The sequence below is a fragment of the Corynebacterium sp. HMSC077G07 genome (assembly GCF_001809225.1).
Lineage (GTDB): Bacteria > Actinomycetota > Actinomycetes > Mycobacteriales > Mycobacteriaceae > Corynebacterium > Corynebacterium jeikeium_D.
In genome coordinates, this window is sequence record NZ_KV796519.1 from 1 (window position 1) to 57,102 (window position 57,102).

52 protein-coding genes, 2 tRNA genes and 1 riboswitch (1 of these 55 only partly in view) are annotated in these 57,102 nt (G+C 61.6%); of the genes, 21 read left to right on the top strand and 33 right to left on the bottom strand.

Annotated elements, in window-relative coordinates:
• Positions 1–662: 662 nt before the first annotated feature.
• The 3 genes from HMPREF2562_RS00755 (at position 663) to metS (ending at position 3,914) form a co-directional block, all read left to right on the top strand.
• Positions 663–1,835: an acyl-CoA dehydrogenase family protein gene (locus tag HMPREF2562_RS00755; protein ID WP_005510658.1), complete on the top strand. Its 1,173-nt coding sequence runs from the start codon at positions 663–665 to the stop codon at positions 1,833–1,835.
• 295 nt (positions 1,836–2,130) lie between these two features.
• Positions 2,131–3,741, top strand: coding sequence for a sodium-dependent transporter (locus HMPREF2562_RS00760; RefSeq protein ID WP_070549386.1), 1,611 nt, complete (start codon positions 2,131–2,133; stop codon positions 3,739–3,741).
• A 5-nt stretch (positions 3,742–3,746) separates the two neighbouring features.
• Positions 3,747–3,914 carry a methionine/alanine import NSS transporter subunit MetS gene (gene metS, locus HMPREF2562_RS00765; protein WP_048733989.1) on the top strand — a complete coding sequence of 56 codons (168 nt, stop codon included), beginning with the start codon at positions 3,747–3,749 and terminating at the stop codon, positions 3,912–3,914.
• 42 nt (positions 3,915–3,956) lie between these two features.
• Here metS and HMPREF2562_RS00770 read toward each other — a convergent pair whose 3' ends face one another.
• The gene (locus HMPREF2562_RS00770; protein ID WP_070549388.1) at positions 3,957–4,715 is read right to left on the bottom strand and encodes an enoyl-CoA hydratase-related protein; all 759 of its coding nucleotides are present in this window, start codon (positions 4,713–4,715) and stop codon (positions 3,957–3,959) included.
• Positions 4,716–4,795: 80 nt separating this feature from the next.
• On the opposite strand from HMPREF2562_RS00770, the gene HMPREF2562_RS00775 reads away from it, so the two are divergent.
• Together HMPREF2562_RS00775 and HMPREF2562_RS00780 are read left to right on the top strand one after the other, a co-directional pair.
• Positions 4,796–5,323, top strand: coding sequence for a GNAT family N-acetyltransferase (locus HMPREF2562_RS00775; protein WP_070549390.1), 528 nt, complete (start codon positions 4,796–4,798; stop codon positions 5,321–5,323).
• A gap of 158 nt (positions 5,324–5,481) precedes the next feature.
• Positions 5,482–6,699 (top strand): HNH endonuclease signature motif containing protein, encoded by a 1,218-nt coding sequence (locus tag HMPREF2562_RS00780; RefSeq protein WP_246819311.1) that lies wholly within the window; start codon positions 5,482–5,484, stop codon positions 6,697–6,699.
• Between the two features lie 71 nt (positions 6,700–6,770).
• On the opposite strand, the gene glyA is transcribed toward HMPREF2562_RS00780, so the two are convergent.
• Positions 6,771–8,072, bottom strand: coding sequence for a serine hydroxymethyltransferase (gene glyA / locus HMPREF2562_RS00785; protein ID WP_070546069.1), 1,302 nt, complete (start codon positions 8,070–8,072; stop codon positions 6,771–6,773).
• Positions 8,073–8,222: 150 nt separating this feature from the next.
• Between glyA and coaA the strand changes: the two genes are divergently transcribed.
• The gene (gene coaA / locus HMPREF2562_RS00790; RefSeq protein ID WP_038626177.1) at positions 8,223–9,158 is read left to right on the top strand and encodes a type I pantothenate kinase; all 936 of its coding nucleotides are present in this window, start codon (positions 8,223–8,225) and stop codon (positions 9,156–9,158) included.
• A gap of 30 nt (positions 9,159–9,188) precedes the next feature.
• Here coaA and HMPREF2562_RS00795 read toward each other — a convergent pair whose 3' ends face one another.
• The 4 genes from HMPREF2562_RS00795 to mca form a co-directional block, all read right to left on the bottom strand.
• Complete coding sequence (locus HMPREF2562_RS00795; protein WP_038626180.1) at positions 9,189–9,974, bottom strand: isoprenyl transferase; 786 nt, start codon at positions 9,972–9,974, stop codon at positions 9,189–9,191.
• Positions 9,975–10,012: 38 nt separating this feature from the next.
• On the bottom strand, positions 10,013–11,104 hold the full coding sequence (locus tag HMPREF2562_RS00800) for a 3-deoxy-7-phosphoheptulonate synthase (protein ID WP_049172260.1): 1,092 nt from the start codon (positions 11,102–11,104) through the stop codon (positions 10,013–10,015).
• A 314-nt stretch (positions 11,105–11,418) separates the two neighbouring features.
• Positions 11,419–11,703: a hypothetical protein gene (locus HMPREF2562_RS00805; protein ID WP_016423190.1), complete on the bottom strand. Its 285-nt coding sequence runs from the start codon at positions 11,701–11,703 to the stop codon at positions 11,419–11,421.
• Between the two features lie 27 nt (positions 11,704–11,730).
• Entirely contained in the window at positions 11,731–12,585 is an 855-nt protein-coding gene (gene mca, locus HMPREF2562_RS00810; RefSeq protein WP_070546065.1) for a mycothiol conjugate amidase Mca, read from the bottom strand.
• Between the two features lie 261 nt (positions 12,586–12,846).
• On the opposite strand from mca, the gene HMPREF2562_RS00815 reads away from it, so the two are divergent.
• A complete protein-coding gene (locus tag HMPREF2562_RS00815; RefSeq protein ID WP_070429188.1) occupies positions 12,847–13,314 on the top strand; it encodes a DUF4307 domain-containing protein in 468 nt (155 codons plus the stop codon).
• Positions 13,315–13,488: 174 nt separating this feature from the next.
• On the top strand, positions 13,489–14,001 hold the full coding sequence (gene greA, locus HMPREF2562_RS00820; protein ID WP_048733968.1) for a transcription elongation factor GreA: 513 nt from the start codon (positions 13,489–13,491) through the stop codon (positions 13,999–14,001).
• A gap of 249 nt (positions 14,002–14,250) precedes the next feature.
• On the opposite strand, the gene HMPREF2562_RS00825 is transcribed toward greA, so the two are convergent.
• Positions 14,251–15,078 (bottom strand): Bax inhibitor-1/YccA family protein, encoded by an 828-nt coding sequence (locus HMPREF2562_RS00825; RefSeq protein ID WP_048733966.1) that lies wholly within the window; start codon positions 15,076–15,078, stop codon positions 14,251–14,253.
• A 235-nt stretch (positions 15,079–15,313) separates the two neighbouring features.
• On the opposite strand from HMPREF2562_RS00825, the gene HMPREF2562_RS00830 reads away from it, so the two are divergent.
• Positions 15,314–15,646 (top strand): hypothetical protein, encoded by a 333-nt coding sequence (locus HMPREF2562_RS00830; protein WP_048733964.1) that lies wholly within the window; start codon positions 15,314–15,316, stop codon positions 15,644–15,646.
• Positions 15,647–15,717: 71 nt separating this feature from the next.
• Complete coding sequence (locus tag HMPREF2562_RS00835) at positions 15,718–17,301, top strand: succinic semialdehyde dehydrogenase (RefSeq protein ID WP_070549392.1); 1,584 nt, start codon at positions 15,718–15,720, stop codon at positions 17,299–17,301.
• Positions 17,302–17,363: 62 nt separating this feature from the next.
• Here the strand turns inward: HMPREF2562_RS00835 and HMPREF2562_RS00840 are convergent.
• The 9 genes from HMPREF2562_RS00840 to HMPREF2562_RS00880 all read right to left on the bottom strand — a co-directional run bounded on the left by HMPREF2562_RS00840 (position 17,364) and on the right by HMPREF2562_RS00880 (position 27,469).
• Positions 17,364–17,440, bottom strand: a tRNA-Leu gene (locus tag HMPREF2562_RS00840).
• Between the two features lie 12 nt (positions 17,441–17,452).
• Positions 17,453–18,442: a Ppx/GppA phosphatase family protein gene (locus HMPREF2562_RS00845; RefSeq protein WP_049172251.1), complete on the bottom strand. Its 990-nt coding sequence runs from the start codon at positions 18,440–18,442 to the stop codon at positions 17,453–17,455.
• Positions 18,443–18,979 (bottom strand): DUF501 domain-containing protein, encoded by a 537-nt coding sequence (locus HMPREF2562_RS00850; protein WP_070549394.1) that lies wholly within the window; start codon positions 18,977–18,979, stop codon positions 18,443–18,445.
• A 137-nt stretch (positions 18,980–19,116) separates the two neighbouring features.
• Positions 19,117–19,653, bottom strand: coding sequence for an FtsB family cell division protein (locus tag HMPREF2562_RS00855; RefSeq protein WP_048733957.1), 537 nt, complete (start codon positions 19,651–19,653; stop codon positions 19,117–19,119).
• Between the two features lie 112 nt (positions 19,654–19,765).
• A complete protein-coding gene (gene eno / locus HMPREF2562_RS00860; protein ID WP_048733955.1) occupies positions 19,766–21,040 on the bottom strand; it encodes a phosphopyruvate hydratase in 1,275 nt (424 codons plus the stop codon).
• Positions 21,041–21,125: 85 nt separating this feature from the next.
• Positions 21,126–21,986 carry a lytic transglycosylase domain-containing protein gene (locus tag HMPREF2562_RS00865; RefSeq protein ID WP_070549396.1) on the bottom strand — a complete coding sequence of 287 codons (861 nt, stop codon included), beginning with the start codon at positions 21,984–21,986 and terminating at the stop codon, positions 21,126–21,128.
• A 71-nt stretch (positions 21,987–22,057) separates the two neighbouring features.
• Complete coding sequence (locus HMPREF2562_RS00870) at positions 22,058–23,098, bottom strand: MazG nucleotide pyrophosphohydrolase domain-containing protein (RefSeq protein WP_070549398.1); 1,041 nt, start codon at positions 23,096–23,098, stop codon at positions 22,058–22,060.
• Positions 23,099–23,105: 7 nt separating this feature from the next.
• The gene (gene mfd, locus HMPREF2562_RS00875) at positions 23,106–26,732 is read right to left on the bottom strand and encodes a transcription-repair coupling factor (protein WP_070549400.1); all 3,627 of its coding nucleotides are present in this window, start codon (positions 26,730–26,732) and stop codon (positions 23,106–23,108) included.
• A gap of 44 nt (positions 26,733–26,776) precedes the next feature.
• Entirely contained in the window at positions 26,777–27,469 is a 693-nt protein-coding gene (locus HMPREF2562_RS00880; protein ID WP_141744756.1) for a TetR/AcrR family transcriptional regulator, read from the bottom strand.
• Between the two features lie 99 nt (positions 27,470–27,568).
• Between HMPREF2562_RS00880 and HMPREF2562_RS00885 the strand changes: the two genes are divergently transcribed.
• The 5 genes from HMPREF2562_RS00885 (at position 27,569) to pth (ending at position 31,831) form a co-directional block, all read left to right on the top strand.
• A tRNA-Gln gene (locus tag HMPREF2562_RS00885) sits at positions 27,569–27,639 on the top strand.
• Positions 27,640–27,726: 87 nt separating this feature from the next.
• Positions 27,727–29,217 (top strand): bifunctional UDP-N-acetylglucosamine diphosphorylase/glucosamine-1-phosphate N-acetyltransferase GlmU, encoded by a 1,491-nt coding sequence (glmU, locus tag HMPREF2562_RS00890; protein WP_070429657.1) that lies wholly within the window; start codon positions 27,727–27,729, stop codon positions 29,215–29,217.
• A gap of 7 nt (positions 29,218–29,224) precedes the next feature.
• The gene (locus tag HMPREF2562_RS00895; RefSeq protein ID WP_016423206.1) at positions 29,225–30,202 is read left to right on the top strand and encodes a ribose-phosphate diphosphokinase; all 978 of its coding nucleotides are present in this window, start codon (positions 29,225–29,227) and stop codon (positions 30,200–30,202) included.
• A 250-nt stretch (positions 30,203–30,452) separates the two neighbouring features.
• Positions 30,453–31,097, top strand: coding sequence for a 50S ribosomal protein L25/general stress protein Ctc (locus tag HMPREF2562_RS00900; protein WP_049172236.1), 645 nt, complete (start codon positions 30,453–30,455; stop codon positions 31,095–31,097).
• Between the two features lie 125 nt (positions 31,098–31,222).
• On the top strand, positions 31,223–31,831 hold the full coding sequence (gene pth / locus HMPREF2562_RS00905) for an aminoacyl-tRNA hydrolase (protein ID WP_049172234.1): 609 nt from the start codon (positions 31,223–31,225) through the stop codon (positions 31,829–31,831).
• A gap of 178 nt (positions 31,832–32,009) precedes the next feature.
• Here the strand turns inward: pth and HMPREF2562_RS00910 are convergent, their stop codons facing one another.
• From HMPREF2562_RS00910 to HMPREF2562_RS00955, 10 genes are all read right to left on the bottom strand, one after another.
• A complete protein-coding gene (locus HMPREF2562_RS00910) occupies positions 32,010–33,743 on the bottom strand; it encodes an ABC transporter ATP-binding protein (RefSeq protein WP_070549402.1) in 1,734 nt (577 codons plus the stop codon).
• A complete protein-coding gene (locus tag HMPREF2562_RS00915; protein ID WP_070549403.1) occupies positions 33,740–35,518 on the bottom strand; it encodes an ABC transporter ATP-binding protein in 1,779 nt (592 codons plus the stop codon). Before HMPREF2562_RS00915 ends, HMPREF2562_RS00910 begins: the two co-directional genes overlap by 4 nt.
• Positions 35,515–36,015, bottom strand: a complete 501-nt coding sequence (locus HMPREF2562_RS00920) for a class I SAM-dependent methyltransferase (protein WP_070549420.1) — start codon at positions 36,013–36,015, stop codon at positions 35,515–35,517. The genes HMPREF2562_RS00915 and HMPREF2562_RS00920 overlap by 4 nt, the downstream gene beginning before the upstream one ends.
• Positions 36,016–36,122: 107 nt before the next feature.
• Positions 36,123–36,860, bottom strand: a complete 738-nt coding sequence (locus tag HMPREF2562_RS00925) for an ABC transporter permease (RefSeq protein ID WP_070438221.1) — start codon at positions 36,858–36,860, stop codon at positions 36,123–36,125.
• Complete coding sequence (locus HMPREF2562_RS00930) at positions 36,857–37,609, bottom strand: ABC transporter permease (protein ID WP_070438218.1); 753 nt, start codon at positions 37,607–37,609, stop codon at positions 36,857–36,859. The genes HMPREF2562_RS00925 and HMPREF2562_RS00930 overlap by 4 nt, the downstream gene beginning before the upstream one ends.
• Entirely contained in the window at positions 37,606–38,649 is a 1,044-nt protein-coding gene (locus HMPREF2562_RS00935) for an ABC transporter ATP-binding protein (protein WP_070438215.1), read from the bottom strand. Before HMPREF2562_RS00935 ends, HMPREF2562_RS00930 begins: the two co-directional genes overlap by 4 nt.
• Positions 38,646–38,864 carry a hypothetical protein gene (locus HMPREF2562_RS00940; RefSeq protein WP_224783744.1) on the bottom strand — a complete coding sequence of 73 codons (219 nt, stop codon included), beginning with the start codon at positions 38,862–38,864 and terminating at the stop codon, positions 38,646–38,648. Before HMPREF2562_RS00940 ends, HMPREF2562_RS00935 begins: the two co-directional genes overlap by 4 nt.
• Positions 38,861–39,601: an AMP-binding protein gene (locus HMPREF2562_RS00945; RefSeq protein WP_070438210.1), complete on the bottom strand. Its 741-nt coding sequence runs from the start codon at positions 39,599–39,601 to the stop codon at positions 38,861–38,863. Before HMPREF2562_RS00945 ends, HMPREF2562_RS00940 begins: the two co-directional genes overlap by 4 nt.
• A 173-nt stretch (positions 39,602–39,774) precedes the next feature.
• Entirely contained in the window at positions 39,775–41,976 is a 2,202-nt protein-coding gene (locus HMPREF2562_RS00950) for an ATP-binding cassette domain-containing protein (RefSeq protein ID WP_224783743.1), read from the bottom strand.
• Positions 41,977–42,083: 107 nt separating this feature from the next.
• Positions 42,084–42,665 carry an ECF transporter S component gene (locus HMPREF2562_RS00955; protein ID WP_224783742.1) on the bottom strand — a complete coding sequence of 194 codons (582 nt, stop codon included), beginning with the start codon at positions 42,663–42,665 and terminating at the stop codon, positions 42,084–42,086.
• Between the two features lie 399 nt (positions 42,666–43,064).
• On the opposite strand from HMPREF2562_RS00955, the gene HMPREF2562_RS00960 reads away from it, so the two are divergent.
• On the top strand, positions 43,065–44,276 hold the full coding sequence (locus HMPREF2562_RS00960) for an IS110 family RNA-guided transposase (RefSeq protein ID WP_070549423.1): 1,212 nt from the start codon (positions 43,065–43,067) through the stop codon (positions 44,274–44,276).
• 149 nt (positions 44,277–44,425) lie between these two features.
• Here HMPREF2562_RS00960 and HMPREF2562_RS00965 read toward each other — a convergent pair whose 3' ends face one another.
• Both HMPREF2562_RS00965 and HMPREF2562_RS00970 read right to left on the bottom strand, forming a co-directional pair.
• Positions 44,426–44,695, bottom strand: coding sequence for a hypothetical protein (locus tag HMPREF2562_RS00965; protein WP_088611626.1), 270 nt, complete (start codon positions 44,693–44,695; stop codon positions 44,426–44,428).
• Between the two features lie 75 nt (positions 44,696–44,770).
• Positions 44,771–46,222, bottom strand: coding sequence for a glyceraldehyde-3-phosphate dehydrogenase (locus tag HMPREF2562_RS00970; RefSeq protein ID WP_016423222.1), 1,452 nt, complete (start codon positions 46,220–46,222; stop codon positions 44,771–44,773).
• A gap of 182 nt (positions 46,223–46,404) precedes the next feature.
• On the opposite strand from HMPREF2562_RS00970, the gene HMPREF2562_RS00975 reads away from it, so the two are divergent.
• The 3 genes from HMPREF2562_RS00975 (at position 46,405) to HMPREF2562_RS00985 (ending at position 50,768) form a co-directional block, all read left to right on the top strand.
• On the top strand, positions 46,405–47,298 hold the full coding sequence (locus HMPREF2562_RS00975; protein WP_070429653.1) for a Cof-type HAD-IIB family hydrolase: 894 nt from the start codon (positions 46,405–46,407) through the stop codon (positions 47,296–47,298).
• A 98-nt stretch (positions 47,299–47,396) separates the two neighbouring features.
• Positions 47,397–49,043, top strand: coding sequence for a peptide chain release factor 3 (locus HMPREF2562_RS00980; RefSeq protein ID WP_070429652.1), 1,647 nt, complete (start codon positions 47,397–47,399; stop codon positions 49,041–49,043).
• A gap of 24 nt (positions 49,044–49,067) precedes the next feature.
• Entirely contained in the window at positions 49,068–50,768 is a 1,701-nt protein-coding gene (locus tag HMPREF2562_RS00985) for an FUSC family protein (protein ID WP_070429651.1), read from the top strand.
• On the opposite strand, the gene HMPREF2562_RS00990 is transcribed toward HMPREF2562_RS00985, so the two are convergent.
• A complete protein-coding gene (locus tag HMPREF2562_RS00990) occupies positions 50,765–51,424 on the bottom strand; it encodes a hypothetical protein (RefSeq protein WP_016423226.1) in 660 nt (219 codons plus the stop codon). The genes HMPREF2562_RS00985 and HMPREF2562_RS00990 overlap by 4 nt on opposite strands.
• A 10-nt stretch (positions 51,425–51,434) precedes the next feature.
• Positions 51,435–52,154 carry a nicotinamide riboside transporter PnuC gene (pnuC, locus tag HMPREF2562_RS00995; RefSeq protein ID WP_049192843.1) on the bottom strand — a complete coding sequence of 240 codons (720 nt, stop codon included), beginning with the start codon at positions 52,152–52,154 and terminating at the stop codon, positions 51,435–51,437.
• A gap of 10 nt (positions 52,155–52,164) precedes the next feature.
• Positions 52,165–52,334: riboswitch (FMN riboswitch) on the bottom strand.
• Positions 52,335–52,443: 109 nt separating this feature from the next.
• On the opposite strand from pnuC, the gene HMPREF2562_RS01000 reads away from it, so the two are divergent.
• Positions 52,444–53,238, top strand: a complete 795-nt coding sequence (locus HMPREF2562_RS01000) for a YwiC-like family protein (protein WP_065421705.1) — start codon at positions 52,444–52,446, stop codon at positions 53,236–53,238.
• Between the two features lie 51 nt (positions 53,239–53,289).
• The gene (locus HMPREF2562_RS01005) at positions 53,290–54,246 is read left to right on the top strand and encodes a MinD/ParA family ATP-binding protein (RefSeq protein WP_224433563.1); all 957 of its coding nucleotides are present in this window, start codon (positions 53,290–53,292) and stop codon (positions 54,244–54,246) included.
• A gap of 11 nt (positions 54,247–54,257) precedes the next feature.
• Here the strand turns inward: HMPREF2562_RS01005 and HMPREF2562_RS01010 are convergent, their stop codons facing one another.
• The 3 genes from HMPREF2562_RS01010 to ftsX form a co-directional block, all read right to left on the bottom strand.
• Positions 54,258–55,385, bottom strand: coding sequence for a 3-hydroxyisobutyryl-CoA hydrolase (locus HMPREF2562_RS01010; protein ID WP_049192840.1), 1,128 nt, complete (start codon positions 55,383–55,385; stop codon positions 54,258–54,260).
• Between the two features lie 100 nt (positions 55,386–55,485).
• On the bottom strand, positions 55,486–56,391 hold the full coding sequence (gene ppk2 / locus HMPREF2562_RS01015) for a polyphosphate kinase 2 (protein WP_049172194.1): 906 nt from the start codon (positions 56,389–56,391) through the stop codon (positions 55,486–55,488).
• 83 nt (positions 56,392–56,474) lie between these two features.
• Positions 56,475–57,102, bottom strand: the 3' portion of a protein-coding gene (gene ftsX, locus HMPREF2562_RS01020; RefSeq protein ID WP_016423232.1) for a permease-like cell division protein FtsX. 275 nt of this gene lie beyond the right edge of the window; the window shows 628 of its 903 coding nt (coding positions 276–903); its start codon lies off the right edge, out of view; the stop codon is at positions 56,475–56,477.

A 57,102-nucleotide genomic window follows, 5' to 3' on the forward strand; every position in this document is an offset into this window, starting at 1 on the left:
CGGAAAAGACACACTTTTCTTTACTTAACCCCTAATCGCAGCAATAAAAAATAAAAATAACGCGACCTGCTCGCTGTCCATTCCACGGGGACGGCGCACAGGTCGCGTCATTTTTTCGAGTGCAATTGGAGGTTGCTATGACTGCAGTGGAAGAAGCTCGGATAATCAAGGGAACCGGTCTCCACCTGATGCTCATACTAACTACCACCAGCACTAATGGGAATAAGAAAACGAGAATGTTTCGTTAATCACCCCCATGATGACCATCCAAAACGCCTACCCTATCGACCCCAAAGCCCCAGGGTCCCGCCTGTCAGATATGACAAAAATAGCCATTCACCTGGCTTTGTAGGTTAGCATTACCTAACATTGCCGACTGTCGAGGATAGTCTGGATTCAATAGCAACCTCCAACCGCAACGGGGGTAGTTTTCCGGGAAGGTTGGGCACAATATCCGTCGTCAAGCGATTTCACGTCATCAATCGGGAAAAAACTTTTAAAAAAACAAGTGTCTCTCATCACACTCATGCATAATGGGGTACAACAGTCATAGTCACTATGACGATGAACCGAGGCCATCGCGTTTATCTGCAGCGTTTATCTGCGACGTACGAAAAGGCCTTAAGACAAAAATTCCACGACAATACTTCTAGGAGCATGTCATGAAGGACTTTCTGCCCCGTACTCACTTCGAAGAAGAGCACAACATGTTCCGCGACATGGTTCGCGGCTTCGTCGAGAAGGAAATCACCCCGAACGTAGAGCGCTGGCACAAGGAAGGTCAGCCGGACCGCGAGATTTTCAAGAAGGCCGGCGAGCTGGGCCTGATTGGTATGTCCACTCCGGAGGCATACGGCGGCGGCGGAGAGATGGACTTCCGCTACAACCAGGTCCTGAACGAGGAGCTCTCCAACGCTGACTGTGGCTCCATCGTCGTTTCCTTCGGCGTTCTCAACGACCTGGTCGCTCCGTACCTGGCCAAGTTCGGTAACGAAGAGCAGAAGCAGAAGTACCTGGCTTCCATGAACGCCGGCGACACCATCGGCTGCCTCGCTATGACCGAGCCGGGCGCCGGTTCTGACCTGGCAGGTATGCGCACCTTCGCCAAGAAGGACGGCGACCACTACGTCCTCAACGGCACCAAGATCTTCATCTCCAACGGCATGATGGCCGACTTCGCTCTCGTCGCAGCTATCACCGACCCATCCAAGGGCCGCGCTGGCGTCTCCATGTTCATCGTCGACGCTGATCTCGAGGGCTTCACCAAGGCTGGCCCGCTGCAGAAGGTCGGCCTGAAGGCTCAGGACACCGCTGAGCTCAACTTCGACAACGTCCGCGTTCCGGCCGAGAACCTGCTCGGCGAAGAGGGCGCTGCCTTCGGCTACCTGCGCACCAACCTCGCTCACGAGCGCCTGACCCTGGCTTGCGGCTCTGTCGCAACTTCCCGCCGCGCCTGGACCCTGGCTTACAAGTACGCTCAGGAGCGCGAGGCATTCGGTCGCCCGATTATCCAGCACCAGGTCCACGGCCACTACCTGGCTGACATCGCCACCCGCGTCACCGCCCTGCAGGCTTTCGTTGACCAGGCCGTTATGGCCCACAACGCTGGCCAGCTGGACGAGACCGGTGCTTCCATGGCCAAGTACTGGACCACCGAGGAGCAGCAGGACATCGTTACCCGCTGCCTGCAGATGTTCGGCGGCTACGGCTTCATGCTCGAGTACCCAATCTCCACTCACTACCTCGACTCCAAGGTCCAGACCATTTACGGTGGCACCAACGAGATCATGAAGGAGATCATCTTCCGTCGTATCGCCAAGGGCGGCGCAGAGTAAACAGCGCACGTCGGTCTAGCCGATTCGCCCCAAACCCCGTCAGGTCTTCCTGGCGGGGTTTTTGCATACCTCAAAGTAGGTGGCTGGCGATTATTTACGAGGCTGGATTAGAGCTCCCTTCCCCTGTGCCATACCCCTCACCAAAAACATTACCCCCTACAAAACCGAAACTATACAATGAGATGCCCATCTCATATACTAAGATTCTGTTAGGTAATGGTGATGCACTTCACCAAATTCCCTCCTAGGCCGCGCGAGCGCGTGACCGGAGATGAAGGATTGGAGTTCCAGAGGTATGAGCACAACCAACTCGACCGCTACCCCTCAGCGAAGGGAGGTGTTTTCCACCCGAGCAGCCTTCATTTTCGCCGCTATCGGCTCGGCAGTCGGGCTTGGAAACATCTGGCGTTTCCCCTATGTCGCGTATGACTCCGGCGGTGGCGCTTTCCTTATCCCCTACCTGGTCGCACTTCTGACCGCGGGTATCCCACTGCTCTTCCTCGACTTCGCCATCGGCCACCGCTTCCGAGGGTCCGCACCGAAGTCGATGCGTCGCATCAAGCCCTGGGCTGAGCCAATCGGCTGGATCCAGGTCGGTATCGCCTTCTTCATTACCGTCTACTACGCCGTTATTATCGCGTGGTCCTTCATCTACGCCTGGAAGTCCATCCGCAAGAGCTGGGGCCCAGATGCCGAGACCCACTTCATGAAGGACTTCCTCCAAGTAGACACCGAGAGCGTCTTCTCTCTGGACTTCGTCCCCTCGATTTCCATCGTCCTGCTCATTGTCTGGGTACTCGTCATCGGCATTCTGGCCGCTGGTGTGGACAAGGGCATCGGTAAGGTCTCGATTATCTTCATCCCACTGTTGACCATCCTCTTCGTCGCAGTGGTCATCTACTCCCTGACGCTCGACGGCGCCGCAAAGGGCCTGGACGCATTCTTCACCCCAGACTGGTCCGCACTCACTGACTCCAGCGTATGGATTGCCGCCTACGGCCAAATCTTCTTCTCCCTGTCCGTGGCCTTCGGCATTATGCTGACCTACGCCTCCTACCTGAAGCCACACACGAACCTCACCGGTTCCGGCCTGGTCACCGCGTTCGCAAACTCCTCCTTCGAGGTTCTCGCCGGTATCGGCGTCTTCGCCACCCTGGGCTTCATGGCAGCGCAGTCGGGTCAGGCCGTTGACGAGGTCGCAACCTCCGGTATTGGTCTTGCCTTCATCGCCTTCCCGACGGTCATCTCTGAGATGCCAAAGCTCATCGGCTCCGTCTTCGGCCTGTTGTTCTTCCTCTCCCTGGCAATCGCCGGTGTGACCTCCCTGATGTCGCTGCTCGAGGTCGTCGTCTCCGCAGTCAAGGACAAGCTGAACCTCGGCCGCGTCCAGGCCACCCTCACCGTCGGTGGCGCCATGGCCGTCATCTCGCTGCTGGCCTTCCCGACCACCTCAGGTCTGGTAACCCTCGACATCGTCGATAAGTTCACCAACAACGTCGGTATCGTCCTGGTTGCACTGATGACCATCATCGCAATCGACTGGATCCTGCGCCGCACCAACGAGTTCGCCATGCACCTCAACGCCGTCTCTTCGTTCAAGGTCGGCACCATGTGGCAGATCTTCGTCGGAAACATCACGCCGGTCATTCTCGCCGTCATCCTGTTCCAGGAGCTCATTGGACTTTTCCAGGAAAACTACGAAGGCTACTCCGACACCCAAATCGACATCTTTGGCTGGGGTGTCATCGGCGTGATTCTCATCGGCGCTCTGATTATGGCCATCCTGCCTTGGCGCGGCCAACACCGTCTCGATGGCCCTCCGGGCTCGGACTTCGGTGTGACGCCAGATTTCAAGCGGTCCTCACACCTGCCACGCAAGCACACTCCGGAAACCGAGGAGGTTTAAGCCAAATGTCCGGTATCGCAATTGTCATGATGGCACTGTTCATCATCGTCATCTGGGGCGGTCTGGCGGTCTCGCTGGTCAGCCTATCCAAGCACCCTGACGAGGTTTCCGGTGAGCTGGGAGATCACCCAGAACTCACCAGTGAAGTACTAGGAGCACAGGAAGAGCAGTAGTTCTTCACTACTACCTCTCCCCTGCCACTCCAGGTATCTGCCTTACTCACCTACGAAATGCGGTGGTCGCTTCTCCAAGAACGCGGCCACCGCTTCCTTATGGTCGGCCGAGACCGCCAAACGAGCCTGCGCGTCCGCCTCCGCCGCAGCGGCAGACAAGGTATCCCGGCGCAGCAGAGCCTTAATCTCCTTCAGCGCGGCCGTCGGCCCCGCCGCAAACTGGGCAGCCAACTCACGTGCCCGAGTCGCTGGATTATCCACCACTTCAGTGACCAGGCCGAGGCTCAGGGCTTCGTCGGCAAGCACCTTCTTATCGAAGAACAACAGCTCACGCGCCTTCGCGTCACTGACCATGCGCGGCAGCAGCGCCGACATGCCACAGTCCGTGGCCAGGCCAATCGACGGGAACGCCGCCTTGAACGACGCCTTCGGGCCCGCGATACGGAAATCACAGTGCAGCGCCAACGACCAGCCGGCACCCGCCGCAGCACCTTCGATAGCTGCAATAACCGGAACGTTAATCGCGGTCAGCTCCGCGACCATCGGGTTGTACTCCTCGACAACCTTGCCCATGCCGGCGCCGGACTGCAGGTCAGAAATGTGCTCCTTCAAATCCTGGCCCGTACAAAACGCCTTCGGCCCGCCGAGCAGGATAACAGCGCGCACATCCGGCTCCTGCGCACGCTCAAAAGCGGCTTTCAGCTCCAAGCGGAGATTCTTATCCAGGGAGTTATAGGCATCCGGGCGGTCGATGGTGTTGGCTAGAATGCCGTCGGAAAAGTCTTGAGTAACGTTGCTCATAACCTCGCAGGTTATCGCAATCTCCCCCGCCTCGGACGCACTTTTGCACCAAATCACTCGCCGCGAGTAACAAGGGACACATGACACTTCCACGCCCCGCCACGCCTGACGACGTCCACGAGATCGTCGACCTCATCAAAGACCTGGCGGCCTACGAAAAAGAACCCGATGCCGTCCGACTGACCCCCGAGCGCCTGCGCGAACAGCTCTTCGGGGACAACCCTGCGATTTTCTGCCACGTCGTCGACTCCACATCCGGAAATTTGGACGACGGCGCCGGTGGCGGTGATGGCGGTGTTGGAGGCAGCCCGCGCCTCGACGGCATTGCCCTGTGGTTCCTCAACTACTCCACCTGGGAAGGCACCCACGGCATCTACCTCGAAGACCTCTACGTCCGCCCCGAGGCACGCGGCACGGGCAAGGGCAAAGCACTGCTGCAGAACCTCGCGCGAATTGCCGTGGAGCGAGGCTACTCACGTGTCGAGTGGTGCGTCCTGAAGTGGAATCAACCCTCCATCGATTTCTACCGCTCCCTCGGCGCCTTCCCCATGGACGAATGGGACACCTTCCGCCTCACCGGACAGCCGCTCGCTGACTTCGGGGCGTAACAGACGGCAGCGCGTGGTGCGGCGGTACGGCGGTGCAGCTGCGGTGCGTTTGCGCGGTGAAAAGTCCGGATGTGGATAACTGCTAAACCGGCTGACTTATCCACAGCCTGCCCTCGTAGGCGTTGTCCCCCTACATCCGGACTTTTACCTTCAAAGGCATGACAGTTCTTGGGACGCTCGCCGCACTGGCCTCGCGCGGAATGGACACGCTAGCGGAACTCCACGCCGCGCGTCCCGACGGCCACGACGCCACCTCCCACTTGGCGGCAACCCTCGGCCTTGACCCGGCGCGCCTCCGGCTTTTGCTACGCGTCGCCGCCCACTATCTCCAACCCGCTGACACCGAGGAAAACACCAAAGCCCGCGAAGACGCCACCGCCCTTGCGCGCCAGCTCGGCCTCAGCCTGGACACCTGCGTGCTTATCGACAAGCGCAGCCGCCAAGCCAACAACGCCGAACTCCACGACAACCTCCGCCTCACATTCGTCGCTGCCGCCGAACGCCTCGGCTTCGAAGAACTCGATCTCTACATGCGGGAAACTCTCACCGAGCTCAACACCGAAGACGAGCCACCCCAGCACCTACGCGCCCGATTGTCCCGGAAGGTAGACATCCGGGGAATGAAGCACTTCCATATCTCCGGCCCCTCGGATATGCTCGACAATCTCCTGTCGCCGCTTACCATCCGTGCCGCAGAAATCCGGAAGTCCCATCCGGGGTTTTCCCACGACCGCTGCGTCGGCCAAGCGCTTGCCGAGCGCCTCGAGCATGCCGATGCCGCAACGCCCGTCGACAAGCTCGATGAAATGCGCTACCAACCCGCCATCATCATCACCGCACAAGACCTCATCGACTACAGCCCGCGATTCGCCGCCACCACCAACGGCTCCGCGCTCGCCCCCGACGTCTTCCTTAACGCCCTACTCGCCGACACCGGGTGGGCCGTGCTTTACGACGAGCACAGCGCCATTACGGACTTATTTCCCATCGGCAACCCCCGCCTGGCGACTGAAGAGCAGCGCATCGCGATGCTCATCGACAACCCCATCTGCGCCTGGCCCGGCTGTGAACGCCCCGCCTATAGCGGACAAGCGCACCACCTAGTCGCCCACAAACACGGCGGCACAACCACGCTGGACAACCTCACCATGGTCTGCCGCGAACACAACGGGCTTAACGACGACGACCGGGAAGGACGCAACGGCCACCTCGAACGCATCCCCACATCCGGACATATTCGATGGCGCCCGCCGGATAAAACTCGGCCGCCGCTGTTTAGCAACTCATTTGTGACATCAATGTCCGGGAGGTCCTACGCCGGATACCGGGCAGGCACGACGAAACAGCTCGGGCCGGAGCCACCACCTCCGGACTAAAACCCGGATGTACGGGAAAACCCGTCCTAGCGCACTGCTAGAACGGGTACTTGCGCTGCAAAAACGCAGAATTAGATGAGGTTCCAGTCCTCGATGCCGTCGTAAAGCGGGAATTCCTGAGCAATCTTCGAAACACGAGCACGCAGGGAGTCAACATCCGCATTCTTGCCGGCGGCGAGAGCAGTACCGATGACATCGGCGACCTCGGTGAAGGCCTTCTCGTCGAGACCACGGGTGGCCAGCGCCGGAGTACCGATACGAAGTCCGGATGTAACCATCGGAGGACGCGGGTCAAACGGAACAGCATTGCGGTTGACGGTAATGCCAACAGCGTGGAGCAGATCCTCGGCCTCCTGGCCGTTCATCTCAGAATTGCGCAGATCCGCCAGAACCAGGTGGACATCGGTGCCGCCAGTGAGAACATCGACGCCAGCCTCGGCGCAGTCGGCAGCGGTGAGACGCTCAGCCAGAATGCGGGCACCAGCCAGAGTGCGCTCCTGGCGCTCCTTGAACTCCTCGGTACCAGCAATCTTCAGCGCCACGGCCTTGCCGGCGATGGCGTGCATCAGCGGACCACCCTGCTGCCCCGGGAAAACAGCCGAGTTCAGCTTCTTGGCGTACTCCTGCTTAGCCAAAATCATGCCCGAACGAGGACCACCGAGGGTCTTGTGAACGGTAGTCGACACAACGTCAGAATGCGGAACCGGCGACGGGTGCAGACCGGCGGCAACCAGGCCTGCGAAGTGCGCCATGTCCGTCCACAGCTTCGCACCGACCTCATCGGCGATGGAACGGAAAGCTTCGAAGTCGAGGTGACGCGGGTACGCCGACCAACCTGCGATGAGAACATCCGGCTTTTCTGCGAGCGCCTGCTCACGCACCTTGTCCATATCGATCCGCATGGTGTCCTTGTCCACACCGTATGCGGCGACGTGGTAGAGCTTGCCGGAGAAGTTAAGCTTCATGCCGTGGGTCAGGTGACCGCCGTGTGCCAGGTCGAGGCCCATAATCTTGTCACCGGCGTTGATCAGCGCATGCAGAACGGCAGCGTTTGCCTGCGCACCTGCGTGTGGCTGAACGTTGGCGAACTCAGCGCCGAAGAGCTCCTTGGCGCGGTTGCGTGCCATGTCCTCGACGACGTCGACGTATTCGCAGCCGCCGTAGTAACGACGGCCCGGGTAGCCTTCGGCGTACTTGTTGGTCAGAACCGAGCCCTGAGCTTGCAGCACTGCACGTGGAACAAAGTTCTCACTAGCAATCATTTCGAGCATGTCACGCTGACGAGAGAGCTCCCCTGCCATTGCCTCTGCGAGGTCGGGATCGAGTTCACGCAGCGATTGGTAGCGGACATCGTTATTGTTAGACCCGGTCATGAGTAGGTTTTCGACCTTTCAATGAAACTTCAATGCCACAGGCCATGCTAGCCCTTTATGGGGCAAACCACGAAAGCAGCACCATTCAGGTATGCCCCCTTTATTGACTCGTTTTCCGGTTTTCGGCACCCCCTTGGCACAATTGGAAGTATGACGCGCGCAACATCCCCCAGCCCGTACGTCGAGTTCAAACGCGAGCAGTGGCGCGAAATGCGCAAGAATATGCCTCTGGTGCTGACGGAAGAGGAAGCTGAACGACTTTCCGGTATCGGTGAAAACATCGACCTGGACGAAGTCGCCGAGGTCTATCTTCCGCTTTCTCGTCTGATTCACATGCGTGTGGCGGCGCATCGGGAGCTGAACGCCGTAACGTCGAACTTTCTTGGGGAAAATCCTTCGAAGGGGGCGTCGGTGCCGTTTATTATCGGCGTCGCGGGTTCGGTGGCGGTCGGCAAGTCAACGACGGCGCGTTTGCTGCAGGTCCTGCTCGAGCGCTGGGAGACTAATCCGCGGGTGGACTTGGTTACTACTGATGGCTTCCTCTATCCTTCTGAGGAATTGAATCGCCGTGGGATTATGCAGCGCAAGGGGTATCCGGAGTCGTATGATCAGCGTGCGTTGATGCGGTTTGTCACGGCGGTGAAGTCGGGGGCGCGGCATGTGAAGGCGCCGGTGTATTCGCACACGCTCTATGACCGGGTGCCGGATGAGTTCGTCGATGTCGATCGTCCGGACATTCTCATTCTCGAGGGGCTCAACGTTTTGCAGACGGGCCCGACGCTGATGATTTCCGATCTTTTCGATTTCAGTGTCTACGTCGATGCCCCGCGCGCGGACATCGAACGCTGGTACATTAATCGTTTCCTCAGTCTCCGCCAGACGGCGTTTCGCGCTCCGGGCGCGCACTTCGCGGATTACGCCACGCTTGACGACGAAGCTGCGGCCGAGGTGGCCCGACGCATTTGGCAGCAGGTGAACTTGCCGAACCTGACGGAAAATATTTTGCCCACTCGAGTGCGGGCGTCATTAGTTCTTACGAAGTCTCGGGACCACAAGGTTTCGAGGGTCCGGATGCGCAAACTCTAACATCCGGAAATTTTTCCGGATGTAGGGAGGTTATTTGCCGAAGCGGCGTGAGCGCTGCGAAAAGTCTCGAAGTGCGCGGAGGAAGTCGATGCGGCGGAATTCGGGCCAGTAGGTATCGGTGAACCAAATCTCGGAGTAGGCGGTTTGCCAGAGAAGGAAGCCGCTGAGCCGCTGTTCTCCGGAAGTGCGGATGACTAGATCGGGGTCCGGTTGTCCGGATGTATAGAGGCGGCGAGAAATGGCGTCGGTGGTGATGCTCTCCTCGAGCTCGGAAGCATCAATTCCTTCGGCGACTGATTCCCGGATGATTCTGCGTACTGCGTCGACGATTTCCTGCCGACCACCGTAGCCAACGGCGATGTTGACCTGGATGCCGGTGTTGTTCGCAGTGACTTCTTCGTCGTGGCGTAGCCGGGCGGTCATTCTTTCCGGAAGGAGCTCGAGGTGGCCGACCATGCGCAGGCGCACGTCGTTAGGCGATTGCGCCAATTCGTCGACGACGTCGGCGATGATGTCGAACAGTAACTCCAGCTCTTCGGGGTCGCGCCCGAGGTTTTCGGTGGAGAGCAGGTAGATGGTGACCAGCTCGATTTCCTGCTCGGCGCACCAGCCGACGAATTCTGCGATTTTGCGGGAGCCGACGCGGTGGCCGTGGCTGACGTCGGTGAATCCAGCCTCCCTCGCCCAGCGGCGGTTGCCATCGGCCATGATGGCAACGTGCTTGGGGCGAGGTTTTCCTTCTAGCTCTTGGGCTAGTTTGCGCTCGTAGAGCGGATAGGCGATCCGCCGGAGTGAGGACGGCTGGTTTTCTTTCACATATGTAACCCTACCCAATGGGCACGGCCACTTTGTGCTTAGTCGCGTGCCTGCCGACGCTTCCGGACTTCTGCCGCAAGCGTACGCAGCAGCCGGTCGGTGGTTTCCCAATCCATGCACGCATCGGTGACGGACTTGCCGTATACGAGGCCCTTACGACCATCGGTAATTTTTTGCGCGCCGGCTTCGAGGAAGGACTCCATCATGATGCCGGTGATGCGCTCGTCGCCGCCCCCGATGAGCTTGCCGAGCTCCTCAACGACCTCGGCCTGGCGCACCTCGGATTTTCCGGAATTGGCGTGGGAGGCATCCACCATGATGCTGACGGTTTGCTCGGCCTTGTTCAGGCGCGCTTCGGCGTCGTTAAGCGATTCTTCGTCCCAGTTCGGGCCGGAGGTGCCACCGCGGAGGATGATGTGGCAGTTGTGGTTGCCGGCGGTTTCGACAACGGCGGCGCGGCCTTGGTCGTTCATGCCGAAGAAGAAGTGCGGGTTTGCTGCGGAGACCAGCGAGTCCACGGCGACCTGGACGTTGCCGTCGGTGCCGTTCTTGAAGCCGATGGGCACGGAAAGTCCGGAAGCGAGCTGACGATGGACCTGCGACTCCGTGGTGCGCGCACCAATTGCACCCCAGGAGACGGCGTCGGAAATGTACTGCGGGCTGTTGGGCTCGAGGAATTCGGCGCCGGCGGGCAGGCCGGTGCGCAGGACCTCGATGAGTACCTCGCGGGCCATGTGCAGGCCCTTGTTGATTTTGAAGGAGCTATCCAGGTCGGGGTCGTTGATGAGTCCCTTCCAGCCGACGGTGGTGCGCGGCTTTTCGAAGTAGACGCGCATGACGACCAGCAGGTCCTCGTCGAGCTCATCGGCGGTGGCCTTCAGGCGGCGGGCGTAGTCGATGGCGGCCTCGGGGTCGTGAATGGAGCACGGGCCGACAACGACCAGCAGACGATCGTCTTCACGGGCGATGACGCGGGCGACGTCGAGTCGCGACTGCTCTACCTCGTTAACCAGGTTTGGGGTCAGTGGCTGTTTGGCCATGACCTCTTCTGGGGAGGGCAGGTCGTGGAAGGCTACGACGCGGCGGTTCGCGGTCGAGGCGGGGGCTTCGAGGGAAGTTGGAGGGGTCATCTGAGGTCTCTTTTCTCTGGGTGATTAGTTGCGCATTTTGGCTGTAGATACGACAAAAGGCAGCGCCCCGATTGGTTGGGGCTGCTGCCTTTGGCTCCGGTTGGTGGCGACGTGACGATTAGCCGCCGGCTGTGACTATGTCGTCACTGCCTCCGGAGCCTTCGAAAAATAAAATCGCCACATACGCATGTGCTTGACTGTAGCACACTGCCTAGAATCCCGCAATTCGAACTCCAAATCCCGCCACACGGGAAACAATCAGGGGTGCGCGCAACTGCCCGTCGTCAAGCGACGCGCACACACCTTGACGCTGACTACTCCGCTTCACGACGCTGCTCTGCTGCAGCCATCGCCTTATCCACAGCCTCGGAATCGAAGGGATCCATGTCGTGCGCCTCGGCGAACTTCCGGCGAGCGGCCATGCGCTTCGCGCGCCGCGAGAGATCCCAGCCGAGAGCCAGGATGACGATGAGCAAAACGACAATGATGAGCAGGCCAACAGGAGAGGCCTTTCCGAAGTCAGCACCCCGCGGACCAGTGGGGTTCTGCGCCAGGAAAATTGTCGTGCGAGCCGCCAAGGCATCGAAGCTTTCAATCATGAGTTCCAGCTTAGCGTTAATTCCGGACTATTCCGCGTCGGGGTCGATACCGGCGAAGAGATCGGTCTCTGGCAGCTCGGTCTGCACTCGAGTGCGGGCAAGCTCAAACTCTTCGGTCGGCCAAACGCGCTGCTGAATGTCTACCGGCACGGCGAAGAATGGCCCGTTCGGATCGATCTGCGTAGCGTGCGCCAGCAGCGCCTGATCCCGCTGCTGGAAGTAATCGCCGCACTCAACCTGCGTGGTCACGCGGGTCATGATGTCGCCGGGAGTCTTAGTCCAACGGCGGAAGGACTCGGCCAGCGGGCTTTCCAAACCGTTGTCGCGGTAGTAGTTGTCCAGCGCGATGAGACGCGCCTTGATGAAACCGTGAGTGTAGTAGAGCTTGGAAATTTCCCATGGTTCACCGAGCTCGGGGTACTTATCCGTTCCAGACTCCAGCCAAGCGCGCATGGACACGATATGGGTCATGATGTGGTCCGGGTGCGGGTAGCCACCGTTTTCGTCGTAAGTAATGACGACGTGCGGACGAAACTCGCGGATTGCCCGAATGAGAGGCTTGGTCGCATCCTCGACCGATTGGCGAGCAAACACACCGTGCGACAGCACCGGCACCGGGTTGCCCGCAGGCAGACCGGAGTCGGTAAAGCCGAGCCACTCATGTTCAACGCCGAGAGTCTCAGCGGCTGCAGCCATTTCGTGAACGCGCACTGCGGCGATATTCTCCCGCACCTCCGGCCGATCCATCGCAGGGTTGAGAATGCTACCGGCCTCACCGCCGGTGCAGGTCACCACTTTGACGCGATGCCCTTCCGCCGCATATCGGGCCATCGTTGCGGCGCCCTTGCTCGATTCGTCATCAGGATGAGCGTGAATTGCCATCAGACGAAGTGTCAATTGAAGTCACTCCCGCTACTATCTCAGTCCATGTTTTCTGGCCAAGGCCGGAGCCCTTCGACCGCAACGATGCTACTCCAGCACCGTTTCAATACCGCCCCACTATAGCGCTGCACCATCATATGACCACGCAGCATCGCTACTCGGCGGAACGACATAGCAGCAGGACACCGCGCCACACCAGAAAGATTGTTTAACTGTCAACATTTTACCACGTCGACTGAGAACTCCGATAGGCTAAAAAGCATGGCTGAAAGTTCGGAGCGAAACACCCGAAATACCGCAGCGCCTAACGAGCAGCGCGAGCGCTATGGGGACAACAGTCGCACTCTCCCCGCAAAATTGGTTGTCATCGCTATTGTTGGCATGCTCGTCATCGCCGGCGCATACATCTTCGTTCAGATGAACCGCGTCTCCGCCCCGGATGTCTCTGCAACGCAAGCGGGCTGGAGCCGCACTCCAGGCAAGGAAGATGAGCAGTTCATCTTCACGCTGGACGTCACCCGCGAAAAGCCGGAGCTGGATAGCTACTGCATTATCTATGCGCTGAACTATGACGTGGCAGAGGTCGGGCGTCGCGACGTATTCATCCCGGGCGGCGGCCCCGCTACCGTGCGGATGGACGTCCCCATTGCCACCCGCGAGCTGGCCGTCGCAGGCGATGTCTATGGCTGCTCCACCGACATTCCGAAGTTCCTCGCACCTGCGAAGTAATCTCCCTTCGCGACTGAGGATCATGCGCTGCGGGGGCACGTCGTAAAGCGTGCGCAACAACACTCCGACGCGCCTGTTATTGCCATGTGGCGTGACAGTGCTATCCTGTGACGCAGCCGACGGCCCCACGCGGGGCCGCTTTTGTATTAAATAGCCAAAAACACAGGAGGAACCATGACTGAGGCAAAGAACAATAGCCCATGGCTCACCCAGGAGTCCTACGACAAGCTCAAGGCCGAGCTTGAGGCGCTATATGAAAACCGCCCGGTCATCGCCGCCGAGATTAACGAGCGTCGCGAAGAGGGCGACTTGAAGGAAAACGCCGGCTACGATGCCGCCCGCGAGCAGCAGGGACAGGAAGAGGCACGCATCCGCTACCTCGAAGACCTGCTGCAGCGCGCCACCGTCGGCGAGATTCCACAGGAGTCCGGTGTGGCTCTGGTCGGCACCGTGGTCCACGTCTACTACGACGGCGACGAAGACGACACCGAGACCTTCCTCATCGGTACCCGTGGCGCTGACTCCTCCAACCCGAACCTGGAGACCTACTCCACCGATTCCCCGCTGGGCAAGGCTCTGGTCGGCGCTAAGGAGGGCGAGACCCGCACTTACGCTTCCCCGAGCGGCGACGAAGTGTCTGTCACTGTGGTCAAGGCTGAGCCGTACGACCCGGAGATGGACGCCTAAGCGCTCCCGGCGTTAGACCGCCTCAACCCAGGCGGCAACTTCGGGCCACAGTGCCCGATTCTTGGACCGATAGAAGCCCATATGGCCTATCGGTCCATTTTTTGTGCCCTCTCCCGCTTCGATATCGCGCTTTACGACGTCACACTGCACAGCCCTATCGGTCAATACGTCGACTGCCAACAACAAAGCGCCGGCCAACCCGTAATAACGGGCTACCCGGCGCTTGTGCGTTAGTTAGTTTTCTAGCGTTTAGTCCCTGAAGTAGGACAGCAGACGCAGAATCTCGGTGTAGAGCCAGACCAGGGTCACAGCCAGACCGAGGGCGACACCCCAGGCGTACTGAGCCGGAGCGCCAGCGCGAACCAGGCGATCAGCCTGATCGAAGTCAATCAGGAAGCTGAAGGCTGCCAGGCCGATGCAGACCAGAGAGAAGATGATCGACAGCATGCCGCCGTCACGCAGCGGGAAGCCCAGGCCGAACAGGGAGAGCACCAGGTTGCCCAGCATGAGGACCAGGACACCAATCAGAGCCGCACTCATAAAACGGGTGAACTTCGGGGTCACGCGGATAGCGCCCGACTTGTAGACGAAGAGCATACCGATGAAGACACCCAGGGTAGCCAGCACGGCCTGCATAATCAGCGCACCAGCGGCAACGCCCTGAATTGGAGCAGTGAACATGAAGCTGATGCCACCGACGAAGAGGCCCTCGAAGGCCGCGTAGGTGAGGGTAACCGGCGCGGAGCCGTACTTCTTGCCGAAGGTGGAAACCAAAACAGTAATCAGACCACCGATGGCGCCGACAATGGTCAGAATCATGGCCAGGCTGGTGGAGACACTGACGGCAATGAAGAAATTGACCGCAGCCAAAACGATGATGGTTGCCAGCGTGATGCCGGTCTTGGAAACGACATCGTCGACCGTCATCGGACGGTAGTCGGCGGCAACCTGCGACTGGTACGGGTTATCCCCGTAGCCAGCGCCCATCTGACCTTGGCCGTAGTGATGTGCGCCCGCCTGTCCGCGGGCGACGGTCTTAGTAAGTGAACTGAATGCAGGATTGCTGCTTTCGCGCACGTCGTCCTTCTTTCTTTTCTCAGTTTTTCTTACGTTTTGTATTCAGGCACACGCGCTTACGTTTGCCTACACTTTCTACAACGGGCGATGTAAAGGTATTGTTCCCAACCCTGAAAAACAGTTAGTATCAAGGTAATTCCTCGCCTGCTGGCGGTGATTTTGTAATCGCGGAAAAACTCACAGTCGCCAGGCGTGGGCACCACATGAGTGATTATGAAACAGGAGGTTGGTCAAGATGTCTGATGGCCTTGACTACGATCCGGATACCACTGGTGATTTCGACGAGACCACGCTCGATGGCTCAGAGGGACTCGATGGCGACTTCCTCACCGGTGATGGCGAGAATTATGTAATGGATCCGCCGGACCGCTGGCGGGGCGCTTCTCCGCATGACACTCTCGGCAAGCGGTTGGCCGAGGAAAAGCCGGACATCGACGTCGACGACGATCTGGATGATGACCCGGAGATGCGCTACGGCGATGTCGACGGCCACGAACCGTTCGAGTTCGGCAACGATGGCCCGCGCGACCCGGACCGCAACCGTCGGATGGGCTGGACTACTTACTAAAGTTTTCTAAGTTTTTGTAGTTTTGCCAAATTTACTATCTCGGGGCGCCGCGCAACAGTAGTATCTGTGCCATGACAGCATCTACTGCTACGACAAACCGAACTACCATCCGCAATCCGCTTAACGACGAGCTCGTTGCCCGCCTTCTTCAGCGCGTCACGGTAGCTGATAAGTCGAAGACCGCCACTATCTCGGCACCATTTACCGGCCAGGAGCTGGCGCAGATTCCTGTCGGTACCCAGGCCGATGTCGACGAGGCCTTCAAGCGTGCCCGTGCCGCGCAGAAGAAGTGGGCCCGCATGGCGCCGGAAAAGCGCGGCGAAGTGCTGCACCACTTCCACGACCTGCTCTTTACCCACTGCGACCAGGTGCTGGACCTGCTGCAGGCCGAGACCGGTAAAAACCGCGCCAGTGCCCACGAGGAGCTCGTACACACCGCTATCACCGCCCGCTACTACGGCAATCAGGGCCCGAAACTGCTTGAGCCGAAGCGAGCGCACGGCGCGGTCCCGGTACTTTCCAAGACCACCGTCTACCACCACCCAAAGGGCGTCGTCGGTGTTATTGCTCCGTGGAACTACCCGCTGACCCTCGCGGTTTCCGATGCGCTGGCTGCACTGATGGCCGGTAACGCCATCGTGCTCAAGCCGGACAGCACCACTCCGTTTACCGCTCTCTTCGCTGTCGATTTGCTCTACCTCGCTGGCCTTCCGGAGGATCTCTTCCAGGTCATTCCAGGACCCGGTCGCGTTGTCGGCCAGGGCATTGTCGGCCAGTGTGACTTCCTGATGTTCACCGGCTCCTCCGAGACCGGCCGCTCGCTGGCACAGCAGTGCGGCGAACGCCTGATCAGTTTCTCCGCGGAGCTCGGCGGCAAGAACCCGCTGATTGTCGCTGAAGATGCCAACATCAACCGCGCGGTCGAGGGCGCACGCATTGGCTGCTTCACCAACTCCGGTCACCTGTGTGTATCCATTGAGCGAATTTATGTCGTGGACTCCGTCTGGGACGAGTTCGTCCCGGCATTCACCGACCGCGTGAAGGCAATGTCCATCGGCGCTGGCTACGAGTGGGAAACCGAGATGGGCTGTCTGCAGTCGCAGGGCCAGTTCGACATCGTCAAGTCCATGGTCGACGAGGCCATCGAGGCCGGCGCCACCGTGCTGACCGGTGGTCGTCCTCGCCCGGATCTGGGACCGCTGTTCTACGAGCCGACCGTGCTTACCGACGTCCCGGAGGGCGTCGCCCTGCTGACCGAAGAGGTATTCGGACCGGTGGTAGTCCTCCAGCGCGTCTCGGATGTCCACGAGGCTATCGCCAAGTCCAACGATTCCCGTTATGGCCTCAACGCTTCGCTGTGGACCTCCCCGCGTCGCGCAAAGGAGCTGGCTCCACAGCTTGAGGCCGGTACCGTCAATGTCAACGATGGTTTTGCTGCGGCCTTCGCGTCTGTCGATGCCCCGATGGGTGGTTTCAAGGATTCGGGTGTGGGCCGTCGTCAAGCAGCGGGCGGCCTGCTGAAGTACACCGATGAGCAGACAGTGACCGTGCAGCGTCTTTCCCCGGTGTCGATGCCGCAGATGCCGCGTGAGCTGTACTCGAAGGTGTTCAACACGGCACTTGTCCTCGGCAAGAAGTTCAACGTCCTGCCGTAATCCGCATGTAGCGCGCACAAATAGCAAAAGGCCAGGTCAGAAAACTCTCTGACCTGGCCTTTTGGTGCCCCCAGTGGGACTCGAACCCACACTGAAAGGATTTTAAGTCCTCTGCCTCTGCCAATTGGGCTATAGGGGCCCCTAAGAAAGATTAATGGGCGATATGGGTGTCTACCAAACTCGCCACAATTCCGTCGAGGATATCCTTCTCGCTGATGTAGAAAAAGCGCTGCTCTTCCTTCGCTGCCTCGGAAAGCGGCAGCGCCTCAAACATGTCCATCAGACCGTCCACAATGATGGAACCGCCGGCGAAGACATCCGCGCGCTTCGGATGCATCACGGGATTGGCAGCGAGGGACTCCGCGTCGGTCTCAATCACGGACGCGGTCAGCGCACGCAACGCCGCAAAGCGCAGCTGCGACAGGTGGATTGCCTCCGGGTCGTAGGTTTCTAGCCCCTGTGCCAGCGCCGACAGCGTGGTGAAGGTCCCGGCGCAGCCGACGATGGTGCGAGCCTTGTCGACAGGCACCTTCGCAACAATCTCGTCGGCCAGCTCCGCAACATACGAACGCGCCTCCTGGACCTGTTCCGCCGTCGGTGGCGAGGCCTGCAGGAACCGTTCGGTCAAGCGCACACTGCCCATAGCCACGGAATCAGAACCGGCTACCGTACCATCGTGGTCACCGACAATAACCTCGGTGGAGCCACCGCCGACGTCAATGACGCAATACGGACCGAGCTCGGGCTCCAAGTCATCTACCGCCCCGCGGAAGGACAGCGCGGCTTCCTCGTCGCCGGAAATAACCTCGGCCTCTGCACCCCACGGAGCGAGAATCTCGCGGGTCATGGCGAAGAAATCGTCGCGGTTGCTTGCGTCGCGTGTCGCCGATGTCGCCACCATTCGGACTGCTTGCACTTTTTCGACCTGCATAAGCTCCGCATACTTCGTCAGAGCCTCCCGCACGCGCTCCAGCGCCTCTGGAGCCAGCATGCCAGTGGCATCCACGCCCTGGCCAAGGCGGACGATTTCCATCAGTCGGTGCAGTTCTGTGATTTCGAGAACTCCATCGACAACCTCGACCCGGCTGATAAGCAGGCGAAGCGAATTAGTGCCGCAGTCGACGGCAGCGAGGGTCGTCATTTATCCCTCCACCCCCGGATACGCAATACCGAGCTCGGCAATCGTGGGCCAATCTGCGGGAATCGCGGTGCCGCGCAGCTTCTCGTTCTCCGCCGCCAGCGCCACCGACTCAGTACCCAGTCGGAAGTGATTCGGCCCCTTGGCCAGCGCGTAGGCAATAAGAACGTGGAGGCACTTCACGCGCGTCGGCATTCCGCCACCGGAGAAGTCCGTGCCTAGGTCTTCCATCTCATTGCGCTCTGCCAGAAACGCCTCGTGCGCGCGCTGGTAATCGGCGGCGAGGTCTTCGTCGCTTTCCAGACGCGCGGTCATTTCTTTCATCACGCCGGTCGTCTCCAACCGGGAGGCCTCGGCGGTGAGTCGCGGATCAGTTAGGTAAAAGAGCGTGGGAAACGGAGTGCCATCGTCCAAGCGCGGCTTCGTCTTGACCACACCAGGAGTGCCGTCGGGGCTGCGGTAAGAGATGTCCACTACACCGCGCGGTTCACGTCCGAGCTGCTCCGCTATCACTTCCAAATCTGCGGTATCCACAGACATCGGTCACACTCCTTTTGCTTCCGTTTTACTGACACATAATCTCACAGTCGCCTTACAAGCGCGTTGTTTCGCTTTACGACGGCACACTCCGCCGCGCATGCAACCTCACCGAGAGGCTCAGGTAGCCGTATGGAGGTTTAGGACTCCGGTACCGTCGGCAAGCTCTCTGGCCTCGTTGCCTGATCGCGCCCCGGATTAGGGCGAGTCTCTTCGGGTTCGGGCGGGATGGAAATGGAATCCCACAGAGTCTCGTACCACTTCTTGGCCTGGTGCTGCGGAATTTCCTCCGGCTGCGTCACAGGCTGTTCGCCCACGGCCGGATCGAGGATACGGAATGGGGTCTCCCCCGGCTCTACCAGCCCCAGGCGCAGACGTGCCTGCTCCTTAACATAGGCAGGGTTGGAGTAAAGCTCCTTTTCATCCTCTAACTGCTTAATTCGCTGTTCCATGCGAGCAATATTGTCCTGCGTTGCGGCTACATCCGCCTGCTGTTGTGCAAAAGTCCGCAGCGGAATTGCGAGAACAGATACTAAGAAAAGCACCAGCAGACCAATACCGATCTTCTGTGCCGTGCTCAGCGAGCGCATTCCCGATGCGATTGCCGCTGCCGAACGCTGCCCCGCCCCTGCAGGGCGCGACTGTGTTCCGCGGCGAGATCGGTCCGATGCACTCATGTCCCACACTCTACCCGACCGCCAGCCGATGAAATAACAAAAACCCGCCCACCACCACGTGCGTGGTGCGGACGGGCAGTGCTAGACGCAGCTTTCGCAGCGCCTCAGCTCTTTACTTAAAACGCGGGAATGCGCTGCGACCAGCGTAGACAGCAGCGTCACCCAGGTACTCCTCGATGCGCAGCAGCTGGTTGTACTTAGCAACGCGCTCGGAGCGAGCCGGAGCACCGGTCTTGATCTGGCCACAGTTCAGGCCGACGGCCAGGTCAGCGATGGTGGTGTCCTCAGTCTCACCGGAGCGGTGGGACATCATGGACTTGTAGCCGGCGTTGTGAGCCATTGCGACGGCTTCGAAGGTCTCGGACAGGGTACCGATCTGGTTGACCTTGACCAGCAGAGCGTTAGCGGCCTTCTTCTCAATGCCCTCTGCCAGACGCTTCGGGTTGGTGACGAAGAAGTCGTCGCCGACGATCTGGACCTTGTCACCAAGCTGAGCAGTCAGGGTGGTGTAGCCCTCCCAGTCATCCTCCTGCAGCGGATCCTCGATGGAGACGATGGCGTAGTTCTCAACCAGGTCAGCGTAGACAGCTGCCATCTCCTCAGCGGTGTGCTCGCCGCCCTCGAAGTGGTACTTGCCGTCCTTGAAGAACTCGGAAGAAGCAACGTCGAGAGCCAGAGCGACATCGTCGCCCAGTTTGTAGCCTGCAGCCTCAATTGCCTCAACAATCAGGTCAAGAGCAGCCTTGGTGGAGTCAACCGACGGAGCGAAGCCGCCCTCATCACCGAGGCCAGTGGACAGGCCCTTGTCCTTAATGACCTTCTTGAGTGCGTGGTAGACCTCAGCACCGACGCGCAGTGCTTCCTTGAAGGTCGGGGCACCGATCGGTGCAATCATGAACTCCTGGACGTCAACGCCGGAGTCAGCGTGTGCGCCACCGTTGAGGATGTTCATCATCGGAACCGGCAGAACGTGACCGTTCGGGCCGCCGACGTAGCGGAACAGATCCAGGCCAGCGGACTCAGCAGCAGCCTTGGCAACAGCCATGGAAACACCCAGGATTGCGTTAGCACCCAGGCGGGACTTGTTGTCGGTGCCGTCCAGCTCAATCATGGTCTTGTCAACCAGACGCTGGTCCTCAGCCTCGAGGCCAATAATTGCGTCCTCAATCTCCTCGAGCACAGCGCGGACAGCCTTCTCGACACCCTTGCCCAGGTAACGGTCTCCGCCATCGCGGAGCTCGTGTGCCTCATGAACACCGGTGGAGGCACCGGACGGAACCGCAGCGCGGCCCACAGCGCCGTCTTCCAACAGCACCTCAACCTCAACGGTCGGGTTACCACGGGAGTCCAGAATTTCGCGTGCGTTCAACTCGATGATTGCAGCCATAGGTCACCTTTCCGCCGGAACCGTTCCGGCACATGACTCCAATTGTGGCACGGTTTGCCAACCTTCGCCTTAAATCCTTTTCACCCTATGCGGGCTGATTCAGCGCATAGTTCGCCGCAGCGTCCCGAACATCGCGAAGATACTGCTCAGACTGGTTATACGAGCGAATTGCAGATGCCCACCCTTCCGGGGTGGCGAGGTCGCGTTCCCCACTGCAGAGCATCCGTGCCGTGGTCGCAGTTGCGTCGTCGATGTTGTTGGGGTCGGCGACACCATCACCAGAAGCATCCATCGCAAAGCGATGCCAGGTCTCGGGAATAAACTGCATCGGCCCCACAGCGCGGTCGTACTCTGTGTCACCGTCGAGTTCGCCGTTGTCAGTATCAAGAACCTCAGCAAACCCACTCGTGCCGTCCAGCGGCGGACCGATAATCGTCGGGCGCACTACCCCATCGGCACCGATATGCGCCGGCTTGAGCCAATTGCCCGAGTACGTGCCGTGATTAGTCTCCACCTTGCCCAGTCCCGCAAGCGTGTTCCACTCCAGGTGGCAGTTCGGGAACTGTTCGGTCGCAATCACATATGCGTTGCCGTAGGCGCGGAGAGCGTCCTCAGAAATACCAGTCTTCGGGGAAATCTGCTGCGCCCACTGTCGGAGCTGCTCCGAGGTGCGCCCGGGCGCGTTGACATCAATCATCGGCGGTGGCTCAGCCGCAGCAGGCGGCACATTTTCCGGAATCGGCTTCTTGGTCAACGACGGGATAACGGGTCCAGTGAACATCGCCAACGCCCCAACCGTGCCAATGATAATCAGCACCGCCAGGGAGGTTAGACCGAGGCAGCCACATCCTCGCGAGGACTTCTTTTTCCCCTTACTGCGGCCACGCGACTTCGCCCCGCGGGGTGCGGGGTGCGCGTATTCATCAAAGGGAGAATTAGAAGGCATGGGGAATTACTCTACGGGTTAAACCGTAAAAATCACTCAAACTCGAGGACAGAAATCACTTTTACTGGAAACTAGCTGTCGCTTTCCGACGGGCCGAGGTCCTCAGCCTCTTCGTTATCTTCGCTGCCCGCTGCCCACTGCTCAACACTGCCGGCCTGCTGATTCTCCATCTGAGCCAGCTCAGCCAGGAATGCGCGTGAAGCCTGTCGGGTCCGCTCTTCAGCACCGGACTCAGTCTCCAGCCCCGGGGTCGGGACCAGAATCTCCACTGGAATGTCTGCATCGGACAGTCCCTGCGCACGTGCGCGGCGGATGGCTTCCTCAGCCAAAGTCAGAGCTGGCAGCTGTGTGGCCGGGTTCGAGCGCGGACGTCCGCGGCCGTAAGCCCACAGTCGCTCCTGTTCTTCCTCCGACACCATCTCTCCCTCGGCCACAGTGCCGTCGAAGAGGTACGGCTGACGAGCGCGCATCTTCAAAATAAAGTCGGTCGCCACATCGTCGAAGTCGAAGCCCTCCGCGATTTCAGCGTGGAAGAGGATCTGCAGCAGCAGATCTGACAGCTCGCTACGAATGTCACCGCCCTCGTTGACTGCGTCGACAAACTCGTAAGTCTCTTCAATGAGATACGGCAGCAGGCTCTTGTGCGTCTGGCGAGCTTCCCACTGCCCCGTGCGCCGTGCTGCCGCCATGATGTCCACGGCCTCGACGACGTGGGGCAGACGAGCTGCGGCAAGCTGTTCCTGCGGAGTCAGCGGTTCTGCAACAGGCTCTGCCCCTGGCTCTGCAACCGGTTCTGGCTCAGGTTCTTGCACCGAGTCCTGCTGGGGAGCCGCCACAACCCGAGCTGCCGGAGCTGCTGGGTCCGGCGCATCATCCAGCTCGACCGAGTAGACCTTCTCGCCCGCATCGAGGCGATCGAGTACCTCGTCGTTTCCCATATCGGTGGTGACCAGAATCTCCGCCTGGGACACCGAGTGCCCACCGGCGTCGGCAATTGCCCAACGCACACGGATCGGGACTTCTTCGGTGTAGCTGACTTCACCGGTCAGCAGGCTAGCGGCTTCCAGCGGAATCGCAGTTGGAAAGCGGCTATCGAGCTTGATGATAGTCATACGGTTTCTAGTCCTTTCCCATGTGCGAGATATCCATACGTGGAATTCCCGCCATCGATGTCAAGAAGTCTGCTACCCACTGCACCAATGCAATATCGCGGACAGGTTTTGCCCGCAACCCTCGCCCTTCCTTCGGCATTCCGACGGAAACCGTGCGCGTTGCCGCACGATAGGTCGCCTGTGGATACAGGCGCTTGAGACGCACCTGCTTGGAGTCAGCAAGCTCCATAGGGGTTATTCTAATGTGCGCACCCATGGCTTGAACTTCATGCACGCCGAATTCCCGGCAAATAATTCGAAGTCGTGAAATAACCGCCAGTCTCTCCACCTCAATGGGTGGGGTTCCGTAACGGTCAACGAGCTCTTCGAGCACTACGTCGATATCGTCCAGCGCACTGGCGGCAGCAAATTTGCGGTACGCCTCTAGACGCAGGCGTTCCGACGACACATATTCGGCCGGAATATTCGCATCGACCGGCAAATCGATCCGAACTTCCTTCGGTTCGTTATCGGAAGCATCCGGAGTTTCACCATCGGCCACTGCCTTCAGCGCGGCCACGGCCTCGCCAACCAGTCGGACGTACATATCGAAGCCGACACCGGCAATGTGACCGGACTGCTCCGCACCGAGGATATTTCCGGCGCCACGCATTTCCAGGTCCTTCATGGCCACAGCCATGCCGGCACCCAAGTCATTGTTCTGCGCGATCGTGGACAGACGGTCGTAGGAAGTCTCCGTCAGCGTCTGATTTTCCGGGTAGAGGAAGTAGGCATAGGCGCGCTCGCGGGAACGGCCCACACGACCACGCAGCTGGTGCAGCTGGGAAAGACCCATATGGTGGGCGTTTTCCACAATCAACGTATTGGCGTTGGCAATATCCAGGCCGGTCTCCACGATGGTGGTACACACCAGCACGTCGTACTCGCGCTGCCAGAAGCCATCGACCGTGCGCTCCAGCTGCTCCTCCCCCATCTGACCGTGGGCCACTACCACGCGGGCCTCGGGCACCAAATTGCGGATATTCTGGGCGACCTTGTCAATGGTTTCCACCTTATTATGCAGGTAGAACACCTGGCCGTCGCGAAGCAGCTCTCGCCTGATAGCAGCGGCGACCTGCTTGTCGGACTGCGCACCGACGTATGTCAGCACCGGGTGGCGGTCCTGCGGCGGGGTGAGAATCTGGCTCATCTCGCGGATGCCGGCAATCGACATTTCGAGCGTGCGCGGAATTGGCGTTGCGGACATGGTGAGCACGTCGACGTGGTGCCGTAGCGCCTTGATGTGTTCCTTGTGCTCGACACCGAAACGCTGCTCCTCGTCAACGATGACCAGGCCGAGTTCTTTCCACTGCACGCCGGTCTGAAGGAGACGATGCGTGCCGATAACAATGTCGACCGTCCCGTTCTTCAACCCTTCGAGGACCTCCTTGGAGTCCTTCGGCGAGGTGAAGCGGGACAGTCCACGGATGGTGACCGGGAAGCCCTCCATACGTTGAGTGAAAGTGGTCAAATGCTGCTGCGCCAGAAGCGTGGTCGGCACCAACACTGCCACCTGACGGCCATCTTGAACCGCTTTGAAAGCAGCACGCAGTGCCACCTCGGTCTTGCCGTAGCCGACATCGCCGATGAGCACGCGATCCATCGGCACCGGCTTTTCCATGTCGGACTTGATTTCGTCGATGGCCTGAAGCTGGTCCTCAGTCTCGGTGAAGGGGAAGTTATCCTCCATCTCCTGCTGCCATGGCGTATCCGGCGCGAACGCGTGGCCCGGCGCGGCTTGGCGCTCGGCGTAGAGCTTGACCAGCTCTTCCGCAATCTCGCGGACAGCGCCACGGGCCTTGCGCTTGGTGGACTTCCAGTCCGAGCCGCCCATCTTCGACAGCGCGGGCTTTTCACCGCCGACATAGCGCGACAGCAAATCCAGGCTCTCCATCGGCACGTAGAGCTGGTCAGAGGGGCCTCCGCGCTTGCTCGGTGCGTACTCGAGCACCACGTACTCGCGGCGCGCCTGATCCTCGCCCGTACCGATGGTGCGCTCAGTGAGCTTCACAAACCGACCGATGCCATGCGTGTCGTGTACGACATAGTCACCGGCCTTCAGCGCCAGCGGATCCACGCGACCACGGCGCTTCGCCGGCTTGCGGCGCCCACCAAGCGCACCTTCCGCGATGCGGTTACCTGTGATGTCCTGCTCGGTAATCAGAGTCAGCGCGCCACCGGGGATTCGCGGGAACACCAGGCCACCGTGCAAAACACCCTGGTAGACCGTAATTCTTCCGGACTCGGGATACTCCGGGCCCGCCGCCATGCGCGTCGCAATTCCGGCTTCCCTAAACTTTTCCGCTTGCCGACGCGCCCCCGCGGGCGTCGCCGCCACGTACGCCACTCGCTCCCCCGCGACCGTGGCATCGCGCAGCTGCTTCATCAGGTGACCAATTTCCTTTAAGTCGCCGCGTGGCGCGGGCCCAGGCTCGAAGGTCAGTGGCAGCACATCATCTTCGGTGACTCCCGCCTCCAACATGCCGGGCGGGGAAATATGCCACGAAGTGGGCATCGGGATAGAGGCCAAGCTGCGGTACGCGCTGGGCTCCAGCCCATCCGTGGCGATTGGCGCCGAGCCACCCATCGCAGCAGTTTCCCACGCTGCGGCCATAAACTCCTCGCCTGCACTGATCAAGTCTTGTGCGCGGGAGCGAATGCGCTCCGGCCCGCACATGAGCACATGCGTTTTCTCCGGCATGACCTCGGTGAGCATCTTCATCGGATGCTGACTAATCAGTGGGATCAGCGATTCCATGCCCTCCACCCACTGGCCATCGCCGATGCGGGTGAGCATTTCTTGGACCTGACCCGAGCGCGTGGTGGCGAGTTTCTCCGCGGCGGCCTTCACATCGTCGTCGATAAGCAGTGCACGACACGGGAAGATATCCAGCTGGTCGACCTCTACCTCAGAGATCGTGCGCTGGTCAGCGACGGAAAAGGCGCGCAGGTCGGTGACCTCGTCACCCCAGAGCTCGATACGTACCGGCAGCTCTTCGGTCGCAGGGAAAACATCGACGATGCCGCCACGCACGGCAAACTGGCCACGCCTGCCGACCATGTCCACATGCGAATAGCCGTGATGCACCAGCCGCTCAACCAGGTTCTCGCAGTCCCGGTCCAGTTGGACGTGAATGGGGGCGCTGGCTTCAGCCTCGAGGTCGTCCACAATCGGCTGCACCAACGAGCGCACCGCCGCAATCAGAACGTCGACTTTGCCCCGGCGAACGTCGTAAAGCGCCTTACGACGCTGCGCCACGGTATCCACCGCTGGCGAAAGCTTCTCATGCGGGAGCGTCTCCCACGAGGGGAACATAGCTACACGGTCGCCGATCATAGACTTGACCTCGGCAGTCAGGTCCTCCGCCTCACGGCCGGTAGCCGTGATGACCAGCACCGGCACCTTCGTAGACATGGCGTAAATAAGGTGCGAACGCACCGCGTCCGCACCCGTGAGCGCCAGCTCGTCTTCGCCGATGCGCCCGAGCACGCCGACAAATTGAGGATCCGTGACAACGAGGCTTTCCAGCCCCGACAGCGGGTTCGGCAGAATGCTGGGTGTGGCTTTCGCCGAGGAAGACGCAGAAGTTGGCATAGCCCCAATATAACCATGCACCCCGGATCCACCCTGCGTGCTGGTTAGCCGTTCTCCGCCACCTGCATCGGGTCCGCTGCGGCACCTGCGCCGAACTTCGCGCCCTCAGCGGCCGCTGGCACATCAGCGGAGCCATGCAGAGTCGGAGAACCCTCCATGCCGGCCAGCCCGTTCCAACACAGGTTTACGATGTGCGCCGCCACTGTCTCCTTATCCGGACTGCGCTTCTCCATCCACCAGCGAGCGGTCTGCGAAACCATACCGACCATGCAGTTTCCGTAGAGCACCGACATGGCCGGGTCGAAGCCGGCGCGTTTGAAAGCCTCGGCGAGGATAGGCGTAACCGACTCAGTGGCATTATTCAGCAGCGTCTCATAGCCACCCGCCACGCCGGGGTCGCGAGAAATAATGGAGAATCCCTCCGGGTTTTCCTCCACATAAGTCAGCAGTGCCAACACCGCCTGTTCGATGCGGTAACGCGAGCGTCCCAGGGACAACGCTTCCCTAATCGTGGCCTCCAGGGTCTTCATCTCCTGGTCGACGACTGCCTGGTAGAGCCGCTCTTTGGTACCGAAATGCTCGTAGACAACCGGCTTAGATACCCCAGCTGCGGCAGCGATCTCCTCCATTGAGGCGGCATCAAGCCCCTTGGCGGCAAAGATTCCACGGCTGACTTCTGTCAGCTGAGCTTTGCGCTGTGGACCGGTCATACGTCGTCTCGGAGAATTGGAGGCCATGCTTTTAGATTAGTGGCTAAAGTCTTGCTATCGTATATCGCAGGCGCAAGCGAGTTGGCTGAGTCGAATCAGCCATGCAATTTTTCGCGTTTGCCCCATTCTCCCATGGTGTAATGGCAACACTCCGGTTTTTGGTACCGGCATTCTAGGTTCGAGTCCTGGTGGGAGAGCAAGCGGGGGGCCGGCCCCTTAATTAAGAAGTGACTTTTCGCCCCGCCGTGACCGTGATGCACCCTGACCGAGGAGTAGCAAGTTTCATGTCGAACGGTTCGGCCACCGCTGTGGTCATTCTCGCCGCGGGTCAAGGCACCCGAATGAAATCCGATACGCCGAAAATGCTGCACGCTATCGGCGGTCGTACCATGTTGGAGCACGCGCTCTATGCCGCCAAGGGCATTAATCCGGATGAGATTGCTGTTGTCGTTGGCCACCAGCGCGAAAAGGTAATCGACGCCATCGGGACTTGGGCCTCGGACACCGAGCACTCCAACGGTGTCGTCATTGCCCACCAGGACGAGCAAAACGGTACCGGCCACGCTGTTCAGTGCGCGCTGGAGCACCCCGAGCTGCAGAACTTCGATGGCACCATCCTGGTGACCACTTCCGATGTTCCGCTGCTGGATTCCGAAGCGCTCCAGGCGCTGCTCGAAGAACACAACCGCAAGCCACGCGCTGCCGTGACTGTGCTGACCTCCACTGCTGACAACCCGCACGGCTACGGCCGCATCGTTCGCAACGCCGACGGCGAAGTTCTGCGCATCGTGGAGGAAAAGGATGCCTCCGACGAGGAACGCGAGATCACCGAGGTCAACTCCGGTGTCTACGCATTTGATGCCGAGACCCTGGCAAACGCTCTCAAGCAGCTGGACACCAACAATGCCCAGGGCGAGCTCTACCTCACCGATGTCATCGGCATCGCCCGTGAGGCCGACCGCTCAGTGCGAGGCCACCGCCTCGCCGATGCCACCGTCGTCGCCGGTGTCAATGACCGCGTCCAGCTGGCTACCCTTGGCCGCGAGCTCAACCGTCGCACCTGCGAGGCAGCTATGCGCGGGGGCGCCACTATCGTCGATCCGGACACCACGTGGATTGACGTTGAGGTGGAAATCGGCCGCGACGTCACGATTCTGCCGGGCACGCAGCTGCACGGCAAGACCGTGATTGGCGACGAGGCCACCGTGGGACCGGACACGACACTGACCAACATGGTCGTCGGCAAGCGCGCCAGCGTCGTACGTACACACGGTTCCGATTCGGAGATCGGCGAGGATGCGACGGTCGGACCGTTCACCTACATTCGCCCGAACACCAAACTCGGTGTCGGCGCGAAGCTCGGCGGCTTCGTAGAAGCGAAGAACGCGCAGATCGGAAACGGTTCGAAGGTTCCGCACCTGACCTACGTCGGCGATGCGGAGATTGGCGAGCACTCCAACATTGGTGCCTCCAGCGTGTTCGTGAACTACGACGGTGTCAACAAGCACCGCACCATTATCGGCTCGCATGTTCGCACCGGCTCCGACACCATGTTCATCGCTCCGGTGACCGTGGGTGATGGTGCGTACTCAGGTGCAGGTACTGTTATTAAGGACGACGTTCCTCCGGGAGCATTGGCGGTCAGTGGTGGCCGTCAGCGCAACATCGAGGGATGGGTCGAGCGGAAGCGTCCAGGTACCGCTGCTGCTGAGGCATCGAAGGCGGCTCAGGTAGCTGACAACGCTGACAACAACAAGGAAGACCAGGAAGGCTAGACGGCAGATGACCGGCCAGTGGATCGATAACCAAAAGAACCTCATGCTCTTCTCCGGAAGGGCACACCCGGAATTGGGCGAGGCAGTTGCCAAGGAGCTCGGCACAGAGCTGACTCCGATGACCGCTCGTGATTTTGCCAACGGCGAAATCTTCGTGCGCTACGAGGAATCCGTCCGCGGTTCCGATGCCTTCGTACTGCAGGCGCACCCGGCACCGCTGAACAAGTGGCTCATCGAGCAGCTGATTATGATTGACGCGCTCAAGCGCGGTTCGGCCAAGCGCATCACCGCTATCCTGCCGTTCTTCCCATACGCCCGCCAGGACAAGAAGCACCGTGGCCGTGAGCCGATTTCCGCTCGCCTGGTCGCTGACCTGCTCAAGACCGCAGGCGCTGACCGCATCGTCTCCGTGGACCTCCACACCGACCAGATTCAGGGCTTCTTCGATGGCCCGGTCGATCACATGCACGCCATGCCGATTCTGTCGGAGTACATCAAGAAGAACTACTCCCTGGACAACCTGGTCGTGGTCTCCCCTGACGCCGGCCGTGTGAAGGTTTCCGAGAAGTGGGCCAACACCCTGGGCGACGCCCCGCTGGCCTTCATTCACAAGACCCGTTCCGTCGATGTCGCAAACCAGGTTGTCGCCAACCGCGTGGTCGGCGAGGTCTCCGGTAAGACCTGTCTGCTCATCGACGACATGATTGACACCGGCGGCACCATCGCCGGCGCTGTCAAGGTGCTGCGTGAGGCTGGCGCTGAGGATGTCATCATCGCTACCACGCACGGCGTCTTCTCCGACCCAGCTCGCGAGCGCCTGTCGAAGTGCGGTGCCCGCGAGGTCATCACCACCGATACCTTGCCGCAGTCCACCGAGGGCTGGGACAACCTGACCGTCCTGCCAATCGCACCACTGCTGGCTAAGACGATCCACGAGATCTTCGAAAACGGTTCCGTCACCACCCTCTTCGAGGGTCAGGCATAAGTTCTTTCCGCTTGCCGACGGGCACCCCGCCGCGACCAGCAACCTAGTTTTGCTGGTGGTGGCGGGGTTTGCTGTTTGACCTGTTAGTCCACTACAATTTCTCCGGTAAGTCTCGGCGAGGGCGGCCACAGTAGGTGGTTGCCGTTATCGACGCGACGCTCGCAGCCCAACTTTTGCGCCCACGGTGGCATGGATGCGGCACGTGCTCGACTCGACGACTCAATATCGAATCGTTTAGGAGTCCATTTTCATGGCAAAGCCCAACATCATCAAGATTGATGCCCGTAACCGCACCGAGTTCGGCAAGGGTGCCGCTCGCCGTGCCCGCGTTGCTGGCGACATCCCGGTTGTCATCTACGGCGCTGACCTGGATGCCCCGAAGCACATCCTCGTTGACACTCTGGATTTCCACGCTGTCATCCGTAACCACGGTGTCAATGCTGTTCTGGACGTCAACATCGAGGGCGAGTCCCAGCTGTCCATGGTTAAGGCTGTTGACCAGAACCCGCTGACCCTCGACATCGACCACGCTGACCTGCTCGCCATTCACCGTGACGAGAAGGTTGAGGTTGAGGTTCCGGTCGTTCCGACTGGCGAGCTCGCTCCGGGCGCCCTGCTCATGCAGGATGCCGAGACCATTCTGGTCAACGCACCGGTTCTGGCTATTCCGGAAGAGATCGAGGTCTCCGTCGAGGGCGCAGAGGTCGGCACCATGGTTCACGCCGGCGACGTTACCCTGCCGGAGGGCCTGGTCCTCACCGACGACGCTGACCTGCTCATCTTCAACATTGTCGAGCCGGAGGAAGAGCCGGCTGGTGACGTCGATGCCGATATCGAGGGCATGGGCGAGGCTGAGACCCCGGATGAGCCAGCTGAGGAAGAGGCTGCTGAGTAGTTAACCTCTCGCATGCTTAGCTAACACAGCTGCGTAAGAAAGGGACGGACTTTTGTCCGTCCCTTTCTTTTTTCTGAAACTCCCCGAAGTCAGAAGTCCGCGCGCTGTGTGCCAAGATTGAACTCATGAACGCCTCCACCACACCTTTGCTTGTCGTGGGGCTCGGCAACCCTGGGCCCAAATATGAACTCACCCGCCATAACGTCGGGCATCTGGTGCTAGATGAACTAGCCAGCCGCACTTCTCCGATGCCGTCGTCGTTTAGCGTGCACAAGAAGTCGAATGCTGAGATAGTCCAGACTCGGTTCAAGACTTCCGACGGTGGCGAGCGGCAGGTGATTCTGGCTAAGCCCCGGACGTACATGAACCTGTCGGGTGGACCGGTCGCGGCGCTGACAAAGTTCTTCAACGTCGCACCTACCGACGTCGTGGTAGTCCACGATGAGCTGGACCTGGACCCGGGCGTGGTGCGCCTCAAGCGCGGCGGGGGCGAGAATGGCCACAATGGCCTGCGCTCGACCACGAAGTCGTTGGGCACGAAGGACTACATGCGGGTGCGTATTGGCATTGGCCGTCCTCCGGGCCGCCAAGATCCGGCGGACTACGTGCTGCGTAATTTCAATGCTAAGGAACGCGAGGAGCTCGCTTTCACTCTGCCCACTGCTGCGGAGGCGGTGGAGCTAATCGCCAGCCACGGGCTGGAGATTGCGCAGAACCAGATTCACGGGCGGTAGCAGTAGCGGGAAGGGGGCTATTTTCACGTTCCCGGGAGCTTCAGTCTTTACAGCTCGTCGGTGTTCGTGCTGCTCGGCGTTTTCGTCGGCGTTTTCGCTCTGTCCACCGAGCGCCTGGCGGTGGGATTCGGGAAGCTGCGGCAGGGCGCCCGTGAGGGCATCGACCAGGTGATGAGGATCAGGCGCCCGAGGAGCTCCCCGTCCGGCACGCCCACGACTCGGCGTAGCGGCCGCCCTTCGCCAGCAATTCATCGTGCGTGCCCCGTTCTGCGACCGTCCCGTCCTCCGAAAGCACGACGATGAGGTCGGCATCGCGAACGGTGTGCAGGCGATGGGCGACGACAATCACGGTGCGATCGCCGCGCAACGCCTCCATCGTGCCGACGATCGCCCGCTCAGTGGCCGCATCCAGCGAGGACGTCGGCTCGTCGAGAAGCACCACCGGGGAATCCTTCAGAAGCGCCCGGGCGATGGCGAGGCGCTGCCGCTCGCCTCCCGACAGCAGCGTCCCCTCCTCCCCCACCGGGGTATCCCACCCGGAAGGCAGCAGCTCCACGATGCGGTCCACCCCGGAACGCCGGGCGGCCTCGCGCAAGCGATCCCCGTCACCGGGCTCGGAACCGAATCCGGGATCGGCGAAGACCACGTTGTCCCGCACGGACGCGTCGAAAAGGAACGTCTCCTGGAACACCGGGGTCACCAGCGAGTTCACGCCGTCGGTGCCAATCCGAGGCAAGGGTACCCCGCCGATGAGGACCTCCCCCGAGTCCGGATCATGAAAACGCGACAGCAGCCGCATGACCGTCGTCTTGCCCGCCCCCGACGGTCCCACTACGGCAACCAGCGCTCCCTGAGGTGCACGGAAGCTGACGCCGTCGAGAACCTTCTTATCCCCGTACCCGAAGCTCACGTCGCGGAACTCCACGTCATGCCCGTCGGGCAGCTCCGGTGCGGCAGGTTCGGGAAGGGCGGGGATTGCCCGCAGGTCACGCAACGCAGCCAACGTGTTGCGGCCCGCACCGAAACCGCCGGACAACGCTCCCGCCGTGGTGATCGGTCCGGTGAACTGGACGACCACGATGAGCATCGGCGCCAAATGCGCCGGCGCCATCCCGCCCGTCGCGGCGACTGCCACGGCGACTATCACCGCCGCCGTGAACACCGCATGGACGACCGAACCCAGTCGTCCGATGGCCGCCCCCTGCGTCGACGTCGCCTTCGCGAACGCATCGTGTTGGGCCCGGATTGCCTCATCCACCATCGCGTCCGCCGCCGAACCGTCGCCCGCGGCGCGAATCGCCTGCTGGCAGCGGGTGAACTCGATCAGCCTGCCGGAGACGGCAGCGACGGCGTCAGCATGCGCTTCGTCCGACTCCCCGCCGACCCGACCAATGGCCCGGTAGGCGAAGAAGATCACCGGCGCCGACGCGACGAGAACCAAACCGACGCGCCAATCCACCGCCAGAATTCCGAAGGCGATGACGGTCGGCGCAACCGCCGCGGCGATGACAGGCCGCAGGATCACGTGCGGCACGGACGCCGCGAACGCGATACCCGACGATGCCATCTCCGAAAAGCGGCCGGCCGTGGACTTGGTGACGTACCCGAGTGGCAACGTCAGCACGCGTTCGCCCAGGGAACGCAGCAGGGACGACAGCACCGCTGCGGAATTCGCCCTGCCGACCGTCCCCGCGGCGAGAGACAGCACCGCATGGGCGGCCGCGAGGCCGGCGATGACGCCGGTGAAACGCCACGCCGTCGCATCATCTCCCTCGGCCAGAGCCGACAGCAGCGGCAGCAGCGCGACGAACGCCGCTCCGTGAGCCAGCGCGGCAAGCGCGGCCAACGCAATGAGCCACGCCAGCGTCATTCTCGAGCGCCGATCCGTCATCGACCACAAGTCCCGAATCATCGGTTCCCCGCCTTTTCATCGTCTAATTCAGTGCCCCGCGGGGCGGATGGTTCGTCGTCGAGCGCGAACGCGCGCCACAAATCCCGGTAGCGGCCACCGCGCGCAAGCAACTCGTCGTGGGTACCCGCCTCCGCGACCGCTCCCCCGTCGAGAACGAGGATGCGGTCGGCGTTGCGGATCGTGCTCAACCTGTGCGCGATCACAATCACCGTCCGTGAACGGGCCAAACGCTCGATTGCGGACTGGATGAGGGCCTCGGAAGCCGGATCCGCGTAAGCGGTTGCCTCGTCGAAGATGAGCACCGGCGCGTCCGTGACGATCGACCTCGCGATGGCCACGCGCTGCGCCTCACCACCGGAAAAGGTCACGTCGACGTTGACCACCGAATCCAGGCCCTTCGGCAGCGCCGCGATGACCGCATCGAGGTTCGCGAGCTTCGCGGCCGCCATGATTTCGCCGTCGGTGGCGTCTCTCCTGGCCAGCCGGATGTTCTCCCGCAACGGCAGCGTGAGCAACTGCGGATCTTGGAACACCACCGACACCGAGCGGTGCACGTCACGCACGGCGATGTCGCGAAGATCGGCGCCGCCCAGCAGCACCGAGCCTTCAACGGGGTCGTAGAAACGCGCCAACAGCCGGGCGACGGTGGACTTTCCGGAACCGGAGGACCCCACCAGCGCAGTGAGGGTCCCCGGTTCGAACGTCGCGGACATCCCGTCGAGGACCCGCGGCCCATCGCCGTAGGAGAAGACCAGGTTCCGGGCCTCGAGCGCGCCTCCGCGCGCGGGCACCGGATCGGCGGGCTCGACGATCGGCGGCGTGCCCAGCACCTCCGCGATGGACTTCAGGGCAGCGATCCCCGCGATGATGGGTTCGGAGTTCATGGCCACCCGCACGATCGCCGCGGAGAGTCCAAGGCCGAGAACCAGCCCGGCGACGAGCCCCTCCGGTAGGCCGCCCGCGGCGTCCCTCAGAGCGAGGCCGGCCCCGCACACCACTGCGAGGACTGTGATCGGGGACGTCACCACGTCGATGACCCCGAGATAGATGTTCGACTGCCGGGACCAGGCAGACCACGCACGGACGAACGACAGCGCCGCGGCATCGTAGCGACCCGCGCCCTGGTTGGCGCGTCCGAAGGACTTCATCACTGAGATACCTCGCACCAACTCGATGACCGCGGCCGTCACTCCTTCGGAGGCTCGCTCGTAGTCGCGCTGAAGACCGGCTCCGCGCGAAATCATCACGCCCATCAGGGCGAAGGTGACCAGCACCGGGACGACCGCCACCGCCGCAATCCGCCAATCCACCGCAACGAGCGCGATGAGGGAAAGCATGGGAACCAGCACCGCCACCACGGTCTCACCGACGGTGTGGCCCATGAGCTGGTGGATAGCCGCGACGTCCTTCTCAACCGACCCGATGATTCCCGACGAGCGCCGGGCGTCCAGCCAGCCCAGCGGCAACTTCCGGATTTGGGCGACCAGCCGGCGCCGAAGGTGGAGCTGCAGGTCGTTATCCGCCCGGTGCGAGAGCATACCGGCGGCGCCGTCCGCGGCCATGCGCACCGTTGCGGCGACGACGATGACAGCCACGGCCAACCACGTCCGATGCTCCGGGGCCTCCGGGTACGTCATCGCGATGTCGATGATGCCGACCAGCGAAGCGACGGTAGCCACCGACGACAGGACGGATAACGCGACCACCGCACGCATCCGGGTCCGGATCGGGGCGAGCAGCGACCACGGGCTTACGGTCCCGTCCACGGCGCTCACTTGCCCGCCTCCCCGATCGTGCTTTTCTTCGTGAGAGTGCAGAAGTACACCATGCCGGCGCGTGAGGCTCCGCCCAGCTTCAGCCCGTTGGCTTCGGCGAGGTCCTCGAGCTCGCTGCCCCGGAACACCCGGTGGCCCATCTTCGCCATGACGGCCATGTCGACCCGCTCGTTCACGTCGGGATCCTCGGCGAACGTCTGCACGTAAGCGATGCCGCCGTCGGCGAGCAGCCCGGCGACCCTGCCGAGCACAGCACCCGCATCCTTCATTTGGTGGAGCGCGCCGCACACCCAGATTTCATCGGTCCCGCCGGGCTCTCCCGCGAGCGGCGCGAGGACGTCGGCGACGTGGAATTCCGTCCGGGCCCCGAGCCCTTCGACGGCGGCGGCGTCCATCGGTTCACGCGCATAGCGGCTGAGGAACCTCGGCTGGACCTTGTCCTGGTAGGCCGCGAGGAGTCTGCGGTTGTTCTGGACGATCTGGGCAATCGACTTCATCTGGTTCTGTCTCCGGGGTGTGTGGGCCGCGTCCACGCGGCGGTTTCGGGTTAGGTGCTCGGGTTCGCGGGCCGTCATCGGCGGCGATGCCCCCGTGGACGTGCCCGTCATGCAGACTCCCCCGGCCTCGTTTTCACGGCGATGCCCCACGCCGCGAGCACGGCGATGCCTAAGAACCAGGCCGCGCAGACCACCAGACCCGCAGCCCCGGTGCCGTTGACGGCCTCGCCGGCCGCGGATACGGGGGTGTGCCCGGCGATTCCGCGCAGGAGAGGACGGAAGTGGTCGGCGGGCATGAGCACCGTGTTGACGAACATCGCAACGATGATTAACGGGATGAGGGCCACGGAGCCCTGGGGGCTGGTGATGGAGAACGCGATGTACGTGCCGGTGCATGCGGCCGCCGCGGCAACCATCGCGCCGGTCATCGCGATCCTCCACCACCAGGACGCCTCAGGGGGGCTGTCGGAAAGCAAGGCGGCCACCGCCACGACGACGGCCGTCATCGCCATGATCCGGATAAACTCGGCGATGATCCGTGCGGCCGGCACGGCCGCGTACGGCGCCGGCATGGTGATCAACCGCTCGTGGAGGCCATTGCTGCGTTCAACGAACACGGTGGACGATCCCGTGATGGCCAGGATGAATGCCCACGCCGTCACGACCAGGATGACCGCGTTCGGGAGTTCGAACTCTCCGGTGAGCTGCCTGACCAGGCCACCGAACATGCGGTTGACGATGAACAGGTACACGAGCGGAGCAATGAACGTCATGAACCAGAAGTCGGGGCGCCGCAGCCAAATGTGGGCAATGCGCCGCAGATGCACGAAGATGGGGCCGATCATGATTCGCTCCTCGAGGTGAACCGGCGGATGAACAGGACGATTCCGGCGACCGCCGCGACACCGAGCCACAGGGCGGCCTCTTCCCCGGCGCGATCCGGGAAGGCGTCCGGGGACGCCGCCCTAATCACCTCGATCACCGGCGAAAAAGGCATGTGGCGCACGACGTCGCGAAGGGAGCCGTCCAAAGCGGTCGCCGGAATGAACGCGGTGGAGAACATGAGCAGCAGCATTTCCAGCGCCTGGATCGATGAGGCCGTCGACACCGGGGCGGGCACCATCAGGATCACCCCGTCCGTGACCAGGGACAGGACCGCCGCGGCGAGCAGCGACCACAGGACAGTCCACGCGACGTCACCGATAGCCATGTCGAGGCCGCAGGACCACGCGACGACCAGCAGCGCCGCGATCGACGCGGACATCCGCAGCACATCGGTGGCGAGCCTGCCGGCGACATAGCCGCCTGTGGCCCCGGGCAACACGCGCACGCGGTCAACGAGCCCGGACTCGACGTCCTGTCCCACCGCCATCGCCGACGCCGCGGCGGTGAACATCGCCGCCTGGAACAGGCAGCCGCCGAGCACGAAACGCAGGTACCCGAAGCCGGATTGCCCCGCCGAGTACCCAAACACCGCGTACAGGCACAGCAGGAAGAGCGGCGGAACTACGAACATGGAGATCAGCGACGCGGTGTTGCGTCGCAACAGCAGCAGATCCCGACGGAGAAACGCCGCGACCGACGTCGCACTCATCGCGCCGCACCCCCTGCGTTCATCGATATGAACACCTCGTTGAGGGTGGGCGGCGACACGCTCAGCGAATCCGGCGACGCTTCCGAGGCCTCCATCGCCTGCGCCACCGCCTCGAGGACCCGCGGTCCGGGGTCGACGTCGAGGGACACCGACTTCCCCGCGACGCGGGCGCCGTCCAGGCACGTTCCCCCGAGGCAGCGGGCGAACGCCTCCGCCTCGGCGGCGGTGGCAAAGGACACGCGGAGCACGTGCGACCCGAAGTCGCGGCGCAATTCCTCCGGCGTTCCGCTGGCGACGATGCGGCGATCCTTGAGCAGATGGACGTGGTCTGCCAGCGCCTCCGCCTCTTCCAGGTACTGGGTGGTCAGCACCAGGGTCATTCCGTCGTCCCGCAGTTGCCGGATGAAGCCCCACAGCTCTTCGCGGCTGACCGGGTCCAGCCCCGTCGTGGGTTCGTCGAGGAACAGCAGCCTGGGCACGACGCACAGCGACGCGGCGATGTCGAGGCGGCGCCGCATGCCACCCGAATAGGCCGACGCCAGCGTCGAGGCACTGTCCGCGAGCGAGAATTGCGCGAGCAGTTCCGTCGCGCGGGCGGCCGCGGCGGCGCGGTCGAGTCCGCGCAGCCGCCCGAAGAACTCCAGGTTCTCCCGGCCGGTGAGGTTCTCGTCGATCGCCGCGAATTGGCCGGTGGTGGCAATGTCAGCGCGCACGCCCGCCGGGTCCTCTTTCACATCGCGCGAGAAGATGCTCACCTCGCCGGAGTCGGCGGTGATGAGCGTCGACAGGATTCGGATGAGGGTGGTCTTGCCTGCACCGTTGTGGCCGAGGAACGACACGATCGCCCCGGTGGGCACGGTGAAACTCACGCCGTCGAGCACATGCTTGCGCATCCGGGCACCGCGCTTTCCCTTGCGGCCGCCGGCCGGCGGGGCACCTGCCCCGCCTTCGGGCGGGGTGCCCGCTTTGCCCGCAATCGGGTAGCTCTTCGTGAGGTCGCGGACGACAATCGCCGCACCTCGTTCAGCTTGATCCGTCATCGTTTCCCCTTTCCTTTGGTATCGCAGTGGGCCGCTGTCGGCAGCGGCCCCGTGGTCGGGTTGTCATGCGGCACCTCGATATGGATGCCCGCATCGCGGGCGAAGGCGAGGACCGGTTCGAGGAGCCGGGGGTGGCCGACGAGATCCCGGCACCCCGGCGCGACCGGCTTCCCCGCGACCGCCACAACGGTGGCGGCAGCAATCGCCGCGGTCATTTTGTAGGAACCCGGGCCGGTCGCCCGGACGACGGTCGTTTCGGCCGGTGCCTGGTCACGGCCTCGAACCACCTCGGGGGATCGGCGACCACCTCGGAAACCGGCAGCAACACCTGGTCGTAACCACAAAAAAGGGCGTAGACGTGGAAGCCGATCAGCGAAAGGTTGTGGGTCAAAGGTAGCCACGTGAGCATCTTGTTCTCGTACCGGTGTGCGTGGCGTGGGATCGTCGCGCGCAGACCGTTCAGCACGGACTCGTTGGTTACGATGACGCCCTTTGGCGATCCCGTGGAGCCGGACGAAAACTGGATAAGGGCTTCGCCGGCCGTCCCACCTCGCACCGGGAACGCGGGGACCGCCCCGGAGCCATCCCCGGAATCCACGTCCCCCGCCTGAGAGAAGTCCGATTCAGCATCACCCGGCATCGCCGCACCCGGTTCCGCGGCAGCGTCATTGACGATGGACACGTCGAGCAGCCGGTCCTCGCCCACGACCACGGCACCGTTTGCGCCGGTGAGCAGCGTGTGACTGCGTTCGTCGACCAGGATCGGGGCCCCGGGCATCATGTCCGAGAGCGTCCGCACCCTGTCGACGTCAACCGGGCCCGCCACCGCCTCCGCATGGACCCGGCCATACGGGACGAAGACGTCCCGCCGATTCTCGACGAAGGTGATCCCCTTTTTCGTCTCATCGGCCTTGTCCCGAAGCACGTCGCTGATGGTCCGGATCGTGTTCATTGGTACCTCTTTCGGTTGTCGGCGCCATGCCGGTGCCGGGCGGACCGGGCCGCATGGCGTGACCCGGCGGATGTGTCTGAAGGGTTGAAAGGGTGACGAAACTGGGTGGGGCGCGTCTCCGCACAAGCTCGGAAACGCTCGCGGGCCCGGGACCCGCCGGTTCCGGGTGCCCGTCAAGTCACTGCGGACACCAGGGCGGCGACGAAGGCCGCGGCGGACGCTGCGGCCACGAACCCGTCACGCACTCGCCAGGGGTAATCGGTGCGGAAGGTGCGCCGCGGATGGCGGCCGAAGTTGCGCATCGCCAGGGTCAGGGACAGCTTTTCGGCGCAGCGCACGGCGCTGACGAACAGGGGAAAGGCGATGCGCGCGGGCGTCGTCGCGCGGATGAAGCCGGAGCGGAAAGACTGCCCCGGTCGCATTGAGCGCAATCTAATCGCCCATGTCAGATGGGGGATTTCGCTGCGCAGGAACGCCGCGATGCTCACCCCGGAAATCGCTATGGTGCACCATGTGTAGGGCACCCGGAGGCGTTGCACCATGGCGTCGAAAAGCTCCTCGACGCGCATGCACGCGGAGACCAGGACCGTCCCCGCGAACACGGCCGTCAGCAGCAGTCCGTGATGGATGCCGTGGCGGACGGCCTCCGCCGCATCCCCACCTCCGTAGAACTCGGAGCGCCACCCGAGCAGGCCGAAGAACACCCCGATTAACAGGACGAGAAGGACCTTCCCCGCCGTCGCCCGAACGTCGCGTTCCGCGATCGCAGCGAGTGCGAGGAACGCGACCACCGTCAGGGCGAGAACGGCGTCTCCGCCGTAGAGCAGCCCGGCGACGAGGACGAGCATCACCGCCGCGACAATCGTGATGGCGTTCAACCCCGCGCGCCTTCGAGCGGCGGATCCACTGGTCCAGGGGCTTTCGTCCAAGGACGTCCGTGCGCCGGCCGCGGGCAGTGCACGATCCCGCCGGGACGACTCCGGGGAAGCCGGCACGTCGGCTGCGGGACCGGACCAGGCGACCTTCCCTTCGGCGACGATGCTCGCCCGATCCGCCCACGTTCGCGCGGCACGGCGGTCGTGGCACGTGAACACAACGGTTCCGCCGGCCCCGGCGTATTCCGCTAGGGCATCCAGTACGATGCGCGAGCTCGGCGAATCCAGGTGCGCCAACGGCTCGTCGAGAAGCAGCAAACGGCGATTGGCCGCCACCGCCAGGAAGATGCCCAACCGTCTTTTCTGTCCGCCCGACAGGACGAACGGCGAGACGGGGTCAAGTGCCCGGGGGCACAGGGCTTCCCGCAGTTTCCGCAGCTCATCGGCGCCGAGTGGTCCGTGCGGGTCCGTGCCGGCCAGCGCGGAGTCGATTTCCGCGGCGACGGTCGCGCGGGTGAACTGGTGCTCGGGGTTCTGGAACGCCAACGACGCGAAGGCGTCGGGCACGCGCCGGGCGGACGCGCCGTCAATCCGGAGGTCCGCTCCCGCCGTCATCTGGCCCGACAGCACCGCCAGCAAGGTGGACTTACCGGCTCCGTTGGCACCGACTAGGGCATGAATCTCGCCCCGTTCCAGTGTCAGATCGGCCCCGTTCAGGATCCTCTCCCCGCCTCGGGCCACGTGGGTTCCGGTCAAGGCCAGCAGTGGAACGGCATCCGCCTCCGATTCCGGATCGGGACGGTCCGGCGCCCCCGTGCCCGGCGTACTGGCGTCCGGCGTTCCGGCGGTCGCGGCCGTCGTCGCAATGCCCTTCACCGCGATGCCATCCGGCGCTCCGTGGGCGGCGACGCTCCCGTCCGCATCGAGGACCGTCACCGTGTCGACCCACCCGTCGAACGGGCGGAGGTCGTGCTCGATGAGCAGGATAACGCGCCCCGGGGCCCGCAAATCACGGATGGCGGCGAACAGCGACCGGCGACCGTCCTCGTCGACGTGGGCCGCGGGCTCGTCGAAGATCATGACCTCCGGCGCCCTGGCCACCGCACCGGCGATGGCCATCCGCTGGCGTTGCCCGCCCGACAAAGCCCACGGATCCTTCTCCGCGAGCTCTGACAGCCCGACCTCCGATAGAGCCTCGGCTGATCGCTTGGCGACGATACCGGCTTCCACGAGGGAAAACTCGAGGGCCATGGCCACGTCATCGACGACTCGGAGCGTGAGCACCTGCGTCGCCGGGTCTTGCCCGACGAAGGTGACCCGGTCCCCGTCCACGGGGCGTTCGGTGCCGTCGGCATCGATGATGTGCACGAATCCGGCATGGTCGATGGGGATGTGCGAGGGGATCAGTCCAGCGATGAGGTGGGCCAGGCTCGTCTTTCCGCATCCCACGGGTCCCGTGATGGCGTTGATCGTGCCGAAATCGAAGGAGAGATCCACCATGTCGGGTGCCCATCGCCCATCGGCGTGCCGCACACCTGCACCACTAACCCGTAACCGGGCCGGGGCCGTCCCGCGTGTCGCACCGGCGCACGCGGGTGCTCCGCCGGTCACCGGGTGACCCCGCGGCTGCGAAGCCCCTTTGCGACGGCAAAGCCCAGGACCAAAAACACCAAGCTCGATGCCAAGGCTACGGCGAAGCTGATCAGGGTCATGGGCGTGGTCGGCGAGTCGACGCCGACTGCGCGCGGGGCCATCGTTCCCATCAGCGCGGAGAACAACATCGCCGAGGCCACGAACTGGGGACGCGTCCACCGCCGGTACAGGGTGACCATGAACGGAAGCTCGATGAGCAATCCTTCCATAATCAGCGCCCCGATTGCGGCGACGCCGAACGGGGTGGTCGCCGCGGACACGACGCCCATGGCAAGGCACGCGATGAGGCTCGCGCCAAGCTTGCGGACGACGATGAGGGGAACAACGCACTGCAGGAACCACAACCCGAGCGTCGCCGCGACGAGATAAACGTGGGCGATGCCAGCGAACACCTGCAGGTAGGTCAGGGGCACGATGATGAGAGACCCCGCAACGCCGATCGCGGCGGCGACGAGCATGTCGCGGGTGGATGGTCGGCCACCCGCTGCGACCGGTGCGACGTGCACCAACCGCCCGTCATCTGTCTGCGACGCCACCGCGTCCCCGACTCCCCCTCCGGAGAGGGGCTCTCCGGTCGATCCACGTTTTCCGTTCATCGTCGCCGCCTCGCTTCCGTTGCCGGTTCCCGATCGGGAACACCACCTGAAACAGAATTAGGTTAGGCAATGCTTATCGCCTTACGCAAGGCTCAATTCACTGAAATTACCCCCTCCCCCGTTACCACGATGGTGCCCCCTCACGGGGCGCGGTCACCGTGCCCGGCATGGCTTATCTGCGTGAACATTTCCATAATCCGGGGGTGTTGCCACCGGACACCGGGGACAACCGCTGACAGCTAATAGGGACACGGACCAAACAGAGGTCTCGTCGTAACGTGGGTGCCTGCAACGGATGTCCAAGACACCGGCGACCAGCCGCAACAGAAGGACACCACCATGGAACCGTCCACAACACCCGAAATCATCATCGGCCTCGACGTCGGCAAAACCGACCACCATGCCAGCGCGCTGACCACCACCGGCGAGAGAATTTACGACAAACCACTGCCCCAAGACGAAGCCGCACAGCGCGAAATCTTCGCGTCCATGCAGGCCCACGGCAGCGTTCTCATGGTCGTCGATCAACCCAACACCATCGGCGCCCTGCCCATCGCAGTGGCCCGCGACTGCGGTTGCACGGTCGGAGACCTCCCCGACCTAGCCATGCGAAAAGCAGCCGATCTCTACCCTGGACGATCAAAAACCGACCGCCGGGATGCATTCATCATCGCCGACACCGCCCGCACCATGCCGCACACACTGCGGGCAGTCGACCGCGACGACGAGACACTAGTAGCGCTGAAGATGCTCGCCGGATTCCACGACGACATCGCCAAAGACGCCACCCGAACGAAAAACCGCCTTCGCAGCGTGCTCACACAGATTCACCCCGCACTCGAGCGCGTCTTTGCAGGCGAGATTCTCTCGCGCACGCTGGTGCTGGACTCGCTCATCCACTACGAAGGTCCGACAAAACTGGCCGCCGCAGGTCGGGGCCGGGTCCTGAAGTGGATGCGCAACCGCGCCAAGAAGGACCCTGTTGCCCTCGCAATTTTCGCCGCCCTTGCCGAGCAAACTGTCACGGTACCCGGCATGGCGGCAGCAGAATTGGTCATTCCCCAGCTGGCGGCGAACATCGAAGCGCTTCAAGCACAGCGCGACACGATCGCCGGACAAGTCGAGGAGATGCTCGAATCGTTCCCTCTTGCCCAGGTCTTGATGTCGATGCCCGGCGTAGGAATCAAGACCGCCTCTAACATCGTGTTGCCCATCGGCGATTGCCAGGACTTCGCCGATGCCGCGCACTTGGCTGCTTACGCCGGCATCGCGCCGACCACCCGGCAGTCGGGTACGTCGGTCCGCGGCGAGTTTCCCACCAGGGCCGGCAATAAACAGTTGAAAAACGCGATGTTTCAATCGGCGTGGATCGCGTCGAACTGCCATCCCGCATCGCGCGACTACTACCTGCGTAAACGGACTGAAGGACAGAAGCACAATGCCGCGGTGATGCGGCTTGCCCGGAGCCGCTGCAACGTCATCTATGCCCTGTTGACTCGGCGTGAGTTCTTCCGAGAAATCCCTGCTAGAAACATCGCCACGGCTGCGTAGGCCGCTGCGCTGATCACCGCCGGCCCGCACGATGCGGACCGGCGATCAGTCACGGCTACACCCCCATACGATGTACGTGAAAGTCCCGCCTGACTATTGACAATCCACATAGGGCCCCACGCGGATCGGGACCGAGTGGCGGCCGTCACCTAGACGCCGAACAGGGCCACTTCCGCCGAGCCGTATTCGACGATCCCGAAATCACTTTCCCGGATCTTCATCCCCCGCCGGTGCTCGATGTCGCCGGAGGCCCGGAACTGGAGGCCGAAAACCAGATCCTCGTCGCCCAGTTCCGGCAGGTTCACAATCCTCACCAACTCGAACGGCTCATACGCGGAATCCAGGTCGTCGTCGATGGACAGGAAAATCTCTCCGCCCCCCGTCCGGCACGTCGACGAGCGCCTCGAAGCCCTCCCCATCGCCTCAACCCCCGTGGTTTAGGAGGGGGAAGAGGGCGTTCGAGGGCTCAACAGCTCAAGCCCAGGACCGCCGACTTACAGCTCGTCGATGTGCTTGCGCTTCGGGTAGACGCGAGGACGAGCGCCTGCGATCTCCTCAGCAATGCGGATGACCTGGTTGGAGTAACCGAACTCGTTGTCGTACCAGACGTAGAGCACCAGGTGCTTACCGTTGGCGATGGTAGCCAGACCATCGACGATGCCAGCATGGGTGGAGCCGACGAAGTCGGTGGAAACCACTTCTGGGGAGTGGATGTAGTCAATCTGCTGGCGCAGGACGGACTTGAGGGAAACCTCACGCAGGTAGTTGTTGACCTCGTCGCGGTCGACCTCAGTGTCCAGGGTCAGGTTCAGCACCGCCATGGAAACGTCCGGGGTGGGAACGCGGATGGCGTTACCGGTCAGCTTGCCCTCGAACTCCGGCAGAGCCTTGGCGACGGCCTTTGCGGCACCGGTCTCGGTGAGAACCATGTTCAGGGTGGCTGCGCGGCCACGGCGAGAACCCTTGTGGAAGTTGTCGATCAAGTTCTGGTCGTTGGTGAAGGAGTGAACAGTCTCGACGTGACCGAACTCGACACCCCACTTGTCATTGACGACCTTCAGCACCGGGGTGATGCCGTTGGTAGTACACGAGGCTGCCGACAAAATGTTGTCAGATTCCTCGATGATGTTGTGGTTGATTCCGTAGACGATGTTCTTCACATCGCCCTTGCCCGGCGCGGTAAGAAGAACCTTGGAAACACCCTTGGACTGAAGGTGCTGCGACAGTCCCTCGCGGTCGCGCCAACGACCGGTGTTGTCAATGACAATCGCATCGTTAATGTCGTAGGCGGTGTAGTCAACAGTTGCCGGGTCATTGGAGTAAATGACCTGAATCGGGGTGCCATTTGCCCAAATAATGTTGTTTTCGCGGTCAACCGAGATGGTGCCGTCGAATGCACCGTGGACGGAGTCACGGCGCAGCAGCGAAGCACGCTTGACGATGTCGTCCTCACCATTCTGGCGAACCACAATTGCGCGCAAGCGCGGGCCGTTGAACAGTGCCTCGCGAGCCAGCAGAATGCGAGCCAGCAGGCGGCCGATGCGGCCGAAACCGTAGAGGACAATGTCGGTCTTCGGAGTTTGTGTCCCGGCACCGATGACGTCAGCAAGCTCACGCTCGAGGAATGCGCGCAGCTCGCCGCCTTCCTCTTCGAAGCTGGTAGCCAGGGCACCCAGGTCGATGGAGGCGGTGCCGAGATCCATCTTCACCAGTTCCTGCAGGATCGGCAGGGTCTGGCTCAAGGGCAGCTCCTGCGAGGTGATGCGACGGGCGTAGCGGTGCGACTTAATGATGCCGGTCTCGGTAACGTTTTCCAGTCGGCGGCCGAAGATTGAAGTCACGACATCGTTGTTGCGACGCAGTTGCCCCAGGAGGGGGATCATCTGCTCTGCAAGGCTGATGCGCTCATTCCAGTCATTGCGCTTGATGGGGGCCGAATCCGACATAAATCCTCCTGGCTTAAATGAATATGAGTTCCCCTCAAAATACCCCGCACACGCTATTCACCGGCTATCGCCCTCAACTGGGTACCCCGTATTGTGGCCCAGCTTTCACCCAATCGGGGGAGACGCTGGGAGGCGACCTGAGGAAGAAAAGTGAACCCTACTTACCCGTTAGAATTAAAGCCATGACGGAACCCCTGGATATCCAGCAGCAATCTCCCGCCCAGCCGCCATACCGCCTTGTAGTCACGGATATGGACGGGACTCTATTAAATGAAGACAAGGAAATCCCGGATTCCTTTTGGCCGGTAGTCACCGAACTGCTCGACCGCGGTGTCCACTTCGCTCCCGCATCGGGCCGCCAGTACGCCACTCTGGCCGACCAGTTCGCCCCCATTGCACACCGCATCCCAATCATTGCGGAAAACGGCAACTATGTCGCGGATGCGGGCGAGGTGGTCTCGGTTACCAGTATCGACCACGACATCGTCACCCAGTTGGTACACGCGATCCGCCAGTTCAACGACAACCGCGTGGCAGCGGGGCGCACTCCTCTATCGGTTATCATCTGCGGCGCTGCCAGCGCATACGTGGAGTTTTTCCCGCCGCATTTCAATATTCCGGAGGAAGTTCAGCAGCTGCAATTCAACGAGGCCGCCAAGTACTATTTGAAGCTGCAGAAGGTCGATGATGTCATCGCCGCCGCCGCCGAGGACGGCATCGTCAAAATTGCCGCCTTTGATCCTTACTCCGTCGAAGACGAATCCGCCGATTACTTGCGTTCCCAGAGCCCGCACCTGCGCGCGGTAGTCTCCGGTGCACATTGGGTCGACCTCATCGACGCCAACACCAACAAGGGCACGGCACTCGCCGCCCTGCAGGAGGCCCTAGGTATCTCTCCTGCCGAAACTGTCTGCTTCGTTGACTACCTGAATGATCTCGAGCTCATCGACCACGCAGGCCGTTCGTTTGCCATGTCCAACGGTCACCCGGAAATCAAACGCCGCGCCACCGACATCGCACCGTCGAACGCGGAGGAAGGCGTCATCACGACGCTGCGCGAGCTGTTCAACCTCTAACTGCAATTGACCCCTTACCCCACTGGAGCGGTAAGTTAGAAAGGTTGAACCCGATTCCCTTATTCCGATTTTCTTTTTAAGGAAAGCGTAGTTTCCCTGTGACCACTCTCGCCGAAGAAGCCGCACGCCGCCGCACATTCGCCGTCATCGCACACCCGGATGCCGGTAAGTCCACGCTCACCGAGGCGCTGGCGCTGCATGCTCATGTCATTAACGAGGCCGGTGCTGTCCACGGCAAGGCCGGCCGTAAGTCGACTGTGTCCGACTGGATGGACATGGAGAAGGATCGCGGCATCTCGATTGCCTCTTCCGCGCTGCAGTTCGAGTACCAGCCAGAGGGGCACGACGGCGAGCCGTACATGATCAATCTCGTCGATACGCCTGGTCACGCTGATTTCTCCGAGGACACCTACCGTGTGCTCACCGCTGTCGACGCCGCTGTCATGCTTGTCGACGGTGCCAAGGGTCTCGAGCCTCAGACGTTGAAGCTGTTCCGGGTTTGTAAGTCCAACGGAATTCCCATCGTCACCGTCATCAACAAGTGGGACCGCCCGGGTAAGGCTCCCCTGGAATTGATGGATGAGATTGTCGCGGAGATTGGACTGCAACCGACTCCGCTGTACTGGCCAGTTGGTGAGGCCGGCGACTTCCGCGGTCTGCTGGAGCGTGGTGAGGACGGCGAAGCCAAGCAGTTCATCGGCTTCGAGCGCACTGCCGGTGGCGCCACTATTGCCGCTGAGCGTCACCTCACCCCAGATGAGGCCGCCGCAGAGCAGGGCGACGCCTGGGAGACGGCAGCCGAGGAGTCCGAGCTGCTCTCCGCCGATAGCGCTGACCACGACCAGGAGATGTACCTCGCTGGCGATACCTCTCCGGTGATTTTCGCCTCCGCCATGCTGAACTGGGGTGTCCACCAGATCCTGGACACTCTCTGCGAGCTGGCTCCGGCACCTGGTGCCCGCGAGTCCGACCCGGCTGCCGTTGCCGCTGCGGCGGCTGGCGGCCAGGGGGCTATCGTCGAAAAGCGCGAGCCGACGGATGATTTTTCGGGCGTCGTGTTCAAGGTGCAGGCGGGTATGGATACGCACCACCGCGACAAGCTGGCATTCATGCGCGTTGTCTCTGGCGAGTTTGACCGCGGCATGCAGGTCACGCATGCGCAGTCGGGACGTAGTTTCTCCACAAAGTATGCTTTGACCGTTTTCGGCCGGACACGTTCGACCGTGGAGACGGCTTACCCGGGCGACATTGTCGGCCTGGTCAATGCGGGTTCACTGGCGCCGGGTGACACGATCTACGAGGGCCGCAAGGTTCAATTCAAGCCGATGCCGCAGTTCGCGCCCGAGCACTTCCGCACTCTGCGCGCCAAGAGCCTGGGCAAGTACAAGCAGTTCCGCAAAGCTGTCGATCAGCTCGATGCCGAGGGCGTGGTGCAGATTCTGCGCAACGATGCCCGCGGCGATGCCGCCCCGGTGATGGCCGCGGTCGGCCCGATGCAGTTCGAGGTCATGATGGCACGCATGGAAAACGAGTACAACGTCGAGACCATCGCCGAGCCCATCCCCTACTCCGTCGCCCGCCGCACGGACGAAGAGACCGCGACTGAGCTGGCAAAGCAGCGCGGCGTGGAGATCTTCACGCGTTCCGACGGCGCCCTCATCGCCCTCTTCGGCGACAAGTGGAAGCTGTCCTTCATTGAGAAGGAGCACCCGGAGTTCACGCTCGAGACGCTGGTCGCGGACTAGAGTTTTAAGGAGATTTCACCAACATTGAGCCAAACGGTTGAGCTTCCTCCACAACCAAGTGCATGGCAACTTTTTACTGCCTTCCACTCCCGTGCACAGAGATGGCCAGGCGCCCTCCGCGCAGCACTCGCGCTATTCCTGCCGGGTGCCGTGGCACTTCTCACCGGACACGGCTCGGAAATGCTCCTTATCGCCGCTGGTGGGTGCGTGGTCATCTATGGCGAAGGCCACCCCTACCGCAGTCGTCTGCGCGTGATGGCCATCGCCGGGCTATGCCTGATCGCCGGAGTTATGTCCGGCAGTTTTGTCGGATCAGTGGTCCACAGTGAGATCGCTTCCGGCGGCAGCAATCTATGGCTGCTGCTCATCGCACTTTTTACCACGGCGTTGGCCACCATCGGCGCTTTTATTCAAAACGCACTGCGCCTGCCACCGCCGGGTTCATTCTTCATTGTGATGGTCTCCGGCGGCACAACAATGGTCGCCCGCCTTGGCTTCAACCCGGTGGAAACCGCCATGTGGGCTACCGTTGGTGTGCTTTCCGCGATAGTCATCGGAATGGCACCGCGGCTGTGGAATCCGCACGGCCCCGAGATGGCAGCTGTCGAATCCCTTGAATCAGCCATCGATGCGATGGAAAAGTCAGACTCGACATCGTTCGCCGTTCATCACCAGGCGCAAACTGCACTGACCGACGCATGGGAATCGCTTGCCGACGCAGGCATCATCCGTGGCAGCAAAATCGTCAAGCCCTCCCACACGGAACTGGTCAACCGTGTCATTGCTGCTCATCAGCGTCTGATTGCTATCCGCACACGCTTGGGCGTGCACGGCAGCGCTGTGGACATCGTGGACACGCCTAACCTCTTCGACGAGACGCAGACAACCATTCCACTCGCGCGACCAAGCGTGAGTTACCGGATCTTCCGCTCTTTCGATCGCTATTCCCATGCGTCGATGACTGCGGCAAAGGTTGCTATTACCGGTGGCTTAGCTGGTCTCATTAGCGTGCTTGTCGGTCTCGACCGGCCTGACTGGGCGGTGGTCAGCGCATTGATGACTCTGCAGTGGGGTCCCGACCGCACCGCTGGTTCGATCCGAGGGATTCACCGCATGGTCGGCTCGATTATCGGCATTTTCCTCTATGCGCTGCTCTTTTCCTTTGGCCTGGACAGCTGGACGCTACTTATCGCGCTTGCAGCCTGCCAATTCGGCGCGGAGGTTCTCGTGGTGAAAAACTATGCGCTGACGACAATCGTCACCACTCCATTGGCGCTGCTGCTGGGCGGAAACGTCGCTGGCGAACTCGCACCGATTGTGACCGATCGTGTCTTGGAAGTCGGTATCGCCTGCGCGCTGGCTCTCGCTGTCCTGCACTTCTGGCCAACCGAGAGCATTGAAAAGCACTACCTGCGTCATATTCCGCGCTGCTATCGACAGATGGGCGCTCTTCTCGGCGCGCTGCTAACCGGTACTCCGAATCAGGCGCTCGATATTCGTCGAGATCTCCAGTACGAGCTGCTCAGTGAGCGCCAGGCCATCTCGTCTTTGGCCACCAACGACCCCGAAATCGCCACTCCACACTGGGATGGGCATCGTCGCATTCGCACAGCTGGCTATTTGTTGCTGGACTACTGTCGCACGCATCCGGATATCCGCCCCTCTCACGAGGAGATTTCCAAGCTCGCTGAGGTAGTCCAGGCAGCTAAAGCTGAGGAGCGCTAGTCCTCCGGCAGCGGGGGCTCCTTGCGCAGGTCGCGGGCTGTTGCCCGCCGTACCTCGCGCGGTTCCTCCTCCGAGCCCCGCGAACGGAACTTAGCCGCGATGTCCTTCAGCGAAGACGACAGCGGCGGCAGCTTCTCCAGCGCGTCACGGCCCGCGTCCCACGCGTCGGTAGCAATATTTTCCGCTTTCCGACGGAACTTGCGGACCTTCTCCTCACGCTGCCGCTTAGTCTCTGCCGCGTCATTTTGCCGCTCGCGCTCGCGTTCAAAGGCTGCGACATCGCGGGCCTCCGCGTCGGAAAGCCTCTTCGAGGCGTGTGCCGCGGCGTCCCACGACTCCTCCAGCGATTCCGCGAGGTGCAACATGGCATCGATGCGCTTTTCAACTTCGCGCAACTTCTCGCGGTAGCCCCGCTGAATGTCATAGCGGCGCATGATGCGGCGGGCACGAGTGGCCTCATTGCGCCAGGTGATGATTGCGCCCTCAGAAATCGACTCATCGACGACGAAACGCATCGTCCACGGGTCGACATCAGCGCTGGCCAGATTGTTGCGTACCCGCTCCTCGCGGTCGAGGACGTCCTGCACGAGACTGCGGGCACGCTCTTCGGCTTGATGGGCGCGGTTGGTACGGGAGTTATCTGGTCGGAAGCTCACCTGGACTATCCTACCGCTCGGCTGCTGCCAAAGCCGGTACTTGGTCGGTCGCGGAGCTCTTCTGCTGGTCATTGTCGCTCTGGTGCTCGAGGCGAACCCAGGAGACAAAGCCCCAAATAACGAAGCATCCGTAGAAGAGGTACAGCGCCGCCGACGGGTAGTAGCCACCCTTGAGCAGCAACGGCACTCCCACGGCATCAACGGCAATCCAAATTAGCCAGAATTCGTTCCACCCGCGGGCCATACCCCAGGTCGCCAACATCGAACCGACGAAAATCCAGGCATCGGCCCATGGCCCCCACGAGCCCAGCATCTCAAAGATATTGGCACAAATCACAGTGGCGAAGATAGCCACGGTAATCATCCCAATGCGTTCCGATGCCGTCGCCCACCGAGGCTCAATTGCGACCTCGTCACCGCTCTGATTGCGGCTCTTGACCCAGCTGAACCATCCGTAGAGACTGACGACGATAAACATGACCTGACGCCCCGCCTGGCCATAGAGATCAAGATTTTGCGGCGTGTGGAAAACTCCGCCGAGGAAGACGGTAAACAGCAAGGCATTTCCGATAATGCCGACCGGCCAAGCCCATACCTTCCGTTTCATACCTAGGAAGGCACACGCCAGGCCAAAGAGGTTACCGACAATTTCTCGAATCAAGATTGGTGCTCCCGCCACACTGAGCTGTGCAGTGAGGAAACCCACCAAAAAATCCGACACGTATTCCACGAATTATTCAACTCCTTCTCTTTCATCCGGACTATGACCGTCGGTTTCGGATTCCAACCGAAATCTGCTTGTCCCCTACCTGACGACCCTTCTGGCCACAGGTAGGGCGCTCGTGGACTTGTCTGCGTCAGCCGCAGCATCACCACCGGTGAGGAATTTCACCTCGCCCTGAGAATGCGAGTTCAACGTTAGCACTGTCGCCTTGCGCGCATGTGCATTTTATTCAATGAGGTTTCAATATGAGGTTCTAATACAGCCTCGACATAATTACGCATCTACAATGCGTAGTATGAGCCAAAAGCCCCGCCAACCACGTCCTCCCCGCCCCGCCCGCCGCTCCCATCACAAGCGCTCCGCTGGCTGGGTTCCGGACCAGCACGGCGCCTGGTTCATGGTCACCATTCCCCCGCTGACCGCTCTCGCCCTCACCCCCACAGGGACAGGCCTTGCCGTCACCGCGACCTGGCTGCTCGGCTACTTCGCATTCTTCGCCGTGAGCGTCTGGCTCCGCTCTCGTCGCCAACGCCGCCACCTCGCACCCGCCGCCACATACACCGCGCTCACTGCCGTCGCCGGCTGCATCACACTGCTTGCCGACGTTTCCCTCCTCACCTGGGTCGCCCTCATTGCCCCTCTTGCCGCTATCGCTATTTGGGAGACCTACCGCCGCCGACCGCGCTCACTTCTCTCTGGTGTCTCCACCGTTCTGGCCGCTAGCCTCATGGTGCCTATCATCGCCGGACCAACCCCGAAAGCTTGGGCAATTGCGGCTATCTACGCTGGATATTTCGTCGGCACCGTGCCCTATGTAAAAACTATGATTCGCAAGCGCGGCAACCGCCAGTGGCTCATTGGCTCGGTCACGTATCACGTTCTCATTACCGCCGTGGCCATCATCGGGTGGCTCCTCCTCCACGACCGGAACCTCATCAGCATCGGTGTGCCCATCGTCGCAATTGGGCTTCTCATCAGGTCTTTTGCCATGCCAATCTCCGGCGCTCGCCGCGCTCGGCCGTGGACTCCGAAACAGGTCGGAATTCTCGATGCCTTCTTTGGAGTCGCCGTCGTTCTGGCTGCGTGGTAAAAACGACGGCGGGGACATACTTTGGGGATTTTTGGGGAGGGGATGAAGTCTATGACTTCCACCAAACACGCAGTCAATCACGCAGTTTCCGTCTCAGACTTGGCCGCTAGCCTGAACTCGCGGCAGGCACCACAGTCGGGCTGGCGCAGCTGGGTTCATAAGGCCACCTGGGGCGCAATTTCACCGCGGGAATCATCGTCGGCACGCAAGCAACGCGAGCTGATAGAGCGGGTGCGACAGCCTATCTACGGTGACTACAACATCGCTGTTATCAGCGTGAAGGGCGGCGTTGGCAAGACGTCGACAACCATGTGCCTGGGCGCCACGCTTGCAAGCCTGCGCAGTGACCGAATCGTCGCGATCGACGCGAATCCGGACTTTGGCACCCTCGGCGCACGCGTCACCGCAGCCAATCCCGCATCTATTCGCGATCTGCTCCGAGCCCCGGATACGGACAAATACGCGCAGGTCCGTACATATACATCGCACACGCCATCGCGGCTGGAGGTTGTCGGCAGCGACCAAAATCCGACATCGACGATCGCGCTTTCCGACGGCGAATACTGCGCGGCCCTCGACATCCTTCGACGGCATTACAACGTGAGCCTGACTGACTGCGGTACCGGCCTGACGCAGCCCATCTCCGCTTCGATTCTGTCTGCGGCCAATTGTCTGGTGCTGGTCACCACGCCTGCACTGGACGGCGTGAAAAGCGCCTGGACGACATTGGACTGGCTTTCAGCGCACGGCTTCGAACGGTTGGTTTCTACCACTGTCGTGGTGGTCAACGAGCTAAATAAACAGGGACTGTCCACAGAGACCGTGCACGAGTTATTTGCCCAGCGCTGCCGTGCAGTGCAGGTCATCCCCTACGATCCGCATATCGCGAATGGTGCCAATATCGAGCTGGACAATCTCCAGCCCGCCACCACCCAGAGTTATCTCGAATTGGCGGCCATGATTGCCGATGATTTCGCGCCGACGACTGGCCGCCACAGCTTTGTCTAACGCATAGCCAGCTAACGAAGGTGCTGTCGAATCTCTTCGACATCAACTTCCTGCACGGTAGCGGGCTTAAAGGCGGCGTCGCGGTCCTTATCCACCAACACTGCCCGCACGCCTTCGGCAAAATTGGGGTGCTGACGCATGTAAGCGCCAAGCCTCATTTCCCGGTCTAGCGCCTCCTGCAAGGTGACCTCGTGGGCCGAGTTAGCCGCATAGAGTTCCACGGCCGCTACGAGACTTTCCGGGTTGGCGGGTGCCAGCAGGTCGCGAAAAGTCTCCACTGTTGACGATGCACAGGAGCCCGCCTCAGCGGCTTCGTTGAGAGCTCGCTCAATCTCCGCCCAGGTATCAGCCCCAAAGCAAGCCTCAATGCAGTCGCTCCACTCGGCCAACTGCGGATCCCCGAGCAGATCACGAGCCTCAGCTGAGTCCACATCGAGCGCATACTCCGCGAGCGCCGAATCAATTCCATCGCGGTCCAGAGCCGCAACAAACTCGTCCAGCTGCGCGGATGGCACCGCATGTGTCGCCCATCCAGACCACAGCATGTCCGCCGCAGTTAGGCGGTAACCGGTCAGCCCGGTAAACCTCGCGATTGCCGACGAGGGCCCTCCTAACCGCGTGTTCACATGCTGCGAAAAGTGGGTAATTCCAACGTCGGGAATAAAGCCGATTGCCATTTCTGGCATGGAAGCGCTGGCACGCTCGGTCACGATTCGGTGGGAGCCGTGCATGGAAACACCAAGGCCACCGCCCATAGCGATGCCATCAATAATCGCGATATATGGCTTGGACTGCGCGAATTCCGCAATCATCGCGTTCATCTCGTACTCATCCCGGAAAAACTCCTCCCCCTGCTCCGGAACGCCATCGAGCACAGCCTGCCGAACTGCGCGCACATCACCACCGGCACAAAACGCCTTGGGGTGACCGGATGAAACAACAATGTGGTCCACCGAGTCGTCGTCACGCCATGCGCGGAGCCCCTCGACGACCTCGGTGACCATATCCAAATCGAGCGAATTAAGTGCCTTCGGCCTATTCAGCCGAAGGTGACCAGATCGCCCGTGGACTTCTCGCAGCACCTTCGGCTCATCGACCTCGGTGCGTGCAGTGCCAGAACCGTTATCAGTAGCAGTCATGTCACCCAGTGTGACACAGATAACTAACCAGGGAAAGGTTCTGACGGGAAGGTTCTGCTGCGAAGGTTCTGACGACCAGAACCTCACTGAGACTAAGGAGCTACTTCTTCTTGCTCTTCTTGTCCTTTTTGCCCTTCTTGTGCTTCTTGCCCTTCTTATCGGACTTGCCTGCGCCCTTTACGCGGTCAGCCTCGAGATTGGCGGCAACGTCCGGCACATAGCGGAACTCCGTGCGCGGCGGACGCTCGTAGCTTCCCTCCGACTCCGGACGCTCCGGGATTTCCGGAACATCGCGGTGAATGCGCTCGTACGGAATGGTCGTCAACAGGTGGTTGATGACATTGATACGCGAACGCTTCTTATCCTCAGACTCAACCGTGAACCACGGTGCGGACGGGATATCGGTGTGGATGAACATCTCATCCTTTGCACGGGAGTAATCCTCCCAGCGGGTGATGGACTCCAAATCCATCGGCGAGAGCTTCCAGCGGCGCAGCGGATCCTCACGGCGGGACTTGAAGCGGGCAACCTGCTCCTCGTCCGACACAGAGAACCAGTACTTACGCAGGATAATGCCATCTTCGACCAGCAGACGCTCAAAAATCGGCGCCTGATGCAAGAAGCGACGGTACTCCTGGGAGGTGCAGAAGCCCATGACCCGCTCAACGCCGGCACGGTTGTACCAGGAGCGGTCGAAAATCACGATTTCACCAGCAGTCGGCAGCTTTTCGACGTACCGCTGGAAGTACCACTGACCCTGCTCACGGCTAGTTGGGGCCGGCAGAGCCTCAACACGGCAGGTACGGGGGTTCAGGTACTGCGTGATGCGCTTAATGGCCGACCCCTTGCCGGCAGCGTCACGCCCCTCCATCACGATGACAATTCGGGCACCGGTTTCTACTACCCACTGCTGCATTTCGACGAGCTCTGCCTGGAGCTTTTTAAGCTCGGCCTCATAAGCCTTCTTGTCGAGCTTCGGTGGGCGCTGGACGTCGTCATTATTCATAGTCCACAGTTTACCCGGCAGGGCGCGACGACCCTATTCGCCGGGTTTAACCGCGGGGCCTAATAGCTAACCTTTTTGCAACCCTAGTCGCGTGAGTAAAGACGCAGCGTGACCTGCGCAACAAGCCCAGCGAAGACCATGCCAATAACGACCACGATCGGCGCCACCACACCGATATCGCCGTTGGTCAGCGGCGCCAGGAGCTGTGCCTTGTACAGGTTACTCAGCGCCGGATCGATGACCGTCGCCTTGCCCAGGAACAGCGCACCAATGGCCAGCACACCACCAATCAGCGACGCAATCACAGCCTCGAGGACGAACGGCGCCTGCGTGAACCAACGGCTGGCACCGACCATGCGCATAATCTCAACTTCCTTACGACGCGAGAACGCCGCAATCTGCACCATGTTCGCAATCAGGAACACAGCGGCAACGGCCTGCACCGCAGCCAGCAGGAAGGTCGCATTTCGCACCGAATCCAAGTTCTGAGCTGCAGTACCGATCTCTTCATGCTGGTCAGTAACGTGGTCGACCTGTGGCAGCTCCCGAATCGGATCGAGCGGGCTGACATCGGTCGGATCGCTCAAACGCACCATCACGACAGCCGGCAGCGACTCCGGCGTCGCATTTTCCACGAGCACGGGGTCACTGTCCTTGAACATCTCCACGAAGTGGTCAAAGTTTTGCTGACGATTTCGGAAGGTCACCGAA

What these genes read in the sequence shown, in the direction of transcription:
- ppk2 (WP_049172194.1), bottom strand. Translation starts at nt 56,391, where the DNA reads ATGAATAATGACGACGTCCAGCGCCCACCGAAGCTCGACAAGAAGGCT.
- HMPREF2562_RS00880 (WP_141744756.1), bottom strand. Translation starts at nt 27,469, where the DNA reads ATGGCCTCCAATTCTCCGAGACGACGTATGACCGGTCCACAGCGCAAA.
- HMPREF2562_RS00755 (WP_005510658.1), top strand. Translation starts at nt 663, where the DNA reads ATGAAGGACTTTCTGCCCCGTACTCACTTCGAAGAAGAGCACAACATG.
- HMPREF2562_RS00850 (WP_070549394.1), bottom strand. Translation starts at nt 18,979, where the DNA reads ATGTCTGTGGATACCGCAGATTTGGAAGTGATAGCGGAGCAGCTCGGA.
- HMPREF2562_RS00775 (WP_070549390.1), top strand. Translation starts at nt 4,796, where the DNA reads ATGACACTTCCACGCCCCGCCACGCCTGACGACGTCCACGAGATCGTC.
- HMPREF2562_RS00920 (WP_070549420.1), bottom strand. Translation starts at nt 36,015, where the DNA reads ATGAAGTCGATTGCCCAGATCGTCCAGAACAACCGCAGACTCCTCGCG.
- greA (WP_048733968.1), top strand. Translation starts at nt 13,489, where the DNA reads ATGACTGAGGCAAAGAACAATAGCCCATGGCTCACCCAGGAGTCCTAC.
- metS (WP_048733989.1), top strand. Translation starts at nt 3,747, where the DNA reads ATGTCCGGTATCGCAATTGTCATGATGGCACTGTTCATCATCGTCATC.
- HMPREF2562_RS01000 (WP_065421705.1), top strand. Translation starts at nt 52,444, where the DNA reads ATGAGCCAAAAGCCCCGCCAACCACGTCCTCCCCGCCCCGCCCGCCGC.
- HMPREF2562_RS00895 (WP_016423206.1), top strand. Translation starts at nt 29,225, where the DNA reads ATGACCGGCCAGTGGATCGATAACCAAAAGAACCTCATGCTCTTCTCC.
- HMPREF2562_RS00800 (WP_049172260.1), bottom strand. Translation starts at nt 11,104, where the DNA reads ATGACCCCTCCAACTTCCCTCGAAGCCCCCGCCTCGACCGCGAACCGC.
- coaA (WP_038626177.1), top strand. Translation starts at nt 8,223, where the DNA reads ATGACGCGCGCAACATCCCCCAGCCCGTACGTCGAGTTCAAACGCGAG.
- HMPREF2562_RS00930 (WP_070438218.1), bottom strand. Translation starts at nt 37,609, where the DNA reads ATGAGTGCGACGTCGGTCGCGGCGTTTCTCCGTCGGGATCTGCTGCTG.
- HMPREF2562_RS00910 (WP_070549402.1), bottom strand. Translation starts at nt 33,743, where the DNA reads ATGATTCGGGACTTGTGGTCGATGACGGATCGGCGCTCGAGAATGACG.
- HMPREF2562_RS00940 (WP_224783744.1), bottom strand. Translation starts at nt 38,864, where the DNA reads ATGACCGCGGCGATTGCTGCCGCCACCGTTGTGGCGGTCGCGGGGAAG.
- HMPREF2562_RS00855 (WP_048733957.1), bottom strand. Translation starts at nt 19,653, where the DNA reads ATGAGTGCATCGGACCGATCTCGCCGCGGAACACAGTCGCGCCCTGCA.
- HMPREF2562_RS00925 (WP_070438221.1), bottom strand. Translation starts at nt 36,860, where the DNA reads ATGATCGGCCCCATCTTCGTGCATCTGCGGCGCATTGCCCACATTTGG.
- mfd (WP_070549400.1), bottom strand. Translation starts at nt 26,732, where the DNA reads ATGCCAACTTCTGCGTCTTCCTCGGCGAAAGCCACACCCAGCATTCTG.
- HMPREF2562_RS00960 (WP_070549423.1), top strand. Translation starts at nt 43,065, where the DNA reads ATGGAACCGTCCACAACACCCGAAATCATCATCGGCCTCGACGTCGGC.
- HMPREF2562_RS01010 (WP_049192840.1), bottom strand. Translation starts at nt 55,385, where the DNA reads ATGACTGCTACTGATAACGGTTCTGGCACTGCACGCACCGAGGTCGAT.
- HMPREF2562_RS00970 (WP_016423222.1), bottom strand. Translation starts at nt 46,222, where the DNA reads ATGTCGGATTCGGCCCCCATCAAGCGCAATGACTGGAATGAGCGCATC.
- HMPREF2562_RS01005 (WP_224433563.1), top strand. Translation starts at nt 53,290, where the DNA reads ATGACTTCCACCAAACACGCAGTCAATCACGCAGTTTCCGTCTCAGAC.
- HMPREF2562_RS00815 (WP_070429188.1), top strand. Translation starts at nt 12,847, where the DNA reads ATGGCTGAAAGTTCGGAGCGAAACACCCGAAATACCGCAGCGCCTAAC.
- HMPREF2562_RS00935 (WP_070438215.1), bottom strand. Translation starts at nt 38,649, where the DNA reads ATGACGGATCAAGCTGAACGAGGTGCGGCGATTGTCGTCCGCGACCTC.
- HMPREF2562_RS00845 (WP_049172251.1), bottom strand. Translation starts at nt 18,442, where the DNA reads ATGACGACCCTCGCTGCCGTCGACTGCGGCACTAATTCGCTTCGCCTG.
- HMPREF2562_RS00805 (WP_016423190.1), bottom strand. Translation starts at nt 11,703, where the DNA reads ATGATTGAAAGCTTCGATGCCTTGGCGGCTCGCACGACAATTTTCCTG.
- glyA (WP_070546069.1), bottom strand. Translation starts at nt 8,072, where the DNA reads ATGACCGGGTCTAACAATAACGATGTCCGCTACCAATCGCTGCGTGAA.
- HMPREF2562_RS00965 (WP_088611626.1), bottom strand. Translation starts at nt 44,695, where the DNA reads ATGGGGAGGGCTTCGAGGCGCTCGTCGACGTGCCGGACGGGGGGCGGA.
- HMPREF2562_RS00770 (WP_070549388.1), bottom strand. Translation starts at nt 4,715, where the DNA reads ATGAGCAACGTTACTCAAGACTTTTCCGACGGCATTCTAGCCAACACC.
- HMPREF2562_RS00945 (WP_070438210.1), bottom strand. Translation starts at nt 39,601, where the DNA reads ATGAACACGATCCGGACCATCAGCGACGTGCTTCGGGACAAGGCCGAT.
- HMPREF2562_RS00975 (WP_070429653.1), top strand. Translation starts at nt 46,405, where the DNA reads ATGACGGAACCCCTGGATATCCAGCAGCAATCTCCCGCCCAGCCGCCA.
- HMPREF2562_RS00830 (WP_048733964.1), top strand. Translation starts at nt 15,314, where the DNA reads ATGTCTGATGGCCTTGACTACGATCCGGATACCACTGGTGATTTCGAC.
- HMPREF2562_RS00900 (WP_049172236.1), top strand. Translation starts at nt 30,453, where the DNA reads ATGGCAAAGCCCAACATCATCAAGATTGATGCCCGTAACCGCACCGAG.
- HMPREF2562_RS00780 (WP_246819311.1), top strand. Translation starts at nt 5,482, where the DNA reads ATGACAGTTCTTGGGACGCTCGCCGCACTGGCCTCGCGCGGAATGGAC.
- glmU (WP_070429657.1), top strand. Translation starts at nt 27,727, where the DNA reads ATGTCGAACGGTTCGGCCACCGCTGTGGTCATTCTCGCCGCGGGTCAA.
- HMPREF2562_RS00760 (WP_070549386.1), top strand. Translation starts at nt 2,131, where the DNA reads ATGAGCACAACCAACTCGACCGCTACCCCTCAGCGAAGGGAGGTGTTT.
- HMPREF2562_RS00950 (WP_224783743.1), bottom strand. Translation starts at nt 41,976, where the DNA reads ATGGTGGATCTCTCCTTCGATTTCGGCACGATCAACGCCATCACGGGA.
- HMPREF2562_RS00870 (WP_070549398.1), bottom strand. Translation starts at nt 23,098, where the DNA reads ATGACTATCATCAAGCTCGATAGCCGCTTTCCAACTGCGATTCCGCTG.
- HMPREF2562_RS00865 (WP_070549396.1), bottom strand. Translation starts at nt 21,986, where the DNA reads ATGCCTTCTAATTCTCCCTTTGATGAATACGCGCACCCCGCACCCCGC.
- eno (WP_048733955.1), bottom strand. Translation starts at nt 21,040, where the DNA reads ATGGCTGCAATCATCGAGTTGAACGCACGCGAAATTCTGGACTCCCGT.
- mca (WP_070546065.1), bottom strand. Translation starts at nt 12,585, where the DNA reads ATGGCAATTCACGCTCATCCTGATGACGAATCGAGCAAGGGCGCCGCA.
- pth (WP_049172234.1), top strand. Translation starts at nt 31,223, where the DNA reads ATGAACGCCTCCACCACACCTTTGCTTGTCGTGGGGCTCGGCAACCCT.
- HMPREF2562_RS00835 (WP_070549392.1), top strand. Translation starts at nt 15,718, where the DNA reads ATGACAGCATCTACTGCTACGACAAACCGAACTACCATCCGCAATCCG.